Raw genomic sequence first — 57,671 nt, forward strand, 5'->3', positions numbered from 1 at the left:
GGCTACGACGGCTTCCTGTACTCGGTCGGGTTCCTGGTGGCGTGGCTCGTCGCGCTGCTGCTGGTGGCGGAGCTGCTGCGCAACACCGGCCGCTTCACGATGGCCGACGTGCTGTCGTTCCGGCTCAAGCAGCGCCCCGTCCGCATGGCCGCGGCGCTGTCGACGCTCGCCGTCGTGTTCTTCTACCTGCTCGCGCAGATGGCGGGCGCGGGCGGGCTCGTCGCGCTGCTGCTCGGCGTCGAGGGCGTGGCCGCACAGGGGCTGGTGATCGCCGTCGTCGGTGCGCTGATGATCCTGTACGTCCTGGTCGGCGGCATGAAGGGCACCACCTGGGTCCAGATCATCAAGGCGATCCTGCTGATCGCGGGTGCCGCGGTGATGACGCTGTGGGTGCTCGCGAAGTTCGGCTTCAACCTCTCCGACCTGCTGCAGGGCGCGATCGACAAGGCGGGCCCGGGCGGTGAGTCGCTCATCGAGCCGGGCCGGCAGTACGGCGTCTCGGCCATGAGCCAGCTGAACTTCCTGTCGCTCGCGCTCGCCCTGGTGCTCGGCACCGCGGGGCTGCCGCACGTGCTCATGCGGTTCTACACGGTGCCGTCGGCCAAGGAGGCGCGGCGTTCGGTGGTCTGGGCGATCTGGCTGATCGGCATCTTCTACCTGTTCACGCTCGTGCTCGGGTACGGCGCCGGTGCGCTCGTGGGGCCCGAGGCCATCAAGGCCGCACCGGGCGGGGTCAACTCCGCGGCGCCGCTGCTGGCCTACGAGCTGGGTGGCGAGATCCTGCTGGGCCTGATCTCCGCGGTCGCGTTCGCGACGATCCTCGCAGTGGTCGCGGGCCTGACGATCACGGCGGCGGCGTCGTTCGCGCACGACATCTACGCCAACGTCATCAAGCGCGGCGAGGTCCGCCCCGACGGCGAGGTCAAGGTCGCCCGGATCACGGTGATCGCGATCGGCGTCCTGGCGATCATCGGCGGCATCTTCGCCAACGGGCAGAACGTGGCGTTCCTCGTCGCGCTCGCGTTCGCGGTCGCGGCCAGCGCCAACCTGCCGACGATCATCTACTCGCTGTTCTGGAAGCGGTTCAACACGTCGGGCGCGCTGTGGAGCATGTACGGCGGCCTGATCTCCTGCATTGTGCTGATCGCGTTCTCGCCGGTCGTGTCCGGCAAGGTCGACCCGGCCACGGGCAAGAGCCTGTCGATGATCAAGGACGTCACGGTCGACTTCCACCTGATCCCGTTGGAGAACCCCGGCCTGATCTCGATCCCGCTCGCATTCCTGCTCGGGATCGTCGGGACGCTCCTGAGCAAGGAGAAGCCGCACCCGGAGAAGTTCGCCGAGATGGAGGTCCGTTCGCTGACCGGCGCGGGTGCCGAGAAGGCGACGGTGCACTGAACCGACCACCGGTGGGGACCCGGCGGTCCCCACCGGTGGGGTTCAGGGCTTGTGCGCGACGAACACGGCGGTGCCGGGCAGCAGCGCGCCGCGGACCGGCCCCCAGCCGCCCCACGTGCGGTCGTGACCGGACGGCCACGGGGGCTCGACCACGCGGTCGAGCACGAGCCCGGCAGCGACCACGTCCGCGACGTGGTCGCCGAACGTGCGGTGGTACTCGGCGTACAGCGCGCGGCCCGTGGCGGTGAGCTCGACGTACGGGCTGCGGTCGAAGTAGGACCGCACCGCGGTCAGCCCCTCGGGGTCGTCCGGGAACGCCCAGCGGATCGGGTGCGTCACCGCGAAGGCCCACCGGCCGCCCGGCCGCAGCACGCGTGCCGCCTCGGCGTGCACCCGGTCCGCGTCGGGCACGAACGGGATCGCACCGAACGCGGTGAACACGACGTCGAAGGACGCGTCGGCGAACGGCAGCTCACGTGCGTCGGCGACGACCGCGGGCACGCGGACGCCCGCGTCGTCGTCGTACCGCCGCCCGGCCCGCAGCATCTGCCAGGAGACGTCCGACGCGACCGCGTGCGCACCCTGGCCCGCGAGCCACCGGCTGCACTGCGCCGCACCCGCGCCGACCTCGAGCACGCGTGCGCCGGCGACGTCGCCGAGCAGGTGCGCGTCGGCCTCACGCACGCCCTCGGGGCACCACACGAAGTCGGCGGGGCCCAGGAACTGTCCGTGGTCGGCGAGGTACTCCTGGGCGTTCGCATCCCACCAGCGGCGCCCGGCGCCGTCGTCGGGGACGTGGCGGAAGGCGACCTCGGCCAGCGTGTCGTCGGCGTCGTCGGACGGGGGCATGCCACCAGTGTCCCGCGACGCGCTAGGACCGAGGGCCGCGCCTGCGGCACGCGCGCCTGGTTAGGCTGGTCACACGGTCGCCCGACGACGCGCTGCCGCAACCCCCACCGTCAACGAAGGAGCATCAGCGTGCGAGTCGGTCTGCTCACGGGCGGCGGCGACGTCCCCGGACTGAATGCCGCCATCCGTGCCGTGGTCAAGCGGGGCGAGGGGGAGTACGGGCACCAGATCGTCGGCTTCCGCAACGGCTGGCGCGGCGTGGTGGACGGGGACGTCATGCCGCTGACCCGCCAGCACATCCGCAACGTCCTGCCGGTCGGTGGCACGCTGCTCGGCACGGCGCGGTTCCACCCGCACTCGAGCGACGGCGGCATCGACTCGGTCCTGGCCACGCTGGAGGCCGAGCGGCTCGAGGCGCTGATCTGCATCGGCGGCGACGGCACGCTGCACGCCGCGAGCAAGATCGCCGAGGCCGGCGTCCGCATCGTCGCGATCCCGAAGACGATCGACAACGACGTGTGGGGGACCGACCAGTCGATCGGCTTCGACACGGCCGTCACGGTCGCCACGGACGCCGTCGACCGCATCCACACCACCGCGGAGAGCCACAACCGCGTGATGATCGTCGAGGTCATGGGACGCCACGCGGGCTGGATCGCCGCGACCGCCGGCATCGCGGGCGGCGCGGAGCTCGTGCTCGCGCCCGAGGCCCCGTTCGACATCGAGAAGATCGAGCGGTTCCTCAAGCACCGGCACCGCGCGCACGCGAGCTTCTCGATCGTCGTCGTGGCCGAGGGTGCGGTGCCCGCCGAGGGCACCGCGATGCACTACGAGACGCAGGTCGGCAAGTTCGGCGAGATCGTCGCGGGCGCGATCGGCGAGCGGCTCAAGGTGGAGATCGAGCAGCGCACCGGGTTCGACACGCGCGTGACGGTGCTGGGCCACGTGCAGCGCGGCGGCACGCCGACGCCCACCGACCGCATCCTCGGCAGCCGCTTCGGCGTCGCGGCGATCGACGCGGTCACGCAGGGCCGGTCGAACGTGATGACGGCGCTGCGCGGCGACCGTGTCGAGCTCGTCTCGCTCGAGGAGGTCGCCGGCAAGGTCAAGCACGTGCCCGACGAGCTGCTCGCCGTGGCTCGCGCGCTCGCGTGACGCTTTGACCGGCCGCGCCGCGCGCCGGTAAGATTCTCGGCGGTGCCACGCGCCTTCTTCCCACAGCTCGTCCCCACACCGGTCCGCCGGGGTGCGGACTGGTCGTCGGGGCCCCGAGAACACGCCCGTGATCCCGGAGCGGCCGCGCGCCTTCCCTGTTCGTCCTACTTCCTGTCCGCATCGGAGCCCACCACTACATGAGCATCTCCACCCCCGCGAAGCCCGCCACGCCGCAGGTCGCGATCAACGACATCGGCACGGCCGAGGACTTCCTGGCCGCGATCGACGCCACCATCAAGTACTTCAACGATGGCGACATCGTCGAGGGCACCGTCGTCAAGGTCGACCGTGACGAGGTCCTTCTCGACATCGGCTACAAGACCGAGGGCGTCATCCCCTCCCGTGAGCTGTCCATCAAGCACGACGTGGACCCCGGTGAGGTCGTCAAGGTCGGCGACGAGGTCGAGGCCCTCGTCCTCCAGAAGGAGGACAAGGAAGGCCGGCTGATCCTGTCCAAGAAGCGGGCGCAGTACGAGCGCGCGTGGGGCACGATCGAGAAGATCAAGGAGGAGGACGGCGTCGTCACCGGCACCGTCATCGAGGTCGTCAAGGGCGGCCTGATCCTCGACATCGGTCTGCGCGGCTTCCTGCCCGCCTCGCTCGTCGAGATGCGCCGTGTCCGCGACCTCGGCCCCTACGTGGGCAAGGAGATCGAGGCCAAGATCATCGAGCTCGACAAGAACCGCAACAACGTGGTCCTGTCGCGCCGCGCGTGGCTCGAGCAGACGCAGTCCGAGGTCCGCTCCACCTTCCTGCAGACGCTGCAGAAGGGCCAGGTGCGCCCCGGTGTCGTCTCGTCGATCGTCAACTTCGGTGCGTTCGTCGACCTGGGCGGCGTGGACGGCCTCGTGCACGTCTCCGAGCTGTCCTGGAAGCACATCGACCACCCGTCCGAGGTCGTCGAGGTCGGCCAGGAGGTCACGGTCGAGGTCCTGGACGTCGACTTCGACCGCGAGCGGGTCTCGCTGTCGCTGAAGGCGACGCAGGAGGACCCGTGGCAGGCGTTCGCCCGGACGCACGCCATCGGCCAGGTCGTCCCCGGCAAGGTCACGAAGCTCGTCCCGTTCGGTGCGTTCGTGCGCGTCGAGGACGGCATCGAGGGCCTCGTGCACATCTCGGAGCTGGCCGTGCGCCACGTCGAGATCCCGGAGCAGGTCGTCCAGGTGGGCGACGACGTCTTCGTCAAGGTCATCGACATCGACCTGGAGCGTCGCCGGATCTCGCTGTCGCTCAAGCAGGCGAACGAGGGCTTCGACCCCGAGTCCGAGGACTTCGACCCCGCGCTGTACGGCATGGCGGCCGAGTACGACGAGCAGGGCAACTACAAGTACCCCGAGGGCTTCGACCCGGCCACGAACGAGTGGCTCGAGGGCTTCGAGGCCCAGCGCGAGACGTGGGAGGCCCAGTACGCGGCCGCGCACGAGCGCTGGGAGGCCCACCGCAAGCAGGTCGCCGAGGCCGCCAAGGCCGACGCCGAGGCTGCGACGTCCGAGTCGGCCCCCGCGAGCAGCGGCCCGGTCCCCTCGACGTACTCGTCCTCGACCGACGAGGCCACCGGGACGCTCGCGTCCGACGAGGCCCTCGCCGCGCTGCGCGAGAAGCTCACGGGCAACTGATCGCACGCTGATCGACGGACCTCAGCGTCCGCACCACGGGCCGGTCACCTTCGGGTGGCCGGCCCGTCGTGCGTCCCCGGCGGGCCCGAGCGGCGCTGCCGCGCCCGGGTGGGCAGGATGGGGCCATGCAGCGCATCGGGTTGACGGGCGGGATCGCAGCGGGGAAGTCGGTGGCCGCACGCCGGCTGGCCGAGCTGGGCGCGGTGGTGATCGACGCGGACGTGCTCGCGCGCGCCGCGGTCGAGCCCGGGACGCCGGGGCTGGACGAGGTGGTCGAGGAGTTCGGGGAGTCGGTCCTTGCCCCGGACGGCGCGCTGGACCGTGCGGCGCTGGGTCGTCTGGTGTTCGACGATCCCGCGGCCCGGGCACGGCTGGAGGCGATCGTGCACCCGGTGGTGCGGCGGCTCGCGGCCGAGCAGGAGGCGGCGGCGGCGGCGCTCGACCACGGTGCCGTGGTGGTCCACGACATCCCGTTGCTGGTCGAGACGGGACGGGCCGACGAGTTCCATCTCGTGGTGGTGGTGCACGCGCCCGCGGTGCTGCGCGTCGAGCGGCTGGTGCGTCTGCGCGGCATGGACCGTGCGGACGCCGAGGCCCGGGTCGCCGCGCAGGCGGGTGACGACGAGCGGAGCGCGGTGGCTGACGTGGTGCTGGACGGCACGGGCAGCGACGAGGACCTCCGCGGTCAGGTGGACGCGCTGTGGGACCGCCTCGTGGGCGAGCAGCGCCAGGAGGCCGCCGCGGGGCTCTGATTCCCCCGTTCGCAGTAACGCGACGGCTCGGTAGCCGTGGGAATCGGACACGGGCGTTCCACGGCTCCCTGATCTGCGCTACCTTGCCCGTGCCTAGGGGGCAGGTCCGGCGCCGATGGCGACGCCGGGGGTCGATGGAGGGATGAGATCCATGGCGAAGCCCGTCCAGACGCGTGCGTCGGTGTCGATCGGCTCCTCGCTCAGCGAGGGCCGCATGCTGGAGCTCGCGGAGAAGAGCTCGTCCGCGGTCGACGACAACGTCGGGCGCATCCGGCTCGAGAGCCGCGCCGCGCACTCGGAGATCTTCTCGCTGCGCGACCACTTCGAGGGTCACGAGCTCATGCGGTTCGAGGTGACGACGACGCGTTCCGTGGGCCGGACGACGGCACGCACGGCGATCACGTCGTTCACGGTCAAGGAGGGCGGGATCGCGTCGCTCGTGCCGATGGCCAAGCGCAAGCTCGCGGGGTTCAGCGCCTACGAGGCGTTCATGGACCAGTACGTGAGCGCCGTGGTCGCGGAGGACCGCGAGGCGATCGTCACGCTCGTCGACGGCAAGGACTGACACCACCGGTTCCCCGGGGAGGCGCCGACCGGCCGTGGTCGGCGCCTCCCCGGCGGTGTGTCAGTGGTGCGTCGTACGGTGTCCCCATGCGTCCCGTGACCGATCTGCAGCGCACCGTCGCCCCGTTCGAGGTCGTGTCCGAGTACACGCCGTCGGGGGACCAGCCGGCCGCCATCGCCGAGCTCGCCCAGCGGCTCAACGCGGGTGAGAAGGACGTCGTGCTGCTCGGAGCGACGGGGACGGGCAAGTCCGCGACCACCGCGTGGCTCATCGAGCAGGTGCAGCGCCCGACGCTCGTCATGGCGCCCAACAAGACGCTGGCGGCACAGCTCGCGACCGAGTTCCGCGAGCTCCTGCCCAACAACGCGGTCGAGTACTTCGTGTCGTACTACGACTACTACCAGCCCGAGGCGTACATCGCGCAGACGGACACCTACATCGAGAAGGACTCGTCCATCAACGACGAGGTGGAGCGGCTGCGGCACTCCGCGACGTCGTCGCTGCTGACGCGGCGGGACGTCGTGGTGGTGGCGTCGGTCTCGTGCATCTACGGCCTCGGCACGCCCCAGGAGTACGTGGACCGGATGGTCACGCTGCACGTGGGCGACCAGGTGGACCGGGACCAGCTGCTGCGGCGGTTCGTGCAGATGCAGTACACGCGCAACGACCTGGCGTTCACCCGCGGCACGTTCCGGGTGCGCGGCGACACGGTCGAGATCATCCCGAAGTACGAGGAGCTCGCGATCCGGATCGAGTTCTTCGGCGACGAGATCGAGGCGATCGCCACGCTGCACCCGTTGACGGGTGACGTGGTGCGCGCCGAGGAGCAGATGATGATCTTCCCGGCGACGCACTACGTCGCGGGACCCGAGCGCATGGAGCGCGCGATCGGGGGCATCGAGGCCGAGCTCGAGGCACGCCTCGCCGACCTGGAGAAGCAGGGCAAGCTGCTCGAGGCGCAGCGGCTGCGCATGCGGACCACGTACGACATCGAGATGATGCGCCAGGTCGGCTCGTGCTCGGGCATCGAGAACTACTCGCGGCACATCGACGGGCGCACGGCGGGCTCGGCGCCGAACACGCTGCTCGACTACTTCCCGGAGGACTTCCTCCTGGTGATCGACGAGTCGCACGTGACCGTGCCGCAGATCGGTGCGATGTTCGAGGGCGACATGTCGCGCAAGCGCTCGCTCGTGGAGCACGGCTTCCGCCTGCCGAGCGCGGTCGACAACCGGCCGCTGCGCTGGGAGGAGTTCGTCGACCGGATCGGCCAGACCGTGTACCTGTCGGCGACGCCGGGCGACTACGAGCTGTCGATGGCCGACGGGGTGGTCGAGCAGATCATCCGGCCCACGGGGCTCGTCGACCCCGAGGTCGTCGTGAAGCCGACCAAGGGCCAGATCGACGACCTCCTGGGCGAGATCCGCGAACGCGTCGAGAAGGACGAGCGCGTCCTGGTGACGACGTTGACCAAGAAGATGGCCGAGGACCTCACCGACTACTTCCTCGAGAAGGGCGTGCGCGTCCGCTACCTGCACTCCGAGGTCGACACGTTGCGACGCGTCGAGCTGCTGCGGGAGCTGCGGCTCGGCGAGTACGACGTGCTCGTGGGCATCAACCTGCTGCGTGAGGGCCTCGACCTGCCGGAGGTGTCCCTGGTGGCGATCCTCGACGCGGACAAGGAGGGGTTCCTGCGCTCGGGCAAGTCGCTCATCCAGACCATCGGTCGCGCGGCCCGCAACGTGTCCGGCCAGGTGCACATGTACGCCGACAAGATGACGCCGGCCATGCGCCTGGCGATCGACGAGACCACGCGTCGCCGCGAGCGACAGGTGGCGTACAACCTGGCGAACGGCATCGACCCGACGCCGCTGCGCAAGAAGATCGGCGACATCACCGATCTGCTGGCGCGTGAGGACGCCGACACCGCAGAGCTGCTGGGCGGTGGCGGCCGGCAGACGAGCCGCGGCAAGGCGCCCGTGCCGGGCTTCGGCTCGCGGGTCGCGCACGACGACCGGACCCGCCTGACGGGTGCGGCCGCGGGCGAGCTCGCGTCGCTCATCCAGGACCTGACCGAGCAGATGCACGCTGCGGCCGGCGAGCTGCAGTTCGAGCTCGCGGCCCGGCTGCGCGACGAGATCTCCGGCCTCAAGAAGGAGCTGCGCGGCATGCAGGCCGCCACGGCCTGAGGGCGCGCCCCCGGGCGGGGGCCCGGGTGGCGGTCTCGGTCGTCGAGGCCGCGGGACGACGAGGAGGAGCACCACATGGCGATCCGCATCCAGGTGACGTTCGACGCCGCCCACCCGCCGACGCTCGGGGCGTTCTGGGCCGAGGCGCTGGGCTATGTCGAGGACGCCCCGCCGCCGCCGTACACGTCGTGGGACGAGGCGCTCGACGCGATGGGCGTGCCGCTCGACCAGCGTGACACCGCCTACGCGGTGGTCGACCCCGACGGCGTGGGTCCGCGGCTGTGGTTCCAGAAGGTGCCCGAGGAGAAGGCCGGCAAGAACCGGGTCCACCTCGACGTGAACGTGGGCGCGGGCGTGCCGCGGCCGGAGCGGCCCGACGCGGTGCGTGCGCGCGCCACCGAGCTCGAGGCGCTCGGGGCCCGGCGGCTGTACGAGAAGGACGAGCTCGGCTCGTTCTGGGTCACGATGCAGGACCCGGAGGGCAACGAGTTCTGCCTCCAGTAGGCGTTGCGTGGCTGCCACGGCGACATGTGCACAGGGATGCCTTAGCATTGTCGACGTTGAAGGGGAGTACCCCACAAGCGACCGTGTCGTCATCACGGATCCCGGCCATCCGGGACCCGGTGCGGTCTGCCTGACACGTCAGGCGGGGGAGACCTTCGGTACCGCGTCATCACCCGTACCGGAGGTCTGTCTGTGGACGTCTCGCTGCCCGTCTGGATCCTCACCGGCGTCGTCATCGTCGGTCTGATCTTCTTCGACTTCTTCGCTCACGTGCGCACGCCGCACGAGCCCACGTTCCGCGAGTCGGCCTGGTGGTCGGCGGTCTACATCGCTCTCGCGGTGGTGTTCGGCATCGGCGTCGGCATCGCCGCCGGGTGGGACCTCGGCACGGAGTACTTCGCGGGGTACGTGACCGAGAAGAGCCTGTCGGTCGACAACCTGTTCGTGTTCCTCATCATCATGACGAGGTTCGCGGTCCCGAGGGCGTACCAGCAGAAGGTGCTCCTGGTCGGCGTCGCGATCGCCCTGGTGCTGCGGACGGTGTTCATCCTGGTCGGCGCGGCGGCGATCGAGCAGTGGTCCTGGGTGTTCTACGTGTTCGGCGCGTACCTCGTCTACACCGGGTGGAGCCTGGCCCGCGAGCACGCGACCGAGCCCGACGAGAACGCCGGCAACGGCCTCCTGGTGCGCTGGGTGCGGCGCGCGCTGCCGACCACCGACGAGTACCACGGCGACCGTCTGTCGGTCCGCATCGACGGACGCCGCGTCCTGACGCCCATGCTCCTGGTGATGGTCGCGATCGGCTCGACCGACATCCTGTTCGCGCTCGACTCGATCCCCGCGATCTACGGCCTGACCGAGGAGCCGTACATCGTGTTCACCGCCAACGCGTTCGCGCTCCTGGGCCTGCGTCAGCTGTACTTCCTCATCGGCGGGCTCCTCGAGCGCCTGGTCTACCTGTCGCAGGGCCTCGCGGTCATCCTGGGCTTCATCGGCATCAAGCTGGTGCTGCACGCGCTGCACACCAACGAGGTCGCGTTCATCAACGGCGGAGAGCACGTCGAGTGGGCGCCCGAGATCCCGATCTGGCTGTCGCTGACGGTGATCCTGGGCACGCTGGCGGTCGCCACGGTCGCGAGCCTGGTCAAGACCCGCCGCGAGGACAAGACGCCCGTCCTGACGGACTGAGCCGCCGAGCCCGCGCGGCGCCGGATGCCGCGCGGGCCCCCGGCCTACGGCCGCCGATCGGCGCCGCCGGGCAGGCTCAGGCCGACCAGGGCCCGATCACGACGTCCCAGCGGCGGATCTCGGTCGCGGCGACGAGGCCTTCGCGGGCGAACGGGTCGTCGTCGAGCAGGCGCCGGAGTGCGGCCTCGTCGGCGACCTCGAACACGAGGAGCGCCCCAGGGGGACCGTCCGGGAAGGGCCCGGAGCCGCGCAGGGCGCCCGCGTCGGCCAGGCCGGCGAGGTAGGCGCGGTGCTCGGGCCGCACGCGGTCACGGACCTCCGCGCGCTCGTCGTACGTGTAGCGGACGGCGTAGGTGGGCATGGCGCCATCCTGCCGCAGGTCGCGGCGCCCGCGGGGCACCTGGCGGCGCGTGCGCGCGGCGGGTGGCACAGTGGTCCGGTGACCACGACCCTCACCCTCTCCGACGGGATGCGGATGCCCGCCGTCGGCTTCGGCGTCTACAAGGTGGCGGACGAGGCCGCCGGACCCGCGGTCGCGACCGCGCTCGAGGCGGGCTACCGCCTGGTCGACACCGCGACGCTCTACGGCAACGAGCGCGGGGTCGGCCGTGCGGTGCGGGACAGCGGCCTGGACCGGGACGACGTGTTCGTCACGACCAAGCTGTGGAACGACGCGCACGGCCCGGACGCCGCGCGGGCCGCGTTCGAGCAGTCGGTCGAACGGCTCGGTCTGGGCGCACCCGATCTGTACCTGATCCACTGGCCGGTGCCGTCGCGGGACCTGTACGCATCGACGTGGCGCACGCTGATCCAGCTGCGTGACGAGGGGCGTGTGCGTTCGGTGGGCGTGTCGAACTTCCAGCCCGCGCACATCGCGCGCATCGTCGACGACTCGGGTGAGGTGCCCGTGGTCAACCAGGTGGAGCTCCACCCGTACCTGCAGCAGCGTGAGCTGCGTGCGCTGCACGCCGAGCTCGGCATCATCACGCAGGCCTGGTCGCCGCTCGGACGCGGTGCCGTGCTGACCGACCCGGTCATCGGCGACATCGCCCGGTCGCACGGCGTCAGCCCGGCACAGGTGGTGCTGCGCTGGCACCTGGACCTCAACGTGGCCGTCATCCCGAAGTCGGTCACGCCGGCACGCATCCGCCAGAACCGGGACCTGGCCGGGTTCGAGCTGTCCGACGACGACCACGCGCGCATCGCGGACCTCGACCGCGACGAGCGCACGGGTTCGCACCCCGACCTGGTCGCCTGACCGATCCCCCGCACGACCCCCACGAGAGAGCGAGCACCATGCCGCGCGAGCTGCGGACCCTCCTGACCGACGAGCTGCTCGAGCGCGTGCACGCACGTGCCGCGGGCCACGACCGGGACAACACGTTCCCGCACGAGGACCTCGCGGACCTGGCCGCGGCGGGGTACCTCCAGGCGTTCGTCCCGGAGCGACTCGGCGGTGCGGGCCTCACGCTCGAGGAGGTGAGCCGCGAGCAGGTACGACTCGCGGCCGCCGCGCCCGCGACCGCGCTCGCCGTGAACATGCACCTGGTGGTCACGGGGCTCGCGGCGCTGCTCGTCGGCCGGGGCGACGACTCGGTCGAGTTCGTGCTGCGCGACGCGGCCGCGGGCGAGGTGTTCGCGTTCGGCAACTCCGAGGCGGGCAACGACCTGGTGATGTTCGGGTCGCGCACCCGGGCCGAGCGTCAGCCGGACGGCGGCTACCGGTTCACGGGGACCAAGATCTTCACGTCGCTGTCACCGGTGTGGACGCGCCTGGCGACGTTCGGCCTGGACGAGGACGACCCGGACGGTCCCCGGCTGGTGCACGCCGTCGTCGGACGCGCCGGCGTGACGACGAAGGACGACTGGGACACGCTCGGCATGCGCGCCACGCAGTCCGCGACCACGGTGCTGGACGGCGCGTACGCGGCGCCGGAGCACGTGTACCGCAGGCTGCCGCCGGGGCCGTCGGCGGACCCGTTCATCTTCGCGCTGTTCGCGGTGTTCGAGGTGCTGCTCGGCGCGGTGTACACGGGGATCGGGCGCCGCGCGGTGGAGCTCGCGGTCGCGAGCGCGCGTCGTCAGACCTCGTTCAAGAACGACGGGCGCGCGTACGCGCAGGACCCCGACATCCGCTGGCGGATCGCGGACGCGGGGCTCCTGCAGGACGGTGCCGAGCTCCAGGTGTTCGCGCTCGCCCGCGACGTCGACGAGCGGGCCGACCACGGTGCCCGCTGGTTCGCGCAGCTCGTCGGGCTCAAGGTCCGCGCGACCGAGTCCGCGCGGCAGGTGGTCGAGCTCGCGCTGCGCGCGTCGGGCGGCGGCAGCTACTTCACGGGCAACGAGCTCGGACGGCTGTACCGGGACGTGCTCGCCGGCATCTTCCACCCGTCCGACGACGAGTCGGCGCACGCGACCGTGGCGGCCTCGCTCCTGGGCCCGCCGGACTGACGGAGCTGAGGCTCACCCGCGGCGGTCACCACCCGCGGGCGCGCCACGCGGCCAGGTGCGGCCGCTCGGTCCCGAGTGTCGTGTCGTCACCGTGGCCCGGGTAGATCCACGTGTCGTCGTCGAACCGGTCGAACAGGTGCGTGACGACGTCGTGCCACAGCCGCGCGAAGTCGTCGGGACCGTGCGTCTTGCCCACGCCCCCGGGGAACAGCGAGTCACCCGTGAGCACGTGCGCGCGCCCCGGGTGCGCCGCGTGCTCCGGCTCGCGGTAGACGAGCGCCACCGAGCCGGGGGTGTGGCCGCGCAGCGCGACCACCTCGAGCGTCACGTGGCCGACGACGAGCAGGTCGCCCGCGTGCAGCCGGCGCGTGACCGGGACGTCGGCGGCCGCAGCCACCGCGTCGGCGTCGTCGGCGCCCGCCGCGACGTGCGCACCCGTGACGGCGACGACCGACCGCAGCGCGCCCAGGTGGTCGCCGTGCCGGTGCGTGGTGACGACCGTGTCGAGCCGCGCCGCGCCGTTGCCCTCGCGGACCAGGGCGAGCAGGCGGTCGGCGTCGGCCGCGGCGTCGACCAGCAGCTGCGCGCCGTCACGTCGGCACGTGACCAGGTACGCGTTGTTGTCGAGCGGGCCCACCGAGACCTTGCGGAGCACGACCTCGTCCAGCACGCGGACGGCGGTCGGGCCTCCGGGCTCCACGTGGCCGTCGTACCCGTCGGCCGGCCGGTCCGGGGTCATCGTGCGCTCCCGCTGGTCTGCGCGGCCGCGACCGCATGCGCCTGCGCATGGCTGTGCGCGGCGCGCACCAGAGCCAGGTGGGAGAGCGCCTGGGGGACGTTGCCGGCCATGCGGCCCCCCACGGGGTCGTACTGCTCGGCCAGGAGGCCGACGTCGTTCGCGAGGCCGACCGCCACGTCCAGCACCGCGCCGGCCTCCTCGACCTGACGCGTCCGGGCGAGTGCGTCCGCGAGCCAGAACGAGCACGCCAGGAACGCGTTCTCGGTACCGGCCAGGCCGTCGTCCGTGCGGTCCGTGCGGTAGCGCAGCAGCAGTCCCGGAGCGATCTCCAGCTCCTCGCGGATCGTCCGGACGGTGGCGAGCACGCGGGCGTCGTCGGGCGGGAGGAAGCCGATCTGCACCATCTGCAGCAGCGCGGCGTCGGTGTGCGCGCTGCCGTACGACTGGGTGAACGTGCCGCGTCCCGGGTCCCAGCCGTGCTCGAGGACGTCGGCGTGGATCTCGTCGCGCGCGGCGCGCCACCGCTCGACCGGGCCCGGCAGCCCGTGCACCTCGACGGCGCGCACGGCACGGTCGACCGCGGCCCACGCCATCATCTTCGAGTGCACGAAGTGCCGCGGCTCGCCGCGGACCTCCCAGATGCCACGGTCGGGCAGGTGCCAGCTCCGCAGCAGCTCCTCCAGAAGGTGGCACTGCAGCGACCACGAGTCGCGCGTCTCCGCGAGGCCGGCGTCCCGCGCCGCCTCGAGCGCGCACATGACCTCGCCCAGGACGTCGTTCTGGACCTGGCCGACCGCGGCGTTGCCGATCCGCACCGGACGGGACCCCGCGTAGCCCGGCAGGTGGTCCAGCGTGCGCTCGGGCAGGTCACGGCCGCCGTCGAGGCGGTACATGATCTGCAGGTCGCCCGGGTCGCCCGCGACAGCCCGCAGCAGCCAGTCGCGCCACTGGCGCGTCTCGTCCCGGAAGCCCTGCTCGAGCAGTGCCTCGATGGTCAGCGCCGCATCCCGGAGCCAGCAGTAGCGGTAGTCCCAGTTCCGTTCGCCGCCGAAGTCCTCGGGCAGCGACGTGGTGACCGCGGCAGCGATCCCGCCCGTCTCGAAGTCGGTGAGGAGCCGCAGCACCAGGAGCGAGCGCACCACGGCCTCGCGGTGCGGACCCTGATACGTGGCGTCGCGCGCCCACAACCCCCACGCGATCCGCGTCGAGTCGATGCGCCCGAGCACCGTGAGCACGGGCGGGACGGGCGCCCAGGACGGGATCCACGTGAGCGAGAGGTCGACGCTCTCCTGCTCGTGCAGGACGAACTCGTCGACGTGGTGGTGGTCGCTCGCGCGGGGCAGCCGCGAGCCGCGCAGCAGGACCGAGTCCGGGCCGGCGACGGCGCGGATCGCCTCTTCGCCGTGGTCGTCGACGCGCATCACCCACGGCTGCACCGCGCCGTAGCCGAAGCGCACGACCCATTCGTGGCGCACCTCGACGCGTCCGCTCGTGCACGTGATGCGGCGGACCAGGTCGGCGCGGCCGTCCGCGAGCGGCATGGTCTCGGTCACGACCGCGGTGCCTGTGGGCGACACGTACGTGGTCTCGAGGACGAACGAGTCGTCGACGTAGCGGCGCGTGACCTCGGTCGCGTCGGGCACCGTGAGCAGCCAGTGCCCGTGCTCGCGCGTCCCGACGAGCGCCGCGAAGCATGCGGGAGCGTCGAAGTGGGGGAGGCACAGCCAGTCGACCGAACCCCTGAGCGAGACGAGGGCCGCGGTGCGGCCGTCGCCCAGCACGGCGTACTCCGAGATCGGCGCTGCGGACGGGGGAGCGGCGGCATCGTTCGTCATGGCCCGTCCAGCATGGCCCGGGCGACGCTGACCAGCACGTCGGCGCGCACGCGCGGGTCCGGGCGGGCGGCCGAGGCCCAGGTCACGTCGAACGAGTGTGCGAATGTCGGTGCCGAACCGTAGACTCCCCGACGTGAACGACCGTCTGGTGGTGCAGGGCGCCCGCGAGCACAACCTCCGTAACGTCGACCTCGATCTGCCGAGGGACGGCCTCATCGTCTTCACCGGCTTGTCCGGCTCGGGGAAGTCGTCGCTGGCCTTCGACACGATCTTCGCGGAGGGCCAGCGGCGCTACGTCGAGTCGCTCTCGGCGTACGCCCGGCAGTTCCTCGGGCAGATGGACAAGCCTGACGTCGACTTCATCGAGGGTCTGTCGCCCGCGGTCTCGATCGACCAGAAGTCGACCAACCGGAACCCGCGCTCGACGGTCGGCACGATCACCGAGGTGTACGACTACCTGCGCCTGCTGTTCGCACGTGCGGGCACGCAGCACTGCCCGGAGTGCGGTGAGCGCGTCACCGCCCAGACCCCGCAGCAGATCGTCGACCGGCTGCTCGAGCTGCCGGAGGGCACGCGGTACCAGGTGCTCGCGCCCGTGGTGCGCGGGCGCAAGGGTGAGTACGCGGACCTGTTCGCCGAGCTGCAGGGCAAGGGCTTCGCGCGCGCACGGGTCGACGGCGAGGTCGTCCAGCTCGCGTCTCCGCCCACGCTCGAGAAGAAGCTCAAGCACGACATCGAGGTCGTCGTGGACCGGCTGGTGGCCCGTGAGGGCGTGCAGCGACGCCTGACCGACTCGGTCGAGACGGCGCTGGGGCTCGCCGGTGGGCTCCTCGTGGTGGACATGGTCGACCTGGACATCGACGACCCCGCCAAGGAGCGCCGGTTCTCCGAGCACCGCGCGTGCCCCAACGACCACGTGCTCACGCTCGACGAGATCGAGCCCCGGACGTTCTCGTTCAACGCGCCCTACGGCGCGTGCCCCGAGTGCACCGGGATCGGCTCGCGCCTCGAGGTGGACCCGGACCTCGTGGTCCCCGACGAGGACCTCTCGCTGGACGAGGGCGCGATCGCGCCGTGGGCGCAGATCTCGTCGGACTACTTCGCGCGCGTGCTCGCGGCGCTCGCGCAGGAGATGGGCTTCTCGACGAGCGTGCCGTGGCGCGCGCTGCCGCAGCGGGCGCGGGACGCGGTGCTGTACGGGCGCAACCACGAGGTGCACGTCCGGTACAAGAACCGCTGGGGCCGTGAGCGGCAGTACTCGACGGGCTTCGAGGGCGCTGTGACGTTCCTCGAGCGGCGTCACAACGAGACCGACTCGGAGTGGAGCAAGGAGAAGTACGAGGCGTACATGCGCGAGGTGCCGTGCCCCGTGTGCCGCGGTGCGCGCCTCAAGCCCGAGGTGCTCGCGGTCAAGGTCGGCGGCCGCTCGATCGCCGAGGTGTGTGACCTGCCGATCAACCAGGCGCGCGCGTTCCTCGACGGGCTCGAGCTCGGGGTGCGCGAGCAGCAGATCGCCGCGCAGGTGCTCAAGGAGATCCAGGCGCGCCTGGGCTTCCTGCTCGACGTGGGACTGGACTACCTGTCGCTGACGCGGCCGGCGGCGACGCTCTCCGGTGGCGAGGCGCAGCGGATCCGGCTCGCGACGCAGATCGGGTCCGGTCTGGTGGGCGTGCTCTACGTGCTCGACGAGCCGTCGATCGGGCTGCACCAGCGCGACAACCGCCGTCTGATCGACACGCTCACGCGGCTGCGGGACCTCGGCAACACGCTGATCGTCGTCGAGCACGACGAGGACACGATCCGCACCGCGGACTGGATCGTCGACATCGGCCCCGGAGCGGGTGAGCACGGCGGGCACGTGGTCCACTCGGGCGACCTCGCGGGGCTGCTCGCGTCGGCCGAGTCGGTCACGGGCGCCTACCTGTCCGGACGTCGCCAGATCCCGATGCCGGCAGCACGCCGCCCGGTCGACCCCAAGCGGCAGGTCACCGTGAAGGGTGCGCGCGAGCACAACCTGCGCGGCATCGACGTGTCGTTCCCGATCGGCGTGCTGACCGCCGTGACGGGCGTCTCCGGCTCGGGCAAGTCCACGTTGGTGAACTCGATCCTGTACACGGTCATGGCGAACGAGCTGAACGGCGCGCGTCAGGTGGCCGGCCGGCACAAGCGCGTGACCGGGCTCGACCAGCTGGACAAGGTCGTGCACGTGGACCAGGGCCCCATCGGCCGGACGCCGCGGTCGAACCCGGCGACGTACACGGGTGTCTGGGACCACGTCCGACGCCTGTTCGCCGAGACGACCGAGGCGAAGGTCCGCGGCTACACGCCGGGTCGCTTCTCGTTCAACGTCAAGGGCGGCCGCTGCGAGGCGTGCTCGGGTGACGGCACGCTGAAGATCGAGATGAACTTCCTGCCGGACGTCTACGTGCCGTGCGAGGTGTGCCACGGCGCGCGCTACAACCGCGAGACGCTCGAGGTGCACTTCAAGGGCAAGACCGTCGCGGACGTGCTCAACATGCCCATCGAGGAGGCGGCCGAGTTCTTCGCGGCCGTCCCCGCGATCAGCCGACACCTGACCACGCTCGTCGACGTCGGGCTCGGCTACGTCCGGCTCGGCCAGCCCGCACCGACGCTGTCCGGTGGCGAGGCCCAGCGCGTCAAGCTCGCGGCCGAGCTGCAGCGTCGGTCGAGCGGCCGCACCGCGTACGTGCTCGACGAGCCGACCACGGGTCTGCACTTCGAGGACATCCGCAAGCTGCTCGGCGTGCTGCAGTCGCTCGTCGACAAGGGCAACACGGTCATCGTGATCGAGCACAACCTGGACGTCATCAAGAACGCCGACTGGGTGATCGACATGGGCCCGGAGGGTGGCTCAGGGGGCGGGCTGGTGGTCGCCGAGGGCACGCCGGAGCACGTCGCGACCGTCGCCGCGAGCCACACCGGGCGGTTCATCGCGGAGGTGCTCGAACCGGAGCGCCAGCAGGCGTCGGCCTGAGGCCTCCGCCGCTGCCCCCGAGCCGGCCGGCGGCATGCGTGCACCGCTCGGCCGGCTCGCGTCAGGCGTCTGGCGCTCGCGTCAGGCGGGCGAGGTGGCGGGCGGTCAGACCGACGGCTCAGCGGACGAGCCGACGTGCTCGAACGCGACCGGCACGGGCTCGTGCCGGATGGTGAAGTTGACCGAGCGCGCGATGAAGCAGTGCTCGTGCGCGCGGTGGTGCAGGTCGGCCAGGACCTGGTCGTCGAGCGCGCGGCCGTCCGGGAGCGTGCGGGTGCGGACCGTGACGCGCGGCCGCAGCACCACCTCGGTGAACTGCCCGTGCCCGGCCGACTCGATGCGCATGGTCCCGGACGCGGAGTCGCTGTAACCGACGACGACCACGCCGGCGGTGGCCGCCAGGTGCAGGAACCACAGCATGTGGCACTGCGCGAGGGCACCGACCAGGAGGTCCTCGGGCGACCAGCGGGCGGGGTCGCCGCGGAAGCCCGGGTCGGAGGTGCCCGGCAGGGGGAGCTTGTCGCCCGAGGTGAGCTCGTGGTTGCGGCCGTAGGACGTGTACGTCGTCGTACCCGCCGAGCCGGCCCCCGTCCACGTCAGGTCGACCGAGTAGGAGTGCAGCAGCTGCGCCATGCACCCACGCTAGTGGTGCGGGGTCTCGCTGTCCGCGCACGCGCACGAGTGTGTCGGCGGACCGAACTAGGCTCGGGCGCATGGCCGATCCCGCGACGTACCGCCCTGCGCCGGGGGAGATCCCCGACGCACCGGGGGTGTACCGGTTCCGGGACCGCGACGGACGCGTGATCTACGTCGGCAAGGCCAAGAGCCTGCGATCGCGGCTCAACAGCTACTTCCAGGACGTGGCCGGGCTCCACCCGCGCACGCAGCAGATGGTCACCACCGCGTCGTCGGTGCAGTGGACGGTCGTGGGCACCGAGGTCGAGGCGCTCGCGCTCGAGTACTCCTGGATCAAGGAGTTCGACCCGCGCTTCAACGTCAAGTACCGCGACGACAAGTCCTACCCGTACCTCGCGGTCACGCTCGCGGAGGAGTACCCCCGCGTGCAGGTGATGCGCGGTGCGAAGCGGCCCGGGACGCGGTACTTCGGCCCGTACGCGCACGCATGGGCCATCCGCGAGACCGTGGACCTCCTGCTGCGCGTGTTCCCCGTGCGGACGTGCTCGGCGGGCGTGTTCAAGCGCGCCCGCCAGCAGGGCCGGCCGTGCCTGCTCGGCTACATCGACAAGTGCTCCGCGCCGTGCGTCGGCCGCGTCACGGCCGACGAGCACCACCAGCTCGCGCAGGACTTCTGCGACTTCATGGCGGGCGACGCCACCCGGTTCACGCGGCGCCTGACGCAGCGCATGAAGGACGCCGCAGCCGAGCTCGACTACGAGCAGGCCGCGCGCCTGCGGGACGACATCGCGACGCTGCAGCGCGCCACGGAGCGCAACGCGGTGGTGCTGGCCGACGGCACGGATGCGGACGTGTTCGGCCTCGCGGGCGACGAGCTCGAGGCGGCGGTCCAGGTGTTCCACGTGCGCGACGGCCGGATCCGCGGTCAGCGCGGCTGGGTGGTGGAGAAGGTCGAGGACCTCGACGACGCCGATCTGGTCGAGCACCTGCTGCAGCAGGTCTACGGCGCGGACGGGACCGACGCGGGTGCGGTGCCGCGCGAGGTGCTGGTCCCGGTCCTGCCGCACGACGTCGAGCAGGTCCAGTCGTGGCTCAGCGGGTTGCGCGGGTCGCGCGTGCAGGTCCGTGTGCCGCAGCGGGGGGACAAGCGCGAGCTCGCGGCGACGGTGCTCAAGAACGCCGAGCACGCGCTGGTGCTGCACCGCACGCGCCGCGCGGGGGACCTGACGTCCCGGAGCCAGGCGCTGCAGGAGATCCAGGAGGCGCTCGCGCTGCCGACCGCACCGCTGCGGATCGAGTGCTACGACGTGTCGCACAACCAGGGCACGTTCCAGTCGGCGTCCATGGTGGTGTTCGAGGACGGCCTCGCACGCAAGAGCGAGTACCGCCTGTTCAGCGTGCGCGGCCCGAAGGGCGAGGGCGCCGCCGACGACACCGCGGCGATGCACGAGGTCATCACGCGCCGCTTCAAGCGCTACCTCGCGGAGCGCGCGGAGGCCGGCGACCTCGAGCTGGGTGACGGTGCCGACGGTGAGGACGAGGACGGCGTGCGCTACGCGTCGGGCCCGATCGACGAGACGACCGGCCGGCCGCGCAGGTTCGCGTACCCGCCGAACCTCGTCGTCGTGGACGGCGGCCCGCCTCAGGTCGCGGCCGCAGCCGCGGCACTCGAGGAGCTCGGCATCACGGACGTCGCGCTGTGCGGCCTGGCCAAGCGGCTCGAGGAGGTCTGGGTGCCCGGCGACGACTACCCGGTCATCCTGCAGCGGTCGTCCGAGGGGCTGTACCTGCTCCAGCGGGTCCGGGACGAGGCCCATCGGTTCGCGATCACCGCGCACCGCAAGCGCCGGAGCAAGGGCATGACCGCGTCGGTGCTCGACGACATCCCCGGGCTGGGGCCCGCGCGGCAGCAGGCGCTCCTGCGGCACTTCGGGTCGGTCAAGCGGCTGCGCGCGGCGACGGCCGAGGAGATCGCGACCGTGCCGGGCATGGGGCAGCGCACGGCGCTGGCGGTCGTGGCGGCGCTCGCCGGGCCCACGGACGCGGCCCAGGCCGCGGACGCGGCCGCAGAGGCCGGTGCCGACGCCCCCGCGAGCCCCACGGACGCACCGGCTGGCATGCTGGCCCCATGAGCGACGAGCCCTCGCCGATCACGGTCCCCGCCGGCATCCCGGCCATCGACGCGGCGGCGGTGCATCCGCGCCTGCAGCAGCCGCAGATCCTCATCATCACCGGCATGTCCGGGGCCGGCCGGACGCGTGCCGCCGCGGTGCTCGAGGACATGGACTGGTACGTCGTCGACAACCTGCCGGCGCAGATGCTCACGCACCTGGTCGGCATGCTCACGACGGGACCTGCCGGGACGCGCGCGCCGCGGGTCGCCGCCGTGATCGACGTGCGGGGCCGCGGCTTCTTCGCCGACCTCGCCCAGGTGCTCGCGGGCCTGCGCGACGCGGGTGTCGAGTACCGGATCCTGTTCCTGGACGCGTCCGACGAGGTGCTGGTGCGGCGCTACGAGCAGGTGCGTCGCCCGCACCCGCTGCAGGGCGGCGGCCGGATCCTCGACGGGATCGCCGAGGAGCGCGCGGTGCTCTCGGACATCCGGGAGCGGGCCGACACGGTCGTCGACACGTCCGAGCTCAACGTGCACGACCTCGCGCGCCAGGTGCGGGAGCTCATCGGCGGCGAGAGCGACTCGACGCTGCGCGTCAACGTCGTCTCGTTCGGCTTCAAGTACGGCATCCCGCTCGACGCGGACCACGTCGTCGACATGCGCTTCCTGGCCAACCCCTACTGGGTGACCGAGCTGCGTCACCTCACGGGCCGGGACGCGCCGGTCCGCGACTACGTGCTCGGCCTGCCGGGCGCGGTGACGTTCATCGAGCGCTACGTGTCCGCGCTCGAGCCCGTGCTGGCGGGCTACCTCAACGAGGAGAAGCGCTACGTGACGATCGCGGTCGGCTGCACGGGTGGCAAGCACCGCTCGGTGGCCGTGAGCGAGGCGATCGCGGCGCGGCTCCGCGAGGCCGGCCACCGGGTGACGGTCGCGGCACGCGACCTGGGCAAGGAGTGAGCCCCACGGCACAGTCGCGGCACGGCAGGTCGGGCGCCTCGGGTCCGCCGACGGTCGAGCGCGGCGGTCAGGGCCCGGCGGTCGTCGCGCTCGGCGGCGGCCACGGGCTGTCGGCGACGCTCTCGGCGCTGCGGCTCATGACCGACCGGATCACCGCGGTCGTCACGGTCGCGGACGACGGCGGGTCGTCGGGGCGGCTGCGCGCCGAGCTCGACGTGCTGCCGCCGGGCGACCTCCGGATGGCGCTCGCGGCGCTGTGCGACGACTCGGACTGGGGCCGGACGTGGAGCGACGTGCTGCAGCACCGCTTCAGCACCGACGGGCCGCTCGACCAGCACGCGCTCGGGAACCTGCTGATCGTCACGCTGTGGGAGCTGCTCGACGACCCCGTGGCCGGCCTGGACTGGGTCGGCCGGCTGCTCGGTGCGCGCGGCAGGGTGCTGCCGATGACCGAGGTCCCGCTGCTGATCGAGGCGGACGTCGAACGCCCCGACGGCCGGCGCGAGACGGTGCGCGGTCAGAGCGCGGTGGCCCGGACCGCCGACCGGATCACGCACGTGCGTCTCGACCCGGCCGAGCCCGCCGCGTGCCCGCACGCGGTCGCGGCGATCGACGCGGCGGACTGGGTCGTGCTGGGGCCGGGGTCCTGGTACACGTCCGTGATGCCGCACCTGCTGGTGCCCGAGCTGCGTGCCGCGCTGCTGCGGTCGTCGGGCGGCATCGTCGTGACGCTCAACCTCTCGCCCGAGGAGGGCGGCGAGACCGCCGGCATGCGGGCCGAGGAGTACCTCGACGTGCTGTACGACCACGCGCCCGAGCTGCGCGTGCGCGCCGTCGTGGCCGACCCGCGGGCCGTCGAGGACGTCGGGCGGCTCGCGGACCGGTGCGAGGCGCTCGGGTCGCGGCTGCTGCTGCGGCAGGTCGGCCGGAGCGACGGCTCGGCCCGCCACGACCCGCTGCGGCTCGCGGCCGCGTTCCGCGACGTGGTGGACGACGTGCTGGGCGACGTGCCGCGCCACCGCCGCTGACCCGGACGGCCGTCCAGCCCCGCGCCCGGTTCGTCCGGATGGGGGAGCGGACGCGGGCCCGCGGACGCGGCGCGAATGGCAGGATGACGCCCATGGCTTTGACGGCACAGGTGAAGGACGAGCTCGCCCGACTGCAGGTCGACAAGACCTCGTGCCGCAAGGCCGAGGTCGCGGCGACGCTGCGGTTCGCGGGCGGCCTGCACATCATCTCGGGTCGGATCGTCATCGAGGCCGAGCTCGACACCGCGATCGCGGCACGCCGGCTGCGTCAGGCGGTGTCCGAGGTCTACGGGCACGACAGCGAGATCATCGTGGTCTCGGGTGGTGGCCTGCGGCGCGGCAGCCACTACGTGGTGCGCGTCGTCAAGGACGGGGAGTCGCTCGCGCGGCAGACCGGCCTGCTCGACAACCGCGGCCGTCCCGTGCGCGGTCTGCCGCCGCAGGTGGTCGCCGGCGGTGTCGGTGAGGCCGAGGCCGCGTGGCGCGGTGCCTTCCTCGCGCACGGGTCGCTCACCGAGCCCGGGCGCTCGTCGTCCCTCGAGATCACGTGCCCGGGACCCGAGGCGGCGCTCGCGCTCGTGGGCGCCGCGCGGCGGATGGGCATCCCCACCAAGGCGCGCGAGGTGCGCGGGGTGGACCGCGTGGTGATCCGCGACGGCGACGCGATCGGGGCGATGCTCACGCGGCTGGGTGCGCACGAGACGATGCTGGTGTGGGAGGAGCGCCGCGTCCGGCGTGAGGTGCGCGGGACCGCCAACCGGCTCGCGAACTTCGACGACGCGAACCTGCGCCGGTCGGCACGCGCCGCGGTGGCGGCGGGTGCCCGCGTGGAGCGGGCGTTCGAGATCCTGGGGGAGGACCTTCCGGAGCACCTGCGCGAGGCGGGTCAGCTCCGCCTGGCGCACAAGGACGCGTCGCTCGAGGAGCTCGGCAAGCTGGCGGACCCGCCGCTGACGAAGGACGCGGTCGCGGGTCGCATCCGCCGCCTCCTGGCCACGGCCGACAAGCGCGCGTCGGACCTGGGAATCCCCGACACGGAGGCGGGGCTCTCACCCGACCTGCTCGACCTCTGACGACGCACGTCGGGAACCCGCAGGGCCACGGATCGGGCATCCCATCACGTGGACACGGACCCGGTCTGGGACCTTCGCAACGTGCTCTGTATGCAAGCGGGTATAGGCTCGGATCATCCGATCGTCACACGACCGTCACGTGCTGGGAATGAACCGGTATCGGGACGGTCGAGCGGCGAGCGGCACGCACAACGGCGTGCGAGATCCCCACCAACCATTGTGTGCGCCGGCCCCGTCGGCGCTGCCGAGGAGGGCACGTGACCATCAAGGTCGGCATCAACGGCTTCGGTCGTATCGGTCGCAACTTCTACCGGGCCATCGTCGAGTCCGGCGCTGACATCGAGATCGTCGGCGTCAACGACCTGACGGACAACGCGACGCTCGCGCACCTGCTGAAGTACGACACGGTGCTGGGGCGCTTCCCGCTCACCGTCGCGTACGACGACGACAACATCATCGTCGACGGCAAGAAGATCCGTGCGCTCGCCGAGCGCAACCCCGCCGACCTCCCCTGGGGCGAGCTGGGCGCGGACATCGTCATCGAGTCCACGGGCTTCTTCACCGACGCGACCAAGGCCAAGGCGCACATCGAGGCCGGTGCCAAGAAGGTCATCATCTCGGCGCCCGCCAAGAACGAGGACGCCACGTTCGTCGTCGGTGTGAACCACCTCGACTACGACCCGGCCGCGCACCACATCATCTCGAACGCGTCGTGCACGACGAACTGCCTCGCCCCCATGGCGAAGGCGCTCAACGACGCGATCGGCATCGAGCGCGGTCTCATGACCACGATCCACGCGTACACGGGTGACCAGAACCTGCAGGACGGCCCGCACCGCGACCTGCGTCGCGCCCGCGCCGCCGCGCAGAACATCGTCCCCACCTCGACCGGTGCCGCGAAGGCTGTCGCCCTCGTGCTCCCCGAGCTCAAGGGCAAGCTCGACGGCTTCGCGATGCGCGTGCCGACGATCACCGGCTCGGCCACGGACCTGACCTTCACCGCCTCGCGCGAGGTCACGGTCGACGAGGTCAACGCCGCGGTCAAGGCCGCTGCGGAGGGCCCGCTCAAGGGTGTCCTGGAGTACGTCGAGGACGAGATCGTCTCGAGCGACATCATCACCAACCCGCACCAGAGCATCTTCGACGCGAAGCTGACGAAGGTCTCGGGCGACCTGGTGAAGGTCGTCTCCTGGTACGACAACGAGTGGGGCTACTCGAGCAGCCTCGTCAAGCTGACGGTGTTCGTCGGCGAGAAGCTCTGAACCTGAGCGTTCAGCAGCTGTAGGTGATGCGTCCGCGTGCGCTTCGGCCCCGGCCGTCGCGCACGCGGACGCACTCATGTCCAGGCCCCCCAGTGAGGATGAGATGAAGACCATCGAGGACCTCGGCGACCTGCGCGGCAAGCGCGTGCTCGTCCGCTCCGACTTCAACGTGCCGCTCGACGGCACAACGATCACCGACGACGGCCGCGTGCGCGCGGCGCTGCCGACGCTGACCGCCCTGCTCGACGCCGGCGCGCGCGTCGTCGTCACCGCGCACCTCGGCCGCCCCAAGGGCGCTCCCGAGGACAAGTACTCGCTCGCGCCCGTCGCCGCGCGCCTGGGCGAGCTGCTCGGCAAGCCCGTCGCGCTCGCGAAGGACACGATCGGCGAGTCCGCGCAGGCCACGGTCGCCGCGCTGCAGGACGGCGAGATCGCGCTGCTCGAGAACATCCGGTTCGACCCGCGCGAGACCAGCAAGGACGACGCCGAGCGCGGCGCTCTCGCGGACGACCTCGCGGCGCTGGCGGACGCGTTCGTGTCCGACGGCTTCGGCGTCGTGCACCGCAAGCAGGCGTCGGTCTACGACGTCGCGCTCAAGCTGCCGCACGCGGTGGGCAAGCTCGTCCTCACCGAGGTCGAGTCCCTCAAGAAGGCGACCGAGTCGCCCGCGCGCCCGTACGTCGTGGTGCTCGGCGGCTCGAAGGTCTCCGACAAGCTGGGCGTGATCTCCAACCTCCTGACCAAGGCGGACCGCCTGGTCATCGGCGGCGGGATGCTGTTCACGTTCCTCGCGGCCAAGGGCTACTCCGTGGGCAGCTCGCTGCTCGAGGCCGACCAGATCGACACGGTCAAGGGCTACCTCGCGCAGGCCGAGTCCCAGGGCGTCGAGATCGTGCTGCCGGTCGACATCCGCGTGGCCGACGAGTTCAAGGCGGACTCGCCCGCCTCGGTCGTCGCCGCGGACGCGATCCCGGACGGCAAGATCGGCCTCGACATCGGCCCCGAGTCGGAGGCGCTGTTCGCGTCGAAGATCACGGACGCCAAGACGGTCGTCTGGAACGGTCCGGCCGGTGTGTTCGAGTTCGAGGCGTTCGCGGGCGGCACCAAGGCCGTCGCGCAGGCGCTCATCGACGCGGGCGCCCAGGGCGGCTTCACGATCGTCGGCGGCGGTGACTCCGCTGCTGCGGTCCGCACGCTCGGCTTCGACGAGGCGAAGTTCGGCCACATCTCCACCGGTGGCGGGGCCAGCCTCGAGTTCCTGGAGGGCAAGACCCTCCCCGGCATCGCGGTCCTGGAGGACTGATGGCTCAGCGCACCCCGCTCATGGCGGGCAACTGGAAGATGAACCTGGACCACCAGCAGGCGATCCAGACGCTCCAGAAGCTCGCGTGGACGCTCAAGGACGCCAAGCACGACTACGGCACGGTCGAGGTCGCGGTCATCCCGCCGTTCACCGACCTGCGCAGCGTGCAGACGCTCGTGGACGCCGACCAGCTGGAGATCGTGTACGGCGCGCAGGACGTGTCGGCCCACGAGTCCGGCGCGTACACGGGGGAGATCGCTCCGGCGTTCCTCACCAAGCTCGGTGTCACGTACGCCGTGATCGGCCACTCGGAGCGGCGCGAGTACCACGCCGAGTCCGACGAGCTGGTCAACGCCAAGGTGAAGAACGCGCTCGGCGCGGGCCTCAAGCCGATCCTGTGCGTCGGCGAGAAGCTCGAGGTCCGCAAGGCCGGCGAGCACGTGCCGGTCACGCTGGGTCAGCTGGACGGCGGCCTGGCCGGCCTCACGGCCGAGCAGGTCCGCGACGTCGTCGTGGCGTACGAGCCCGTGTGGGCCATCGGCACCGGCGAGACCGCGACGCCCGAGGACGCCCAGGAGCTGTGCGAGGCCATCCGCGTGCGGATCGCCGAGCTCTACGACCAGGACACCGCAGACGCGGTGCGCGTCCTGTACGGCGGTTCGGTGAAGTCGTCGAACGTCGCGTCGATCATGACGAAGCCCGACGTCGACGGTGCGCTCATCGGTGGGGCCAGCCTGGACCCCGAGGAGTTCGCCAAGATCGTGCGCTACCAGTCGCACGCCGTCGGTCTCTGACGCTCTGCCCGGCGTGGGCGCCCGCAGGACGGGGCGCCCACGCCGGGGCGAGGGTGTGGCCCGGCGCGCGATTCGTCGCCTACCCTGTACCCCGGCCCGTGCGTCGTCGCGCGGGTGCGAACCGGCTCGCTAGTGAGGAACGACACCGACGTGACCGCCCTGAAGATCTCGATGCAGGTGCTGCTGGTCCTGACCAGCCTGCTCCTGGTTCCGCTGGTGCTCCTCCACAAGGGCAAGGGTGGTGGCCTGTCCGACATGTTCGGCGGTGGCATCACGTCCAGCGCCGGCAGCTCGGGCGTCGCCGAGCGCAACCTCAACCGGATCACGATCGGTGTCGCGCTGTTCTGGACCGCGACGATCGTGGTGCTCGGTCTCATCGAGCGCGTCGCGCCGGACGCCTGAGGCGACGGCGATGGCAAGCGGCAACGCGATCCGCGGCTCGCGCGTCGGCGCGGGCCCCATGGGGGAGGCCGAGCGCGGCGACGCCGCTCCTCGGATCTGGATCTCGTACTGGTGCGCGAACGGCCACGAGACGCGGCCGAGCTTCGCGGAGGAGGCCGCCGCCGAGGCGCCGGTCACCTGGGACTGCCCGCGGTGCGGGTTCCCCGCGGGCCAGGACCAGGACAGCCCGCCCTCGCCCCAGCGCAACGAGCCGTACAAGACGCACCTCGCCTACGTGAAGGAGCGGCGGTCCGACGAGGACGGCGCCGCGATCTTGGACGAGGCGCTGGCGGCGTTGCGGGCCCGACGGGGTCGCTGAGCGGCACCTCCCTCGTCGCGTCACCTACCCGTCGGGGATCGTCAGCCCACGACGCGCAGCAGCGCGAACCCGTCGTAGCCCTTGCCGCCGACCGTCTGGATCACGGTGCCCTCGAGGCGGGGGTCGGCGGCGGCGGCCGCGACAGCCTCCTGGGCGCCCCGCACGCGGTCGTCGGGGTGGTCGGGGACGGCGAGCGCACCGTCCCGGACCACGTTGTCGAGCACGATCGCCGTCCCTGGCCGGCCGAGCCGCACGCTCAGGTCCGTGTAGCGCGCGAGCGACTGCTTGTCGGCGTCGATGAACACGAGGTCGAACGGCTCGACCCGCGCGGCGAGCAGGGCCTCGAGGCTCGTCAGTGCGTCGCCGACCACGATCTCGACGCGACCACCGACCCCGGCCGCGTCGAGCGACATCCGTGCCACAGCCGCGTGCTCGGGCGAGATCTCCAGGGTCACCAGCGCGCCGTCCTCGGGGAGCGCGCGGGCGAGCCAGAGCGTGCTGTACCCGCCGAGCGTGCCGATCTCGAGGATGCGCCGCGCCCCGAGCAGCGCGGCGAGCGTGTGCAGCAGGGCGCCCTGCGGCGCGCTCACGGCGATGTCCGGCATGCCGGCGTCCGAGGTCCGCCGCCGTGCGGCCACCAGATGCTCGTCCTCGGGCGCGAGGACCGCCACGTAGTCGTCGACCTTGGTCCAGATCTCCTGCGTGCTCACGCGGTCCTCCCTCGCGTTGCGGTTCAGCCTTCCGGTGGTACCAGCTCTGCGGTCGCCGCGACGTCGACGAGCCACAACGTGCGTCGGCGTCCGAGCGCGCCGGACGCCGGGGTCTGCTCCACGGGCGCGTCGCTCAGCGCGGACGCCACCGCGGCGGCCTTCTCCGCCCCGGCGGCGACGACCCAGACCTCGCGCGCAGCGCGGATCGCCTCGAACGTCAGCGACACGCGCAGCGGCGGGGGCTTGGGGGAGCCGTGCACCCCGACGGTCGACCGCCCCGTGGTGTGCACCGCGTCATGGCCCGGGAACAGCGACGCGACGTGCCCGTCCGGGCCCATGCCGAGCAGCAGCACGTCGAACGCGGGCGTGCGCGCACCCGGCGCCGCCCAGCGCGCGAGCTCGCCGGCGTACGCCTCGGCGGCCGCCTCCGGTGTGGGGGTCTCGTCGGTGGGCGCGGGCATCGGGTGCACGTGCGCGTCCGTCAGCGCACCGCCCAGCGCGTCGAGCAGGGCCGTGCGCGCCTGCGTCTCGTTGCGGTCCGGGTCGCCCGTGGGGAGGAACCGCTCGTCGCCCCACCAGACGTGCACCTGCGACCAGTCGACCGCGTCGCGCACGGGGGAGGCGGCGACCGCCTCGAGCGTCCGGATGCCGACCGTGCCCCCGGTCACCACCACGTGCAGGGGAGCCCGGTGGGACTGGGCGTCCAGGAGCGCCGTGAGCAGGCGTGCGGCGGTCGCCTCGGCCAGCACGGTCGCGTCCGGGTGCACGACGACGTCGCGCACGGGCGTCGGCGCGGTCACGCCGTGACCTTGGGCAGGCCCTTGGTCAGGACCTCGCCGTACACCTCGTCGGGGTCCAGGCGGCGCAGCTCCTCGGCGAGGCACTCGCGCAGGTGCCGGATCGGCAGCGCGATGCGGTGCTCGGGCTGGTCGGGCTGGCGCAGCGCGGCGGTCTTGCCGTCGGGCCGGTCGAGCACGATCTCGCCGGTCGACCGGACCAGGCGCACCTGCGTGATGGCCGGCGCGTCCGGGATGCGCTCGACGTCCACCGGGCAGCGCAGCGCGTGCGCGAGCCACGCCGCGACCATGTCGACGGACGGGTGCTGGCTCTCACCCGAGATGAAGGCCCGCTTGACCGGGCTGAACGGCGGCTGGTCCAGCGTCGCGGCGATGAGCCCGCGCCACAGCGTCGCGCGCGTCCAGGCGAGGTCCGTGTCGCCCTCGCTGTAGCCCGCGGCCAGCGCGCGCAGCGCCGCACCGGGCTTGGCCGCCCGCGTCGAGTCGGTGATGCGACGCTGCGCCATGCGCCCGAGAGGGTGCTCGGACGGGACCGCGGGCGGCTCGTACGGCCACCACGCGACGATCGGGGCATCGGGCAGCAGGAGCGGCATCACGAGCGTGTCCAGGTGCTCGTCGACCTCGCCGGACGGGCGCAGGATGATGACCTCGCTCGCCCCCGCGTCGCCGCCCAGGCGGATCTGCGCGTCCAGGCCGCCCGTGCCGGTGCCCTCGGTGATGAGGATGACGCGGCACGGGTGCTCGCGCGAGGCGTCGTTCGCGGCCGCGATCGCGTGCTCGGGGTCGTGGTCGCCCGTGTCGACGATGAGCGTCAGCACGCGGCCGAGCGCGACCGCGCCTCCCTCGTCGCGCTCCGTGAGCAGACGCTTGGCGACGGCACGGGTCGTCGTGGCGGGCATGTCGATGATCACGGCAGCCTCCAGGCACGACCGTCGCGCGCCATCATCTCGTCGGCGGACGCGGGTCCCCAGGTGCCCGCGCGGTACTCGTCGGGCTTCCCGTGGTTGGCCCAGTACTCGAGGATCGGGTCCAGGATCTTCCAGGACAGCTCGACCTCGGTGTTCTGCGGGAACAGCGGCGGGTCGCCGAGCAGCACGTCGAGGATCAGCCGCTCGTAGGCCTCGGGCGAGGCCTCCGTGAACGCGTGGCCGTACCCGAAGTCCATCGTGACGTCGCGCACCTCCATCGCGGTGCCGGGGACCTTCGCGCCGAACCGGAGCGTGACACCCTCGTCGGGCTGGACACGGATGACCAGTGCGTTCTTGCCGAGCTCGGCCGTGGCCGTGGACTCGAACGGCAGGTGCGGCGCCTTCTTGAAGACCACCGCGATCTCGGTCACGCGCTTGCCCAGGCGCTTGCCCGAGCGCAGGTAGAACGGCACGCCCGCCCAGCGTCGCGTGTCGATGTCGACGCGCACCGCGGCGAACGTCTCGGTGGTCGAGTGCGGGTTGAAGCCCTCCTCCTCGAGGAACCCGACCACCTGCTCACCCCCCTGCCACCCGGCGGTGTACTGCCCGCGCGCGGTGTGCCGGCCGATGTCCCGGGGCACGCGCACGGCCGAGAGGACCTTCTCCTTCTCCGCGCGCAGCGCGGTCGCGTCGAACGAGACCGGCTCCTCCATCGCGGTCAGCGCGAGCAGCTGCAGCAGGTGGTTCTGGATGACGTCGCGCGCCGCGCCGATGCCGTCGTAGTACCCCGCGCGGCCGCCGATGCCGATGTCCTCGGCCATCGTGATCTGCACGTGGTCCACGTAGTTCGCGTTCCAGATCGGCTCGAACAGCTGGTTGGCGAAGCGCAGCGCCAGCAGGTTCTGGACCGTCTCCTTGCCCAGGTAGTGGTCGATGCGGAAGATGTCGTCCGGCCGGAACACGCTCGAGACGATGCCCTGCAGCTCGCGTGCGCTCGCCAGGTCGTGCCCGAACGGCTTCTCGATGACCACGCGCCGCCACGTCCCGTCCTGGGGGTGGGACAGACCCGAGCGGTCGAGCTGCTGGCACACGAGCGGGAACGACGACGGCGGGACCGACAGGTAGAAAGCGTGGTTGCCGCCCGTGCCGCGGGACACGTCGAGCTCCTCGACCGTGTGCCGCAGCCGGTCGAACGCGTCGTCGTCGTCGAACGAGCCCTGGACGAACCGGATGCCCTCGGAGAGCTGGCGCCACGTGGCCTCGCGGAACGGCGTGCGGGCGTGCTCGCGCACCGAGTCGTGCACGATCTGCGCGAAGTCCTGCGTCTCCCAGTCGCGGCGGGCGAAGCCCGTGAGCGCGAAGCCGGGCGGCAACAGGCCGCGGTTCGTCAGGTCGTACACCGCGGGCATGAGCTTCTTGCGCGCGAGGTCGCCCGTGACGCCGAAGATCACGAGCCCGCAGGGGCCGGCGATGCGGGGGAGCCGGCGGTCGCGCGCGTCGCGCAGCGGGTTCTGGCCCTCGGCCACCTTCGCGGGGCTCACCGGGCGTCCGTGCGGCCGTCGCGCGCGGCCTGCAGGCCCTCGCTCACCTTGGCGAGCAGCTGTGCCCAGCTCGCCTCGAACTTGCTCACGCCCTCGGCCTCGAGGTCGACCGCGACGTCGTCGACGTCGATGCCGAGCGCCACGAGCCGGTCGAGCAGCCGTGCGGCGTCGTCCTGCGTGCCGGTCACGGTGTCGGTGCCGTCCCCGCCGTGGTCGGCGACCGCGTCGAGCGTCTTCTCCGGCATGGTGTTGACGGCGCCTGCGACGACGAGCTCGTCGACGTAGAGCGTGTCGGGGTAGGCGGGGTCCTTGACGCCCGTCGAGGCCCACAGGGGACGCTGCGGACGGGCACCGGCCGCGGCGAGCGCCGCCCACCGGTCCTCGGCGAGCACGTCCTGGTAGACGCCGTAGGCCAGGCGCGCGTTCGCGATCGCGGCCTTGCCGCGCAGCTCCGCGGCCTCGGGCGTGCCGATCGCGTCGAGGCGCGGGTCGACCGCCGCGTCGACGCGCGAGACGAAGAACGAGGCGACCGACGCGATGGTCGTCAGGTCGTGGCCGTTGGCCCGCGCCTGCTCGAGCCCCGCGACGAACGCGTCGAGCACCGCGCGGTACCGCGCGAGCGAGAAGATCAGCGTCACGTTGACGCTGATGCCCTCGGCGAGCACCGCCGTGATGGCGGGCAGGCCCTCGACCGTGGCGGGGATCTTGATCAGCACGTTCGGCCGGTTCACGGCCGCCCAGAGCGCCTTGGCCTGCGCGACCGTCGCCGCGGTGTCCTTGGCCAGCCGCGGGTCGACCTCGATCGACACGCGGCCGTCCACGCCCGCGGTGCGCTCGTGGACCGGGCGCAGCACGTCGGCTGCCGCGCGGACGTCGTCGGTGGTGATGGTGAAGACCGCCGTGTCCACGTCCGCACCGTGTGCGGCGAGCTCGACGAGCTGCGCGTCGTAGGCGTCGCCCGCGGCGATCGCGGACGCGAAGATCGTGGGGTTGGTGGTCACCCCGACCACGCCGCGCTCCACGAGCTCGGCCAGGTTGCCGGTGCGCAGCCGCTCACGCGAGAGGTCGTCCAGCCAGACCGCCACCCCCGCGTCGATCAGCCGTGCGAGGGGTCCGCTCGGTGCCATGGTCGTTCCTTCCCTCGTGGAGCACGGGAGCCGGCGCGCCGCCGGCGTCCCCCGGTCGAGCCGCTGACCACGGCGTGCCGGTCCTCATCCTGACGCGGTGGGGTCCGGACTGCCTCCGGACCCCACCGCCTGACGTCAGCCCTGCTGGTCGCCGGTGCCGGTCGCCGTCGGCGTCGCACCCGCGGCGCTCGGCGCGGCGTCTCCGGCCGCGGCGGCGATCGACTCGTGCGCGGCCGCGACCACGGCGTCCGCCGTGATCCCGAACTCGCGGTAGAGCGTCTCGTAGTCCGCCGACGCGCCGAAGTGCTCGAGCGAGACCGTGCGCCCCGCATCGCCGACGATCTTGTGCCACGACAGCGCGATGCCCGCCTCGACCGAGACGCGGGCCTTGACGGAGGACGGCAGCACCGACTCGCGGTAGGCCTCGTCCTGCGCGGCGAACCACTCGAGCGACGGCGCCGAGACCACGCGGGTCGGGACGCCCGCGGCCTCGAGGGTCTCGCGCGCCTGCACCGCGAGCTGGACCTCGGAACCCGTGCCGATGAGGATCACCGACGGCGTGCCGGTGCTCGCCTCGAGCAGCACGTACCCGCCGCGCGCGACGCCCTCGGCCCCCGCGAAGCCGTCCTCGCCGCGCGGGTACGTCGGGACGTTCTGCCGCGTGAGGATGAGGCCGACGGGCCCGTCGCGGTGCTCGAGGATCGCCTTCCACGCCTGCGCGGTCTCGTTGGCGTCCGCGGGCCGCACGACGGCGAGCCCGGGGATCGCGCGCAGCGCCGTGAGGTGCTCGACGGGCTGGTGCGTGGGGCCGTCCTCGCCCAGACCGATCGAGTCGTGGGTCCAGACGTAGATGGCCGGCGCGCCCATGAGCGCCGCGAGGCGCACCGAGCCGCGCATGTAGTCGGCGAACTGCAGGAACGTCCCGCCGTACGCGCGCGTCAGGCCGTGCAGCACGATGCCCGAGAGGATCGCGCCCATGCCGTGCTCACGGATGCCGAAGTGCAGCGTGCGGCCGCCCTCGTCGCCCGCGAACTCGTGCGACGAGCGGTGGGCCGGCAGGAACGACGGCTGGCCCTTCATCGTCGTGTTGTTGGAGCCCGCAAGGTCGGCCGAGCCGCCCCACAGCTCCGGGAGCTGGTCGGCGATGGCGGACAGCACCTCGCCGGACGCGGCGCGCGTGGCGACGCCCTCGCCCGCGGGGAACACCGGGAGCGACTGCTCCCAGCCGGCGGGCAGCTCGTGCGCGACCAGCCGCTCGAGGAGCGCCGCGTTCTCCGGGTGCGCGGCGGCCCAGGCGTCGAACGACTCCTGCCAGGCGGCACGGGCCGTCGCGGCACGGTCGGCCAGCGCGCGCGTGTGCGCGAGGACCTCGGGCTCGACCTGGAAGGTCTGCTCCGGGTCCAGGCCGACGATCTCCTTGAGGCCGCGGATCGACTCGGTGCCGAGCTTGGATCCGTGCGACGAGTGGTCGTCGGTCTTGCCGGGCGTGGGCCACGCGATCAGCGTGCGGATGCCGATGAACGAGGGCTTGTCCGTGACCGCCTTGGCGGCCTCGATCGCGGCGTGCAGCGCGTCGACGTCCTCGCGGTACTCGCCACCGGCGGTCCAGTCGACGAACTGCACGTGCCAGCCGTAGGCCTCGTAGCGCGCCAGGACGTCCTCGGTGAACGCGATCTGGGTGTCGCCCTCGATCGAGATGTGGTTGTCGTCCCACAGCACGATGAGGTTGCCCAGCTCCTGCGTGCCGGCGACGGACGAGGCCTCGCTCGTCACGCCCTCCTGCAGGTCGCCGTCGGAGGCGATGACGTACGTGTAGTGGTCGAACGGGCTGGTGCCCGGCGCCGCCTCGGGGTCCAGCAGGTGCCGCTCGCGACGCTGCGCCATGGCGAAGCCGACCGCGGACGCGAGGCCCTGACCCAGCGGGCCGGTGGTGATCTCCACGCCCGCCGTGTGCTTGTACTCGGGGTGCCCCGGGGTCTTGGAGCCCCAGGTGCGCAGCGCCTGCAGGTCCTCGAGCTCGAGACCGAACCCGCCCAGGTACAGCTGGATGTACTGCGTGAGGCAGGAGTGGCCGGCCGACAGCACGAACCGGTCGCGGCCCAGCCAGTGCGGGTCCTTCGGGTCGTGGCGCAGCACGTTCTGGTAGAGCAGGTAGGCGACCGGGGCGAGGCTGATCGCCGTCCCCGGGTGGCCGTTGCCGACCTTCTCGACGGCGTCTGCCGCCAGCACGCGGACCGTGTCCACGGCCTTCACGTCCAGCTCGGTCCAACCCACCGTCGTCGCCAGGGGAGCCTTCGCGTTCACCGCACCTCATTTCCTACCCGGCGTCGGCCGGGCGATCTGTCCAGCGTGATCTCGACGTGCCTGCGACCGGACCGCATGAGGCGCTCGCCGCGGCGGCGCGCTCCGGGGGAACCCACGTGGGGGCGGAGATCGGTTGCCGATCGAGCCTATAGCGGACCGTAGGCACGGTTGACATCGTGCTCATCACCCGGCCGAACTCACAGGCCTTCGGGCCCGGGCGTGCGGCGAGCGACCCAACTCACAGGGAGGCGACGGGGCCAGGGGGGGCTTAGGTCCCGGTCAGGCCGTAGCATGGCCGCGACGTCCCCCCGCGCCTGGCCAACCGCCGGGCGCCCCGACGAAACGGAAACCGCCCCGCCGTGCGCCTCACGAGCCCCCTGTCCGTCGACGACGCCGGAGGTCCGGCCGTGGCCGCGCCCCGCGTCGGCGGGGTCGGCCACGGGGGAGCGGCGCCGCGGAGGGCGGTCGGGCCCGTGCCGACGACGACCTGGGGGCGGGTCCGCGCGACGGCCGGCGGGTACGTCACGCTGACCAAGCCGCGCGTCATCGAGCTGCTGCTGGTCACGACCATCCCGACGATGATCCTGGCCGAGCACGGCTGGCCGGGCTGGTGGCTGGTGGTCGCGACGCTCGTGGGCGGAGCGCTGGCGGCCGGCTCGGCCAACGTCCTCAACTGCTACCTGGACCGCGACATCGACCAGGTGATGAACCGGACGCGACGCCGTCCGACGGCGACGGGGGCGATCAGCCCGCGGGCCGCGCTCACGTTCGGTCTGGTGCTCGGCGTCGTCGCACTGACCTGGCTGTGGCTCCTGGTCAACCCCGTCTCGTCGCTGCTCGCCGCGTCCGCGATCGTCATCTACGTCGTCGGCTACACCATGATCCTCAAGCGCCGCACGCCGCAGAACATCGTGTGGGGAGGCGCGGCCGGCTGCATGCCTGTGCTGATCGGCTGGTCGTCGGTGACCGGCGAGGTCGGCTGGCCCGCCGTGCTGCTGTTCGGCGTCGTGTTCTTCTGGACCCCGCCGCACTACTGGCCCCTGTCGATGAAGTTCCGCCGCGACTACGCCGCCGCCGGCGTGCCGATGCTGCCGGTGGTCGCCAAGGACACGCGCGTCGCGCGCGAGATGATCGGCTACACGGTCGCGATGATCGCGTGCTCGCTGCTGCTGGTCCCCGCCGCGGGCATGACCTGGGTGTACGCCGTGGTCGCGTCCGGGCTGGGTGCGTGGTTCCTCTGGTCCTGCATCACCCTGCTGCGCCGGGCGCAGGACCCGGCACGCGGCAAGCTGCGTGCGATGACGGTGTTCCACGCGTCGATCACGTACCTCACGCTGCTCTCGGTCGCGATCACGGTCGACGTCTTCCTCCCGCTGTGACCCCCTGACCACGGCGAGCCACGCACGACGATGACCGCGCCCAGCGACGCCGAGGCCGCTCCCGCGCTGCGGCTCGCCCTCGAGGGCTACCTCGCGCACCTCGCGGTGGAGCGCGGTCTCTCGCGCAACACGCTCGCGGCCTACCGGCGTGACCTGGAGCGGTACCTCGCGTTCCTCGCCGCGCGTGGCCGGGCCGAGCCCGGCGACGTGGTCGAGCGGGACGTCGAGGACTTCCTGACGGCGGTGCGCACGGGACAGGACGGGCGTGCGGCGCTCTCGGCTGCGTCGGCCGCGCGCGCCGTGGTGGCCGTGCGCGGCTGGCACCGGTTCTGGGTCCGCGACGGCGTCACGCCCACCGATGCCGCGCACGCGGTGCGGCCGCCGGCGCAGCCCCGCCGCCTCCCGAAGGCCATCCCGGTGGAGCAGGTCACCGCGCTGATCGAGGCGGCCGGGCTGGGCGACGGCCCGGTGCCGCTGCGCGACCGCGCGCTGCTCGAGCTGCTGTACGCGACCGGCGCGCGCATCTCCGAGGCCGTGGGCGTGGACGTGGACGACGTGGACCGGACGCCGGGGCACGGCTACGCGCGCCTGTTCGGCAAGGGCGGCAAGGAGCGCGTGGTGCCGCTCGGCTCGTTCGCCCTCGAAGCCCTGGAGGCCTATCTGGTGCGCGCGCGTCCCGCACTCGCGTCCGCGGGGCGCGGGACTCCCGCGGTGTTCCTCAACACGCGCGGGGCGCGCCTGTCCCGGCAGAGCGCGTGGGCGGTGCTGCGCACCGCTGCCGGGCGCGCGGGCCTGGGGGACGCCGAGCACCTGTCACCCCACACGCTGCGGCACTCGTTCGCGACGCACCTGCTCGCGGGCGGTGCCGACGTCCGGGTGGTGCAGGAGCTGCTCGGGCACGCGTCCGTGACCACCACGCAGGTCTACACGCTCGTGACGCCGGACTCGCTGCGCGAGGTCTACCAGCTGAGCCATCCACGGGCGCGGCGGTGACCACCCGGCACCGGGCCGCTCCGGTAGGTTGTGCGGCGTGGTGAGCACCGACACGACGCAGGACCTCGACGCAGTGGGGCGTCCCCTCCCGGTCTTCCCGGAGCCCGCGCCCTTGGCGTCGCACGGCCCCGCGCGCGTGATCGCGATGTGCAACCAGAAGGGTGGCGTCGGCAAGACGACGACCACCATCAACCTGGCCGCCGCGCTCGCCGAGTACGGGCGCAAGGTGCTGATCGTGGACTTCGACCCGCAGGGTGCCGCGTCGGTGGGCCTCGGGGTGAGCCCGCACGAGCTCGACCGGACCATCTACAACCTGCTCATGGAGCGTGACGCGACCATCGGGGACGTCATCCGCTCGACGAGCACGCCCAACCTGGACCTCCTGCCGGCCAACATCGACCTGTCGGCCGCCGAGGTGCAGCTCGTGGGTGAGGTGGCCCGCGAGTCGGTGCTGTCACGCGTGCTGCGCCCCGTGCTGGACGACTACGACGTGGTGCTCATCGACTGCCAGCCGTCGCTGGGCTTGCTGACGGTCAACGCCCTGACCGCCGCGCACGGCGTGCTCATCCCGCTCGAGTGCGAGTTCTTCGCGCTGCGCGGGGTCGCGCTGCTCATCGAGACGATCGAGAAGGTCCGCGACCGGCTGAACCCGCGCCTCGAGGTCGACGGCATCCTGGCCACCATGTACGACTCGCGGACGCTGCACGCCCGCGAGGTCGTGGCACGCGTGCACGAGGCGTTCTCGGACACGCTCCTGCACACGGTCATCGGGCGCACCGTCAAGTTCCCGGACGCGACCGTGGCGGCCGAGCCGATCACGACGTACGCCCCGTCCCACGCGGGCGCGGCGGCCTACCGTCAGCTCGCGCGCGAGCTCGTCGCCCGTGGCGACGCCGCCTGAGACCGCGCCGGCGGGTACCGCAGGCTTCGAGGTCCACCTCGAGAACTTCACGGGCCCGTTCGACCTGCTGCTGGGCCTGATCGCCAAGCACAAGCTCGACATCACCGAGGTCGCGCTGGCGCGCGTGACCGACGAGTTCATCGCGTACATCCGCGCCGCCGAGGCCGGGTGGGACCTCAACCGCGCCTCGGAGTTCCTCGTCGTCGCGGCCACGCTGCTCGACCTCAAGGCCGCCCGGCTGCTCCCGTCGGCGGACGTCGAGGACGCCGACGACCTCGAGCTGCTCGAGGCGCGTGACCTGCTGTTCGTGCGCCTGCTGCAGTACCGCGCGTACAAGCAGGTGGCCGCGCACCTCGCGCACCGGTGGGCGACCGAGGGGCGCCGGTTCCCCCGCACCGTCGGGCTCGAGCCGCACCTGGCCGCGCTGCTGCCGGAGCTCGTCCTGCAGGTCGGCCCGGAGCAGCTCGCCGCACTCGCCGCGAAGGCGCTCGCACCCCAGGCGCCTCCGCCCGGCGTGGACATCAGCCACCTGCACGCGCCGCCGGTGTCGGTGCGCGAGCAGGCCGCGGTGCTCGTCGACCGCCTGCGGCATTCCGGCGCCGCCTCCTTCCGCGCGCTGGTGGCGGACGCGGGGTCGACGATCGTCGTGGTGGCGCGCTTCCTGGCCGTGCTCGAGCTGTTCCGCGAGGGTGCGGTCGGGTTCGACCAGGTGACGCCGCTGGGCGAGCTGACCGTGCGGTGGACCGGCGCGGCCGAGGGCGACGTCACGGTGTCCGACGACTTCGACGAGGGCGACGGTCCGGGCGACCCGCTCGACCCCGCCGCAGCCGAACCCCAGGAGGCAGACGCATGACCGACGCGCCAGAGCAGGACGCACCGGACGACGAGGTCGCGGCGGGTGCGCACGACGAGCCGGTCGTGCCCGACGACCTGGCGTTCGACGTCGAGTCGTTGCCCGGCGGGGCGCTCGGCGCGCTCGAGGCCGTGCTCATGGTCGCGGACGAGCCCGTCTCGGCCGTCCGGCTCGCGACGGTCCTCGCGCTGCCCACCGCCCGGGTCGAGGAGCTGCTGCACGAGCTCGCCGCCGACTACCGGGGCGAGCACGGCGGGCGCGTGCGCGGGTTCGAGCTGCGCGAGGTCGGGCAGGGGTGGCGCGTGTACTCGGCACCGGCCTACGCGGACGTCGTCGGGCGGTTCGTGCTCGACGGCCAGACCGCGCGGCTGACCCAGGCCGCGCTCGAGACGCTCGCGGTGATCGCCTACCGGCAGCCCGTCACCCGCGGACAGGTCTCGGCGGTGCGCGGCGTCAACGTCGACGGCGTGGTGCGCACGCTCGTGGCGCGCGGGCTGATCGTCGAGACGGGCACGGAACCGACCAGCGGTGCGCTGCTGTACGCGACCACGGGATACTTCTTGGAGCGGATGGGCCTGTCCACCCTCGACGAGCTGCCCCCGCTCGCCCCCTACCTGCCGGAGATCGATGCCTTCGAGGGCGTCGACGACACCGGCCGCACGATCGGAGAACCCGTATGAGCCCGCAGCAGCGCCGTGGTGATGGCGACCGTCCCGCACGCCCCGGTCGTGCCGGCGGCGCCGGGGGAGCGTCCCGGGGTGCCGGCGGTCCCGGTGGCGGCGCCAAGAAGCCGCACCGCGGCCAGGCCGGCAAGCCCGCGGGCGGCTCGCGCGGCAAGGCGGCCCCGGTGCGCCGCGGTCCACAGCGCCCTGCCGTCAGCGCCGCGCCGATCGACGTGCACGACCCCGAGGGCGTGCGCCTGCAGAAGGTGCTCGCCGCCGCCGGGATGGGCTCGCGCCGCGCATGCGAGACGCTCATCTCGTCGGGCCGCGTCGAGGTCGACGGGCAGGTCGTCGTCGAGCTCGGGGTGCGCATCGACCCGAAGAAGGCCGTGGTGCTGGTCGACGGGATGCGCGTCCAGCTGGACACGTCGCACGTGACGATCGCCGTCAACAAGCCCAAGGGCGTCGTCTCGACGATGCACGACCCCGAGGGCCGGCCGTCGGTCGCCCAGTTCGTGCGGGACCGCAGCGAGCGCCTGTTCCACGTCGGCCGCCTCGACGCGGACACCGAGGGGCTGCTGCTGCTCACGAGCGACGGCGAGCTCGCCAACCACCTGTCGCACCCGTCGCACGGCGTGCCCAAGACGTACCTGGCCGAGGTGCAGGGCCGGGTCACGCCCGCGCTCGCCGCTCGGCTGCGCAAGGGCATCGAGCTCGACGACGGTCCGGTCAAGGCCGACGAGGTGACGATCGTGCAGGCGCTGTCGCACGCGAGCCTCGTCGAGATCGTGCTGCACGAGGGGCGCAACCGCATCGTCCGCCGCATGTTCGACGCGGTCGACCACCCGGTGACCAAGCTGGTCCGCACGCGCATCGGCCCGATCCGGCTGGGCGACCTCAAGCCGGGCCGCACGCGCGTCCTGTCCCAGGTGGAGATCGGCTCGTTGATGTCGCAGGCGGGCATGTGACGGCCGCGACCCATGGTCCCGTCCTGGTGGTCGGGACCGGCCTGCTGGGCGCGTCCGTGGGTCTGCGGCTGCGCGCGCTCGGCGTCGACGTCCGGCTGCAGGACCCGTCGCGCACCGCGGTCGCGCTCGCTCGCGACGTGGGTGCGGGCCGGCCGGCGGCACCCGATGACGACGAGCCGACGCTCGTCGTGGTGGCCGCCCCGCCGGACGTGACCGCCGACGTGGTGGCGCGTGAGCTCGCCCGGCACCCGGAGGCGGTCGTCACGGACGTCGCGAGCGTCAAGGGTCACGTGCTCGCGGAGCTCCGCGCGGCCGGTGCCCCGCTGGACCGGTACGTGGGCTCCCACCCGATGGCCGGACGTGAGCGCTCGGGCCCGTCGGCCGCCGTGCCGGACCTGTTCCTGGGCCGGCCGTGGGTCATCGCGCAGGCGCAGGAGTCGGCGGCGCACGCCGTGCTGGCCGTGCGCGAGCTCGCCGTCGACCTGGGCGCGGTGCCGGTGACGATGGACGCGGACGCGCACGACGCCGCGGTCGCGGCGGTCTCGCACGTGCCGCAGGTGGTGGCCTCGCTCATGGCGGCCCGCCTGGTCGACGTCGACGAGTCCGCGCTCGGGCTCGCGGGGCAGGGCCTGCGCGACGTGACGCGCATCGCGGCCTCGGACGCCGAGCTGTGGACCTCGATCCTCGCGGCGAACTCCGCCGCCGTCCGGCCGCTGCTCACGGCGCTGCGCGGCGACCTCGACGCGGTCATCGACGCGCTGGCGGCCGCGGACGCCGCCCAGGGTCCGGAGACGGTCGGGGCCGGTGCGCTCGTGACGATCGCGCACGCGATCGCGCGCGGCAACGACGGAGTCGCGCGGATCCCGGGCAAGCACGGCGGCGTGCAGCGCACGTACGACGAGGTCGCCGTGCTGGTCCCGGACGAGCCGGGCGCGCTCGCACGCCTGCTCACCGACGTCGGCGAGGCCGGCGTCAACCTCGAGGACCTGCGCCTCGAGCACGCGGCCGGCCGCCCGGTCGGCATGACGATCATCTCGGTGCTGCCCGGAGCGGTGGCCCACCTGGAGGCGGAGCTGACGGCCCGCGGATGGAGGCTGGTGGCGTGAGCACGCTCGTCGTCGCGATCGACGGGCCGTCGGGCTCGGGCAAGTCGAGCGTCTCGCGCGAGGTCGCGCGACGCCTGGGGCTCGCGTACCTGGACACCGGTGCGATGTACCGCGCGGCGACGTGGTGGTGCCTGCACGAGGGCGTGCCGCTCGACGACCAGCCGGCGGTGGCGCGCGCGGTGCGGGCCCTCCCGCTCGACCAGGGCGTCGACCCCGCCGCACCGCACGTCCGCGTCGGCACGACCGACGTCGACGAGGCGATCCGCGAGACCGCGATCTCGGCCGCGGTCAGCGCGGTGGCGACCAACCTGGACGTGCGCGACGAGCTGCGCGAACGGCAGCGCGCCGCGATCGCGGCGCAGGCGGACGCCTCGTCCTTCTCCGCCGGGCGGGGGATCGTGGCCGAGGGACGGGACATCACGACCGTCGTCGCACCTGATGCGGACGTGCGCATCCTGCTCACCGCGTCCGAGGAGGCCCGGCTCGCGCGGCGCGCACGCGACGTGCACGGCTCGGACGACGACGACGCGGTGGCCGCGACCCGCGACCAGGTGCTGCGGCGCGACGCGGACGACTCGACCGTCGTGCAGTTCCACGTCGCCGCGGACGGTGTGGTCACGGTCGACTCCTCCGACCTGGACTTCGAGCAGACCGTGCAGGCCGTGCTCGCGGTGGTCGCGCGCGCCGCGTCGGACGGTGCGCGATGAGCGCACGCGCGGACCGACCACGGGACCCGGTCCCGTCCGCTCGCGGACCGCGCTGGGCACGGTGGGTGGGCTGGTTCCTGGCGCGCGTGGTGTGGAACACGCGCGTGCTGGGCCGTGAGCACGTCCCCGCCGACGGCCCGGTGCTGCTGGCCGCCAACCACACGGGCGTGATCGACGGACCCGTGCTGGTGGGCGCGGCCCCCCGGCCCACGCACATGCTCATCAAGGAGGAGATGTTCGTCGGCGCCTTGGGCCGCTTCCTGCACGCCGCGGGCCAGATCCCGGTGGACCGGGACGGGGGTCGCGGCGCCCTGGCCGCCGCTCTCGGCGTCCTCAAGCGCGGCGGGGTCGTCGGGGTGTTCCCCGAGGGCTCACGCGGGCGGGGCGACGCCGCGGACGCCCGCGCAGGCATCACGTGGCTCGCGCTGAACGGACGCGCACCCGTCGTGCCGGTCGCGGTGCTCGGCACGCGCCGGACGGGCGAGGGCGTCAACCACGTCCCGCGCGTGCGACGGCGCGTGGTGGTCGCGTTCGGCGAGCCCGTGGTGCTGGAGCGGCCCGCGGGCATGTCGGGCCGGCAGGCGATGGTCGAGGCCAACGAGCGGCTGCGCGACGCGCTCGCGCTGCACGTCGCCGCGACCGTGACCGCGACGGGTCTCACGCTGCCGACGGACGCCCCTCTGGAGTCCGCGGCGGACGCCGGCGCGGCCGAGACATGACCCGTCCCGCGCGCTGGTGAGGCCGCACCCCGCGCGTCGGGGACAATGGTCGGCATGAGTGAGCCTGAGGTCGACTTCGTCCTGCCCGACGAGGCGGGGGACGCCGAGCGTGAGCGCGCGCTGCGTGCCGGTCTCGCGGAGTACGAGCTGGAGGACGACGACCTCGCGCTCCTGCACGGCGTGCACGGCGACGACGAGGACGACGACGCCCCCGCGGCGCTTCCGGTGCTGGCGATCGTCGGCCGGCCGAACGTCGGCAAGTCGACGCTGGTCAACCGCGTGATCGGCCGCCGCGAGGCGGTGGTCGAGGACAAGCCGGGCGTCACGCGCGACCGCGTGAGCTACCCCGCCGAGTGGGCCGGACGCCGGTTCATGGTCGTCGACACGGGCGGCTGGGAGGTCGACGTCGCGGGCATCGACGCGCGCGTCGCCGAGCAGGCGGAGGTCGCCATCGCGCTGGCCGACGCGGTGGTCTTCGTCGTCGACGCGACCGTGGGCTCGACCGACACGGACGAGCAGGTGGTCCGCCTGCTGCGGCGCGCGGGCAAGCCCGTGGTGCTGTGCGCCAACAAGGTGGACGGTCCCGCGGGTGAGGCCGACGCGGCCGCGCTGTGGGCACTCGGCCTGGGGGAGCCGTACCCGGTCTCGGCGCTGCACGGCCGCGGTACGGGCGACCTGCTGGACGCGGTGCTCGACGCCCTGCCCGAGGTCTCCGAGCACGGCGTCGTGCGGCCGCAGGGCCCGCGCCGCGTCGCGCTCGTCGGACGGCCCAACGTCGGCAAGTCCTCGCTGCTCAACAAGGTCGCGGGTACGCAGCGCGTCGTCGTCGACGAGATCGCGGGCACCACGCGCGACCCGGTGGACGAGCTGATCGAGCTCAAGGGCGTGCCGTGGGTGTTCGTGGACACCGCAGGCATCCGGCGCCGCGTGCACCAGACGCAGGGCGCGGACTTCTACGCGAGCCTGCGCACGCAGGCCGCGATCGAGAAGGCCGAGGTCGCCGTCGTGCTGCTCGACGCGTCGCAGCCGATGACCGAGCAGGACACGCGCGTGGTCCAGCAGGTCATCGACGCGGGCCGTGCCCTGGTGATCGCGTACAACAAGTGGGACCTCATGGACGAGGACCGCCGGCCGTACCTCGAGCGCGAGATCGAGAAGGAGCTGGTGCAGGTCACCTGGGCGCCGCGCGTCAACATCTCCGCGAAGACCGGCTGGCACGCCGAGCGTCTGGTGCCCGCGCTCGAGCGTTCGCTCGAGTCCTGGGACACTCGGATCTCCACGGGACGCCTCAACGCGTTCCTGGGCGAGCTCGTCGCGGCGCACCCGCACCCCGTGCGCGGCGGCAAGCAGCCCCGCATCCTCTTCGCGACGCAGGCCTCGACCCGACCGCCCCGCTTCGTCGTGTTCACCACGGGCTTCCTGGACCCGGGCTACCGCCGGTACATCGAGCGCCGCCTGCGGGAGACGTTCGGGTTCGAGGGCACGCCCATCACCATCTCCGTGCGCGTGCGGGAGAAGCGCCGCCGGTGAGCTCGCCGTCGCGTGGTCTGCGCGGCACGCTCCTGCGCTGGGGCCTGCCGCGTGACCCGGACGCGTCCCGGCACCTGACGGGCTTCCTCGTCGTGACCGTGGTGACCGTGCTGGTCACGCGCGGCGCGCTCGCCGCGGCCGGCTTCCCGCAGGTGGGCGGCGACGGCCTGCACGTCTCGCACGTGCTGTGGGGCGGGCTCCTCATGGGGCTCGCGCTGGTCCTGGCGCTGTCCTTCATGGGGCCGGTCGTCCGGCCGTTCGTGGTGCTGCTGGGCGGCGTCGGGTTCGGGCTGTTCGTCGACGAGGTCGGCAAGTTCGTCACCGAGGACTACGACTACTTCTACGGGCCCACCGCGATGCTCGTGTACGCGTCCGTGGTGGCGCTCGCGCTCGTCGGCGAGGCCGTCACCGCCGGCAGCCGGCCCGTGCCCGCCGAGCGCCTGGCCGCGGCCGTGGACCAGGCCGTCGCGGGCGTCGCGGGAGGCTTCTCGCCACGCGTGCGGGAGCACGCCGAGACGCTGCTCGAGCAGTCGGTAGGGACCACCGGCCACCCGGAGGCCGCCGCGCTGGTCGCCACCGTGCGGCCCGACCACGCCGAGCTGCCCGACCCGATCGCGGCGGTCTCCCGTGCGGTCGTGGCCACCACGCGCCGCCTCGTGCGGGCCGCATGGGTCCCGTGGATCGCGGTCGCCACGATCGTCGGGAGCGCCGTCTTCGCGGTGGTCCGCGGGCTCACCCTGCCCGACGCGGACTCGTCCACGTGGGTGGTCGCCATGCTCGTCGCCGGCGGCGCGGCCACGGCCGTGTCCTGCGCGGTCGGGCTCGCGGTGCGGGGTGACCGCGAGCGGGCCTTCGAGTGGTTCCGCCGTGGCGTCCTGGCCAGCCTGCTGGTCACGCAGGTCGCCCTGCTGCGTGTCGACGAGTGGGCGGGGTACGCGATGCTCGCGCTCGACCTGCTGCTGCTCGGTCTGGTGGGCGCCGAGCTGGAGGTGCTGCGAGCACGCCGCCGCGACCGGGACGTGTCCGAGGCGGAGGCCCGTGTGGGGTAGGCTGTCGCAGGCTTCTTCGGGAGCCATCGGGCTGTGGCGCAGCTTGGTAGCGCACTTGACTGGGGGTCAAGGGGTCGCAGGTTCAAATCCTGTCAGCCCGACCGATTCAGCTGTTCGTCGAAGGCCGTCCTCGGAACGTCGAGGGCGGCCTTCGTCGCGCTGTGCCCGGCCACGACTCCCGGACGAGCGTGGGCCTCGGGGGGTGTGCCGCGCGTCACGCGTGGCCTATCGTTCGTTGCCGAAGCACCGGTCACGGGCCCCTCAGCCCCTCCCGCGTCCGGTGCGGCAGGGGGGAAGCTCGGCCATGGGCAACGGTGTCCAGGACGGCTCGGGAACGCTCGAGCTGCGCGTGCTCGGATCGCCCGAGGTGCGGGTCGACGGTGTGCCCGTGCCCATCAGGGCGACCAAGGTGCGCGCGTTCGCGGCGGCGCTGATGGTGCGGCTCGGCCGGACCGCACCGGTCGGGTCGTTGCTCGCGGACCTGTGGCCGGACGAGCCGCCACGGTCCGCGCTGGCGAACCTGAGGACGTACGCGACGCAGCTGCGCCGCGTGCTGCCGGCGGACCGGCTGCTCACGGTGGACTGCGGCTACCGGCTGGTGCTCGACCCGGACGAGCTGGACCTGGTCAGGTCCCGCCGGCTGGTGGAGGCAGGCCGCGCCGCGCTGCGCGACGGCCGGCCGGTGCTCGCGGCGCAGACGCTCGGGCAGGCGCGCAGCCTGTGGCGCGGCCGGCCGCTGGACGGTGTCGCGCTCGGGCCGGGCCTGGAGGCGACGCAGGCGGCGCTCGACGACGAGCACCGGGTCCTGCAGGAGCTGTGGATCCGTGCGGCTCTGCAGGCGGGCGACGACCGGGTGGTCGCGTGGGCGCGCCGGTACGCGGCGGCCGAGCCGCTGCGGGAGTCGGCGCAGGCGCTGCTCATGCACGTGCAGTGGACGGCGGGGGACAGCGCGGCAGCGTTGCGGACGTACACGGCCGCGCGGCGCCGCCTGATCGAGGAGCTGGGCATCGAGCCCGGGCCCGAGCTGCGGCGGCTGCACGACGAGATCCTGCACGGCGACGCGGCACCTGTCCGCCCCGCAGCCGCCCCGGCCCACGCCGGTGGGGCACCGCTGCCGACCGCGCGGTCCGCGCCGCTCCCGGACGCGGTGCACCACGGCGGCGGGCACGTGCCGCACGAGCTGCCTCCCGCGCCGCCGTTCCTGGTGGGCCGCGACGACCTGCTCGCGCGCGCGACGGCTCGGCTCACCGACGTGGCCGCGGGGCCCGCGGTCGTCGCGGTGCACGGACCCATGGGCGCGGGGTCGTCGGCGTTGGCGGTGACGGCGGCCCGGGCCGTGCAGGACGCGTTCCCCGACGGCGTCGTGCACGTCGACCTGGCCGCGCGGCCGAGCGTGGGCACGCGTGAGGTGCTCGACCGCGTCTTCCGGTCGTTCGTCCCCGACGCACCCGCGGCGGACTGTCCCGACGAGGCCGCGGCACGGCTGCGGTCGCTGCTGCACGGCCGACGCGTGCTGGTGGTGCTCGACAACGCGCCGACCGCTGACGCCGTGACGCCGCTGCTGCCGACGTCTCCTGGCGCGGCGCTGCTGGTCACGAGCAGACCGAGGCTGGTGGGCCTCGACCCCGTGACCCAGCTGGGCGTCGGGCCGCTCGAGACGGTGGACGCGGTCCGGCTGCTCGAACGGGCCGGCGGACGCGCGTTCGTCGGCGCCGACCGTGCCCACGCCGCGACCGTCGCGGAGTGCTGCGACCACCTGCCGCTGGCGCTCGTGCTCGCGGCGGGACGCCTCGCGTGCCGTCCCGAGCTGACGGTCGCGGGGCTCGCCGAGCGGTTCGTCGACGAGTCGCGCCGGCTCGACGCCCTGGAGATCGGGCAGCGCGCGATGCGCGGGCGCCTGGGCGACGTGGTGGCGCAGGTGGAGCGCACGCATCGGGGCGAGCACGTCTCGCGCCTCTACCGGGCGCTCGCAGCCGTGCCCGGGGCCGTCTCCGCGGTCCAGGCCGCGGCGCTGGTGCCCGACCAGGAGCCGGGGCTGGTGGCGGACGGCCTCGAGCGGCTGGCGCACTTCCGTCTGCTGGACGCCGCGCCGGACGGGACGTTCCGCATGCCCACGCTCATCCGCCTGCACGCTCGCGAGCTGGTCGCGCAGACGGCGATGGCCGGCCCCCACCGTCGGGGGCCGGCCACCTAGGAGCGCTCCCACAGAGCGCACGGGCGTGAGGTCAGGCGCACACGCCGGCGACCCGGGCCCAGGGGCCGCAGCTGACCGGGCCGGTGCTGCCCCACACGCACAGGCGGCGGTAGGGGATGCCGTTGACGCACTTGTACTGGTACATGCCACTCCTTCGTGTCCACGACCGTCCATCGGCCGTCGGCACGACGCTAGGAAGAGCGCGCACTTTCTCCGCACATCGCGTGCACACCGCCAGGGTCACGCGTCCGACGCGACGGGCTCCCGGTCGGTGCCCGAGGGCTCGTCGTACCCGCGCCGCTGCAGCGCGAACAGCCGCGCGTACGTGCCGTCGCGTCCGACGAGGTCGTCGTGCGTGCCGTGCTCGGCGACGACGCCTCCGTCCAGGACGACGATCGTGTCGGCCGCACGCACCGCGCCGAGCCGGTGGGAGATCAGCACGCTCGTGCGCCCCTGCCGGAACCGGGTGAGGCTGCCGTGGATGTCGTGCTCGGCCTCGGCGTCCAGACCCGAGCTCGGCTCGTCGAGGACCAGCAGGTCGGCGTCCTCGCGCATGAACGCGCGCGCCAGCGCGAGGCGCTGCCACTGGCCGCCGGACAGCGGGACACCCGTGCTCGCGTCCTCGTCGTCCAGGCCCAGCACCAGGCGGGTCAACGGGGTCGCGTAGCCGCGGGGGAGCGCACGCAGCGCGGGGTCGACGCCGGAGCGCACCGCGGCGCGCTCCACCTGCTCCTGGTCCTCCAGCGCGGCGAGCGAGCCGATGCCGATGTTGTCGTGCGCCGTCATGTCGTACTGCACGAAGTCCTGGAACACGGTCGCGAGACGTGCACGCAGGTCGGCGGGGTCGACGTCACGCAGATCCGTGCCGTCCCACGTGATGCGGCCGTGCGTGGGGTCGTAGAACCGGCACAGCAGCTTGACCAGCGTGCTCTTGCCCGCGCCGTTGACGCCGACCAGCGCGAGCGTGGTGCCGCGGGGGATCACCAGGTCGACGCCGCGCAGCACCCACGGCAGGTCGTCGGCGTAGCGGAACCAGACGTCCTCCAGCCGGATCTCCGCGTCGAGCGGCGCGAGCGCCGCGGGCCGGACCGCGACGGGCAGGTCGGGAGCGCACCCCACGACCGCGACGAAGTGGCCGAACAGCAGGAGGTTCTCGCGCAGCTGGGCGACCTGCTGCGTCGCGGCCGTCGTGGCGGCCTGCACGCCCGCGACCGCCGCGACGAACAGCGTCAGGTCACCGATGCTCAGGCGGCCCACGTGCGCCTGCAGCACGGCCCACACCAGCCCGGCGCCCGCGACCCCCGCGGACAGCAGGCTGAGCCAGCCCTGCACCCGCAGGTCGCGCACGTCGACCGCGCGCTGCTCGGCGTCGGCCGCGCGACGTTCCCGGACGATCCGGCCCAGCAGGAAGTCGCCGAGCCCGAACAGCCGGATCTCCTTGGCGGCCTGCGCGTCGGTCAGGACCATGCTGTAGACCAGCTCGCGGCGCTGCGCGGGCGTGACGTGCCACAGCGTGGTGGCGCGACGCCGGGCGAGCGCGAGCTCGGCGACGAGCGCGGGCACCGCACCCAGCAGGACGACGACGACCATGGGCGGGTTGATCGCGACGAGCGAGACGACGAAGCCGACCGTGGTCAACAGCCCCGTGACCAGGCCGAGCACGAGCTGCACGACCGAGGCGGGAACGCCCGTGGTCGACTGCTGCGCGAGCCGTAGGCGGTCGAGGAACTCCGGGGTCTCGAACCGCGCGATCCCGGGCAGTCGGTTCACGGCCTCGTACAGCCGCACCAGGCTGGCCATGGCGACCGCTCGCTGCAGCTGGGCCTGGAGGTGCTGCTGCACCTGCGGGAGCCACGCGGCCACGACACCCGCGCCCGCCAGGACGAGCGCCACGCTGACGAGCCGGGACGCGGGCGCGTCCCGGCCGAGCGCGTCCAGGAGCAGCTTGGTGCACCACGCCACCACGAGGGGCACGGCGGCGAGCACGACGAGCGCGGCGACGTACGCCGCCGTCACACGCCGGGACGCGCCCCAGGCGAGGCGCAGCGCGTGCGCCGCGTGCCGCGCGAGCGTGCCGGTCCCCGTGCGTTCGGGCACGCTCACGACCACACGCTGACCGGCAGGACCGTCAGATCGGCCTGGAGCCCGCCATACTCGACCACCGCATCCGGCCCGACCCACGCGAAGAACGGGAACTGACCCACCGAGAGCGCCTCGACCAGCCGGTCCGCGTCGTCGCCGACGACGACCTGCGCCTCGTCGCGCAGACGAGCGACGAGCGCGGGTGCGCCGTCGGGCGAGTCCGCGAGGGCCACGACGACGTGCGCTCGCCCGCCCGGGACCTCGCGTGCGGTGGTGAGGAACGCCGGCAGACCCTCGTGGCACGGCGTGCAGTCCGGGCTGAGGACGGCCACCAGGGTCCACGGTGCGAGCGTGTCCGCCGTGAGCGGTGCACCGTCCACGGTCGTGACGGCGAACGGCCGGACCGGCGCGCCCACCGGGAACATCCCCGGGGGCGGACCGCCGGCCGCGGCGCCCGCCGCGACCTGACCACGCAGGTCCCGCACGTCGCGCGCCAGGCGCAGCGTGACCGTGAGGTTGACCAGCACGACGACCGCGAGCAGCACGGTCGTGGCGGCGAGGTACGGCATCAGGACTCCCGGAGCACGGTGCGGTGACGGAGCAGGTCGAGCACGTCGTCGAGCCGGGTGACCGCGAGCGCGAGCAGGCCGGCCACGACGAACCCGCACGCGAGCTGGGGCGCCGCACCCGCCGTGAACGGCGGCGGCGCCTGCGTCGCGCCGAGACAGGCGAGCAGCAGGAACGCGTTGCGGGCGACGTGCTGCGCACCGAGCGTCGCGCCCGCCCCGAAGCACCGGCACTCGACGGCCCGGCCGGTGCGCACCGCCACGACGATCACCCCGACGAACCCGGCCAGCAGGAGCGCCGCGAGCGCGGCACCGAGCGACGCGGTCGCGGGCACCAGGACCAGGGGGACGACGGCTGCCTCGAGCGCCACGACCAGCAGCGCGGCCGGCCGGACCGCCCGGGCGGGGACCAGCCCGGTCCGGCGGACGCTCGCGCGGAACTCGCGGTGGTCGGCGGGACGGACCTTGCTCGCCGCCGACGCCAGGAACACGAGCGCGATCAGGCCGCGACTCACGGCTGCGACGAGCTCCATGGCGATCCCTCCCCGGTGCACACCCGCCGGACGGTAGCGGCGCGGCTGCATACCGCGCGCACACGGCGGATACACCGGGCGGCGCATCCGCCGCCGTGGCGCGTGGCGGATGCGCCGGTCGTGCGCGCTCAGCGCGCGAGGAGCTCCTGCGTGGTCGTCGCGGGCAGCGAGACCGTGACGTGCGTGTCCCACGGGTCGCGCAGGGTGATCGCGCGGCCGTCGTCGGCGAACGCGAGGCCGCGCGCACGCAGCCGGGCGGCGAGCGCGTCGAGGTCGTCGCGCGCAGGCACGCTGACGGCGACGTCGGCCAGACCCAGGGTCGCGGCGCGCGGGCCCGAGCCGGCGCTGTTCCACACGTTCATCGCGACGTGGTGGTGGTACCCGCCCGCGGAGGCGAACAGCGCGCCCGGGTACTCCTTCATGGTCGCCTCGAACCCGAGCGCTCCGACGTAGAACGCCTCGGCGCGCGCGAGGTCGCCCACCTGGAGGTGGACGTGGCCGACGCGCCCGGCGAGGGCCGGCCCGGCGTCGAGCGCGTCCTGCGTCAGGTGCCGGCGCAGGAACTCGTTCGGGTCCAGGTAGGTGGTGTCCATGAGGATCTGGCCGCGCGCGTGCAGCCAGAGCGACCGGTCGCGATCGGTGTAGAGCTCGATGCCGTTGCCCTCGGGGTCGGCGAAGTAGAACGCCTCGCTCACGGCGTGGTCGCTGGATCCGACGAAGCGGCCGCGCGGGTCCTGCGCGGCGCGGTACACGGTCGCGGCCAGGCCGGGCTGATCGTCGAACAGGAACGCCGTGTGGAACAGCCCGGGCTGGTGCGGGTCGACACCCGGCAGGTCGGGCGTGTGCACCAGCCGCATCATCGGCGTGGTGCCCCGGCCCAGCACGCGGTGCACCTCGCGGCCGCGGCTGCGCTCCTCGAGCGGCTCCATGGCGAGCGCCTCGGTGTAGTAGCTCGTCATGCCCTCGAGGTCGCCGACGTGCAGCGTCACGGCGTCCATCGTGGTGGCGGCGTCCAGCACGTCGTCGGTGCGGGGGCCGCTGACCGCGGTCTGCGGGTCGGTCGGGGTGCTCATCGGTGCTCCTGGGTTCTCCTGGTGCGGCTGCGGCGGACCGGGGCGGGGGACCTGCCCCCGCCCCGGGTGCGGTCGGACGGTCAGCGCGCGACGGCGAAGCCGCCGGTCCACGCGACCTGCTCGCCGACGGCGAGCGTGAGCTGCAGGAAGCCGATCGCCTCGAGCTCGTGCGCACGGGCCAGTGAGCCCGCGTCGAGCGCGCCGACGCCACCGGCCTGGACGGCGGCGACGAGCGCCTGCTTGGCCGCCGCGTCGTCGCCCGCGACGAGCACGGTCGTCGGGAGGTCGCCGACCTTCTTGGAGGCGAGCGTCGCCGCGAAGGTGGTGTTGAACGCCTTGAGCACCGTGCTCGAGGGCAGCTTGGCCTGGATCTGGGCCGCCGCGGACGAGCCGGCGGGCACGACGAGCGAGTCGAACGTCTCGAAGTTCAGCGGGTTGGTGATGTCGACCACGGTCTTGCCGGCGAGCGCGTCACCGTAGGCCTCCAGGATCGAGTCGACCGCGGGGTAGGGGACCGCGAGGACGACGACGTCGGCGAGGGGTGCGGTGCCGACCTGCTCGCGCGTCACGTAGGAGACGTCGCTGCCGCCGTCGGCGAGCACCCCACCGATCGCCTTCGCCATGTTGCCGGTGCCGATGATGCTGAACGTGGTCACGGTCGTGCTCCTGTCCTGGGTGGGTCGCGCTGGACCCGGTTGGTTGTACCTACAACTAGAACCGTAGGGCACATTGGTTGTAGATGCAAGTTCTTGGTACGGTGAAGCCATGGAGACCACGGAGCTGCAGCACGACGAGCGCGTCGCGGTCGCCCGGCTGCATGCGCTGCTCGAGCTCCTGCCCACGGCGCTGGACCAGCAGCTGGGGGCGGCGCGCCTCACGTCGTTCGAGTTCACGCTGCTCGAGGCGCTGCACGACGAGCCCGCGCACCGGCTGCGGCTGAGCGCGCTGGCGTCACGCACCAACGCGACGCTGCCGCGCCTGTCCCGCGTGGTCACCGGCCTCGAGCGCAAGGGCCTCGTGGACCGCGCGCCGTGCGAGCAGGACGCACGCGCGACCAACGCCGTGCTGACCGCGGCGGGGGAGCAGGCGTACCTGGACAGCCGGCCCGTCTACGCCCGGGCCGTGCGCTCGCTCGTGCTGGACGGGCTCGACCAGGAGGGCGTCGCGCAGCTCTCCGACCTCACGCTGGCGATCCTGCGCAGGCTCGACCCGCGCGCCCGCCTGGCCGTCACGGCCTCCTCGTCGTGCGACGCCGACCCGCCGACGCAGCGCGACGCGCCCGACGCGGCCACGTGCAGCGCCGACCCGGTGCCCGCCGCCGAGTGTCCTGCGGATCCCGTGGGGGCCTGACGTCAGACCCCGCGGAAGCGGTCCAGCGTCGGGCAGGTCCAGGGGTCGCGCGCCGCGAGCCCGACCTCGTTGAGGTACCGGACGACGATCCCGTAGGACTGCATCAGCGTCGTCTCGGTGTACGGCACGCCGAGCGAGCGGCAGTGCGCACGCACCAGCAGGCGCGTGCGTGCCAGGTGCGGGCGCGGCATCGAGGGGAACAGGTGGTGCTCCACCTGGTAGTTGAGGCCCCCCAGGAGCGCCGTGGCCCACCAGCCGCCCGCGATGTTGCGGGACGTGCGCACCTGCTTGCTGAAGAAGTCCAGGCGCTCGTCCGCCCCGACGATCGGCATGCCCTTGTGGTTGGGCGCGAACGCAGCCCCCATGTAGAGCCCGAACACGGCCAGCTGGACGCCCAGGAACGCGAGCGCGAGCGCCGGTGGCAGGAACCACACGAGCGCGCCCAGGTACAGCGCGAAGTGCGCCGCGATGAGGGCGAGCTCGGTCGCGCGGCCCGCGACCGGACCGCGCACCAGCAGCGAGCGGACGGACTGCACGTGCAGGTTGACGCCCTCGAGCAGCAGCAGCGGGAAGAACAGGTAGCCCTGCCGGCGCGTGAACGTCGCGCGCAGGCCGGAGTGGCGCTGCGCCGCCTCCGGCGTGAACACGATCGCCTCGAACGAGATGTCGGGGTCCTTGCCCACCTGGTTGGGGTTGGCGTGGTGCCGGCTGTGCTTGTTCATCCACCACGCGTAGCTGGTGCCGACGACGAACGTCGCGACGAACCGCCCCAGCCGGTCGTTGGCCGGTCCGCCCTGCAGCACCGCGCGGTGCGAGGCCTCGTGCGCGAGGAACGCGCACTGGGTGAGCAGCACGCCCAGCCCCGCGGCCACCGCGAGCTGCCACCAGCTCGAGCCCAGTGCCACGAATGCGGCAGCGAGGACCACGAAGCCCGCGAGCAGGCCGGCACCGACCAGCACGTAGAACCACCGCGCGCGGCCCAGCAGGTCCGCCGCGCGGACCTCGCGCGCGACCTCGCTGTAGGCGCGCGTCACGTCGGGCTGGTCGGCCGGGCGGGGCCGGGTCGGCCGGATCGGCCGTGCTGAGGCGGTCGGCGGCGTGGAGATGGCGGACCTCGTCTCGGCCGTGGACCGCGTCCCGGCCCGGGGTGGAGCGCCGCGCGCATGCGGGCGCGGTGCAGAAACTACCCGTCCAACTCGTCGTCGTCGCCCGGGGTTCCCGCCAGCACCATCCAGCCGTGCGGCCCCACGACGCCGGGCGTGCTGCCGTCGCTCGCGTCGAGCACGGCGTGCGCGGCGACGTCGGTGGGCAGCGCCCAGGGCGTGTCGTCGAGGTGCAGCGCGAGCAGCAGCGAGCGGCCCTGCGCGGTCAGCTCCAGCAGGATCTGCGTGTTCGTCAGGTGCAGCGTGCGCGTCCGCGCCCGGTGCAGCCACGCGTGGCGGCGTCGCAGGCCGATGAGGTCGCGGTACAGCCGGTGGAGCCGCTCGTCGGGCGCGAGCAGCTCGTCGGGAGCGGGGAACGGCGGACGCACCGCGTCGTCGCCGCCCGCGCGGTCCTCCTTGACGCCGCGGAACGCGTACTCGTCGCCCGCGTACACGCTCGGCGTGCCGCCGAGCAGCGCCAGCAGGACGACCGTGTGCGGCAGGTGCCGGGGGTCGGTCAGGCGGCTCGCGATGCGCGTGACGTCGTGGTTGCCGACGAACGTCGTCGGGACGAACTCGGCGAGCATCGCGCTGTGCCGGCCCAGGGCGTGGTCAAGCTCCCACAGGTTGCGGTCCTCGAGGCTCGACCACACGGCCTTCCACAGCTCGTACTGCGTGACCGAGTCCACGCCCGAGGCCGCCACGAAGCCCGCGTAGTCGCCGTGGATGACCTCCGCGGAGATCCACACGTCGGGATGTGCCGCGCGCACCCGCGGCAGCACGTGCGCCCAGAACCGCTCCGGCACCGCGTACGCGGCGTCCAGCCGCCAGGCGTCGATGCCGCGGTCGAGCCAGCCGGTCATCACGTCCACCACGAGGTCCGCGACGAGCGGCTCGTCGTGGTCGAGCGCGACGAGCCCGTCGTGGCCCTCGAACACGTCGGGCTCCGGCCCGTCGGCCCCGTCGCGCCAGCGCACCCACCGGCCGGCCTCGCTCGTCGGCCCGCCCGCGAGCGCGGCCTGCACCAGGGGGTGCTCGCGGCCCACGTGGTTGAACACGCCGTCGAGCTGGACCTTGAGGCCGCGCGCGTGCGCCTGCGCGATCAGCTCGTCGAGGTCGGCCTCGGTGCCCAGGCGCGGGTCGACGCGACGGTGGTCGACGGTGTCGTAGCCGTGCGTGGAGGACGCGAGCACGGGACCCAGCGCGATTCCGGACGCGCCCAGCTCGACCGCGTGGTCGAGCCACGGCAGCAGCCTGCGCAGGCGGTGCTCGTCGGGGCCGGGCACGTGCGACCGCACCGGGAAGGCGTCCACGAAGCCCAGCGGGTAGACGTGCCACCACACCGCGTGCCGGACCCATGCGGGCTCGTCGCGCAGCGCGTCCCGCGTCGGGCCTCCAGCGGGACCGCGCGTGCGCGCCTCGTCGGGAACGGCCGGGTCGGGTGCGTCGGTCACGCCGCCACGGTAGACCGCCCGCCTGGCCCATGGGTCCCTTACCAGGCGGTAGGTATTGGGCTAGCCTGCGAGCACAGACCCCGCACGAGGAGGTGCCGCATGACCCCGTTCGACGTCGAACGTGTCCTGGCCGAGCTGACCCTGGAGGAGAAGGCGTCCCTGACGTCCGGCTCGGACTTCTGGCACACGCAGCCCGTGGAGCGCGTCGGCGTGCCCGCGCTGATGGTCACGGACGGCCCGCACGGCCTGCGCAAGCAGGCGACCTCGTCGGACCACCTGGGCATCGGCGACTCCGTCCCCGCGACGTGCTTCCCGACGGCGGCCGCGCTCGGCTCGTCGTGGGACGTCGCGCTCGTGCGGCGCGTCGGCGAGGCGCTCGGTCGCGAGACCCGCGTCAACGACGTCGGCGTGCTGCTGGGCCCGGGGGTCAACATCAAGCGCACGCCGCTGTGCGGCCGCAACTTCGAGTACGTCTCGGAGGACCCGGTCGTCGCGGGGGAGATCGGCGTCGCACTGGTCGACGGCATCCAGAGCCAGGGCGTGGGCACCTCGCTCAAGCACTTCGCCGCCAACAACCAGGAGACCGACCGGCTGCGCGTCTCGGCCGACGTCGACGAGCGCACGCTGCGCGAGATCTACCTGCCCGCGTTCGAGCGCGTCGTGACGCGTGCGCAGCCGTGGACCGTGATGTGCGCCTACAACAAGATCAACGGCACGTACGCGTCCCAGGACCCGTGGCTGCTCACCACGCTGCTGCGCGACGAGTGGGGCTTCGAGGGCATGGTCGTGTCCGACTGG

52 protein-coding genes and 1 tRNA gene (2 of these 53 running past the window's edge) are annotated in these 57,671 nt (G+C 73.1%); 35 read left to right on the forward strand and 18 right to left on the reverse strand.

Annotated features, from left to right (window positions below):
• Positions 1-1,398 carry the 3' portion of a solute symporter family protein gene (locus CELGI_RS08180; RefSeq protein ID WP_013883651.1) on the forward strand. It extends 261 nt beyond the left edge of the window, so 1,398 of the gene's 1,659 nt are visible here — the last part of the coding sequence; its start codon lies beyond the left edge, outside the window; it ends in the stop codon at positions 1,396-1,398.
• A gap of 42 nt (positions 1,399-1,440) precedes the next feature.
• On the opposite strand, the gene CELGI_RS08185 is transcribed toward CELGI_RS08180, so the two are convergent.
• The gene (locus CELGI_RS08185; RefSeq protein ID WP_013883652.1) at positions 1,441-2,247 is read right to left on the reverse strand and encodes a class I SAM-dependent methyltransferase; all 807 of its coding nucleotides are present in this window, start codon (positions 2,245-2,247) and stop codon (positions 1,441-1,443) included.
• Positions 2,248-2,376: 129 nt separating this feature from the next.
• Here CELGI_RS08185 and CELGI_RS08190 point away from each other — a divergent pair, with 129 nt between their 5' ends.
• The 7 genes from CELGI_RS08190 (at position 2,377) to CELGI_RS08220 (ending at position 10,276) form a co-directional block, all read left to right on the forward strand.
• On the forward strand, positions 2,377-3,402 hold the full coding sequence (locus tag CELGI_RS08190; RefSeq protein WP_013883653.1) for a 6-phosphofructokinase: 1,026 nt from the start codon (positions 2,377-2,379) through the stop codon (positions 3,400-3,402).
• Between the two features lie 197 nt (positions 3,403-3,599).
• Positions 3,600-5,078 (forward strand): 30S ribosomal protein S1, encoded by a 1,479-nt coding sequence (gene rpsA / locus CELGI_RS08195; protein WP_013883654.1) that lies wholly within the window; start codon positions 3,600-3,602, stop codon positions 5,076-5,078.
• Positions 5,079-5,203: 125 nt separating this feature from the next.
• A complete protein-coding gene (gene coaE / locus CELGI_RS08200; RefSeq protein ID WP_013883655.1) occupies positions 5,204-5,830 on the forward strand; it encodes a dephospho-CoA kinase in 627 nt (208 codons plus the stop codon).
• Between the two features lie 151 nt (positions 5,831-5,981).
• Positions 5,982-6,395 (forward strand): hypothetical protein, encoded by a 414-nt coding sequence (locus tag CELGI_RS08205; RefSeq protein WP_013883656.1) that lies wholly within the window; start codon positions 5,982-5,984, stop codon positions 6,393-6,395.
• A gap of 86 nt (positions 6,396-6,481) precedes the next feature.
• The gene (uvrB, locus tag CELGI_RS08210) at positions 6,482-8,584 is read left to right on the forward strand and encodes an excinuclease ABC subunit UvrB (protein WP_013883657.1); all 2,103 of its coding nucleotides are present in this window, start codon (positions 6,482-6,484) and stop codon (positions 8,582-8,584) included.
• 75 nt (positions 8,585-8,659) lie between these two features.
• On the forward strand, positions 8,660-9,088 hold the full coding sequence (locus tag CELGI_RS08215; RefSeq protein ID WP_013883658.1) for a VOC family protein: 429 nt from the start codon (positions 8,660-8,662) through the stop codon (positions 9,086-9,088).
• 192 nt (positions 9,089-9,280) lie between these two features.
• On the forward strand, positions 9,281-10,276 hold the full coding sequence (locus CELGI_RS08220; RefSeq protein ID WP_013883659.1) for a TerC family protein: 996 nt from the start codon (positions 9,281-9,283) through the stop codon (positions 10,274-10,276).
• Between the two features lie 76 nt (positions 10,277-10,352).
• On the opposite strand, the gene CELGI_RS08225 is transcribed toward CELGI_RS08220, so the two are convergent.
• Positions 10,353-10,637, reverse strand: coding sequence for a YciI family protein (locus CELGI_RS08225; RefSeq protein WP_013883660.1), 285 nt, complete (start codon positions 10,635-10,637; stop codon positions 10,353-10,355).
• Between the two features lie 78 nt (positions 10,638-10,715).
• Here CELGI_RS08225 and CELGI_RS08230 point away from each other — a divergent pair, with 78 nt between their 5' ends.
• Together CELGI_RS08230 and CELGI_RS08235 are read left to right on the forward strand one after the other, a co-directional pair.
• A complete protein-coding gene (locus tag CELGI_RS08230) occupies positions 10,716-11,534 on the forward strand; it encodes an aldo/keto reductase (protein ID WP_013883661.1) in 819 nt (272 codons plus the stop codon).
• Positions 11,535-11,572: 38 nt separating this feature from the next.
• Positions 11,573-12,727: an acyl-CoA dehydrogenase family protein gene (locus CELGI_RS08235; RefSeq protein ID WP_013883662.1), complete on the forward strand. Its 1,155-nt coding sequence runs from the start codon at positions 11,573-11,575 to the stop codon at positions 12,725-12,727.
• A gap of 25 nt (positions 12,728-12,752) precedes the next feature.
• Here CELGI_RS08235 and CELGI_RS08240 read toward each other — a convergent pair whose 3' ends face one another.
• Positions 12,753-13,466, reverse strand: coding sequence for an MBL fold metallo-hydrolase (locus CELGI_RS08240; RefSeq protein WP_013883663.1), 714 nt, complete (start codon positions 13,464-13,466; stop codon positions 12,753-12,755).
• Complete coding sequence (locus CELGI_RS08245) at positions 13,463-15,301, reverse strand: glycoside hydrolase family 15 protein (protein WP_013883664.1); 1,839 nt, start codon at positions 15,299-15,301, stop codon at positions 13,463-13,465. Before CELGI_RS08245 ends, CELGI_RS08240 begins: the two co-directional genes overlap by 4 nt.
• Positions 15,302-15,434: 133 nt before the next feature.
• Here CELGI_RS08245 and uvrA point away from each other — a divergent pair, with 133 nt between their 5' ends.
• On the forward strand, positions 15,435-18,296 hold the full coding sequence (gene uvrA, locus CELGI_RS08250) for an excinuclease ABC subunit UvrA (RefSeq protein WP_245528074.1): 2,862 nt from the start codon (positions 15,435-15,437) through the stop codon (positions 18,294-18,296).
• A 105-nt stretch (positions 18,297-18,401) separates the two neighbouring features.
• On the opposite strand, the gene CELGI_RS08255 is transcribed toward uvrA, so the two are convergent.
• Entirely contained in the window at positions 18,402-18,929 is a 528-nt protein-coding gene (locus CELGI_RS08255; protein ID WP_013883666.1) for an OsmC family protein, read from the reverse strand.
• An 80-nt stretch (positions 18,930-19,009) separates the two neighbouring features.
• Between CELGI_RS08255 and uvrC the strand changes: the two genes are divergently transcribed.
• The 9 genes from uvrC to CELGI_RS08300 all read left to right on the forward strand — a co-directional run bounded on the left by uvrC (position 19,010) and on the right by CELGI_RS08300 (position 28,225).
• Positions 19,010-21,064: an excinuclease ABC subunit UvrC gene (gene uvrC, locus CELGI_RS08260; RefSeq protein ID WP_013883667.1), complete on the forward strand. Its 2,055-nt coding sequence runs from the start codon at positions 19,010-19,012 to the stop codon at positions 21,062-21,064.
• A complete protein-coding gene (gene rapZ / locus CELGI_RS08265) occupies positions 21,061-22,005 on the forward strand; it encodes an RNase adapter RapZ (RefSeq protein WP_013883668.1) in 945 nt (314 codons plus the stop codon). Before uvrC ends, rapZ begins: the two co-directional genes overlap by 4 nt.
• Positions 22,002-23,033 carry a gluconeogenesis factor YvcK family protein gene (locus tag CELGI_RS08270; RefSeq protein ID WP_013883669.1) on the forward strand — a complete coding sequence of 344 codons (1,032 nt, stop codon included), beginning with the start codon at positions 22,002-22,004 and terminating at the stop codon, positions 23,031-23,033. Before rapZ ends, CELGI_RS08270 begins: the two co-directional genes overlap by 4 nt.
• A 92-nt stretch (positions 23,034-23,125) precedes the next feature.
• Positions 23,126-24,106, forward strand: coding sequence for a DNA-binding protein WhiA (gene whiA, locus CELGI_RS08275; protein ID WP_013883670.1), 981 nt, complete (start codon positions 23,126-23,128; stop codon positions 24,104-24,106).
• Between the two features lie 257 nt (positions 24,107-24,363).
• Positions 24,364-25,368 carry a type I glyceraldehyde-3-phosphate dehydrogenase gene (gene gap / locus CELGI_RS08280; RefSeq protein ID WP_013883671.1) on the forward strand — a complete coding sequence of 335 codons (1,005 nt, stop codon included), beginning with the start codon at positions 24,364-24,366 and terminating at the stop codon, positions 25,366-25,368.
• A gap of 103 nt (positions 25,369-25,471) precedes the next feature.
• Positions 25,472-26,671, forward strand: coding sequence for a phosphoglycerate kinase (locus CELGI_RS08285; protein ID WP_013883672.1), 1,200 nt, complete (start codon positions 25,472-25,474; stop codon positions 26,669-26,671).
• Positions 26,671-27,465 carry a triose-phosphate isomerase gene (gene tpiA / locus CELGI_RS08290; protein ID WP_013883673.1) on the forward strand — a complete coding sequence of 265 codons (795 nt, stop codon included), beginning with the start codon at positions 26,671-26,673 and terminating at the stop codon, positions 27,463-27,465. The genes CELGI_RS08285 and tpiA overlap by 1 nt, the downstream gene beginning before the upstream one ends.
• A gap of 150 nt (positions 27,466-27,615) precedes the next feature.
• On the forward strand, positions 27,616-27,867 hold the full coding sequence (gene secG / locus CELGI_RS08295; protein ID WP_013883674.1) for a preprotein translocase subunit SecG: 252 nt from the start codon (positions 27,616-27,618) through the stop codon (positions 27,865-27,867).
• A 10-nt stretch (positions 27,868-27,877) separates the two neighbouring features.
• Entirely contained in the window at positions 27,878-28,225 is a 348-nt protein-coding gene (locus tag CELGI_RS08300) for an RNA polymerase-binding protein RbpA (protein ID WP_013883675.1), read from the forward strand.
• Positions 28,226-28,266: 41 nt separating this feature from the next.
• On the opposite strand, the gene CELGI_RS08305 is transcribed toward CELGI_RS08300, so the two are convergent.
• From CELGI_RS08305 to tkt, 6 genes are all read right to left on the reverse strand, one after another.
• A complete protein-coding gene (locus tag CELGI_RS08305; RefSeq protein ID WP_013883676.1) occupies positions 28,267-28,935 on the reverse strand; it encodes an O-methyltransferase in 669 nt (222 codons plus the stop codon).
• 23 nt (positions 28,936-28,958) lie between these two features.
• Positions 28,959-29,735: a 6-phosphogluconolactonase gene (gene pgl / locus CELGI_RS08310; RefSeq protein WP_013883677.1), complete on the reverse strand. Its 777-nt coding sequence runs from the start codon at positions 29,733-29,735 to the stop codon at positions 28,959-28,961.
• Positions 29,732-30,643 (reverse strand): glucose-6-phosphate dehydrogenase assembly protein OpcA, encoded by a 912-nt coding sequence (locus CELGI_RS08315; RefSeq protein WP_013883678.1) that lies wholly within the window; start codon positions 30,641-30,643, stop codon positions 29,732-29,734. The genes pgl and CELGI_RS08315 overlap by 4 nt, the downstream gene beginning before the upstream one ends.
• On the reverse strand, positions 30,640-32,181 hold the full coding sequence (zwf, locus tag CELGI_RS08320; RefSeq protein WP_013883679.1) for a glucose-6-phosphate dehydrogenase: 1,542 nt from the start codon (positions 32,179-32,181) through the stop codon (positions 30,640-30,642). Before zwf ends, CELGI_RS08315 begins: the two co-directional genes overlap by 4 nt.
• Positions 32,178-33,308, reverse strand: a complete 1,131-nt coding sequence (gene tal / locus CELGI_RS08325; RefSeq protein ID WP_013883680.1) for a transaldolase — start codon at positions 33,306-33,308, stop codon at positions 32,178-32,180. The genes zwf and tal overlap by 4 nt, the downstream gene beginning before the upstream one ends.
• A 135-nt stretch (positions 33,309-33,443) precedes the next feature.
• Positions 33,444-35,612, reverse strand: coding sequence for a transketolase (tkt, locus tag CELGI_RS08330; protein ID WP_013883681.1), 2,169 nt, complete (start codon positions 35,610-35,612; stop codon positions 33,444-33,446).
• Positions 35,613-36,085: 473 nt separating this feature from the next.
• On the opposite strand from tkt, the gene CELGI_RS08335 reads away from it, so the two are divergent.
• The 13 genes from CELGI_RS08335 to CELGI_RS08395 all read left to right on the forward strand — a co-directional run bounded on the left by CELGI_RS08335 (position 36,086) and on the right by CELGI_RS08395 (position 48,673).
• Positions 36,086-36,991 (forward strand): heme o synthase, encoded by a 906-nt coding sequence (locus tag CELGI_RS08335; RefSeq protein ID WP_041574566.1) that lies wholly within the window; start codon positions 36,086-36,088, stop codon positions 36,989-36,991.
• A 30-nt stretch (positions 36,992-37,021) separates the two neighbouring features.
• Positions 37,022-37,984: a site-specific tyrosine recombinase XerD gene (locus tag CELGI_RS08340; protein ID WP_013883683.1), complete on the forward strand. Its 963-nt coding sequence runs from the start codon at positions 37,022-37,024 to the stop codon at positions 37,982-37,984.
• A gap of 37 nt (positions 37,985-38,021) precedes the next feature.
• Positions 38,022-38,885: a ParA family protein gene (locus CELGI_RS08345; protein WP_013883684.1), complete on the forward strand. Its 864-nt coding sequence runs from the start codon at positions 38,022-38,024 to the stop codon at positions 38,883-38,885.
• Entirely contained in the window at positions 38,869-39,738 is an 870-nt protein-coding gene (locus CELGI_RS08350; protein WP_013883685.1) for a segregation and condensation protein A, read from the forward strand. The genes CELGI_RS08345 and CELGI_RS08350 overlap by 17 nt, the downstream gene beginning before the upstream one ends.
• Positions 39,735-40,418 carry an SMC-Scp complex subunit ScpB gene (scpB, locus tag CELGI_RS08355; RefSeq protein WP_013883686.1) on the forward strand — a complete coding sequence of 228 codons (684 nt, stop codon included), beginning with the start codon at positions 39,735-39,737 and terminating at the stop codon, positions 40,416-40,418. The genes CELGI_RS08350 and scpB overlap by 4 nt, the downstream gene beginning before the upstream one ends.
• On the forward strand, positions 40,415-41,368 hold the full coding sequence (locus tag CELGI_RS17575; protein WP_013883687.1) for a pseudouridine synthase: 954 nt from the start codon (positions 40,415-40,417) through the stop codon (positions 41,366-41,368). The genes scpB and CELGI_RS17575 overlap by 4 nt, the downstream gene beginning before the upstream one ends.
• The gene (locus tag CELGI_RS17580) at positions 41,365-42,474 is read left to right on the forward strand and encodes a prephenate dehydrogenase (RefSeq protein WP_013883688.1); all 1,110 of its coding nucleotides are present in this window, start codon (positions 41,365-41,367) and stop codon (positions 42,472-42,474) included. Before CELGI_RS17575 ends, CELGI_RS17580 begins: the two co-directional genes overlap by 4 nt.
• Positions 42,456-43,181, forward strand: a complete 726-nt coding sequence (cmk, locus tag CELGI_RS08370) for a (d)CMP kinase (protein ID WP_041574156.1) — start codon at positions 42,456-42,458, stop codon at positions 43,179-43,181. Before CELGI_RS17580 ends, cmk begins: the two co-directional genes overlap by 19 nt.
• Entirely contained in the window at positions 43,178-43,900 is a 723-nt protein-coding gene (locus CELGI_RS08375) for a lysophospholipid acyltransferase family protein (protein WP_013883690.1), read from the forward strand. Before cmk ends, CELGI_RS08375 begins: the two co-directional genes overlap by 4 nt.
• Positions 43,901-43,954: 54 nt before the next feature.
• Positions 43,955-45,430 (forward strand): ribosome biogenesis GTPase Der, encoded by a 1,476-nt coding sequence (gene der, locus CELGI_RS08380; protein ID WP_013883691.1) that lies wholly within the window; start codon positions 43,955-43,957, stop codon positions 45,428-45,430.
• Complete coding sequence (locus CELGI_RS08385; protein ID WP_013883692.1) at positions 45,427-46,479, forward strand: hypothetical protein; 1,053 nt, start codon at positions 45,427-45,429, stop codon at positions 46,477-46,479. Before der ends, CELGI_RS08385 begins: the two co-directional genes overlap by 4 nt.
• Before the next feature lie 27 nt (positions 46,480-46,506).
• Positions 46,507-46,580, forward strand: a tRNA-Pro gene (locus CELGI_RS08390).
• Positions 46,581-46,783: 203 nt separating this feature from the next.
• A complete protein-coding gene (locus CELGI_RS08395; RefSeq protein WP_013883693.1) occupies positions 46,784-48,673 on the forward strand; it encodes an AfsR/SARP family transcriptional regulator in 1,890 nt (629 codons plus the stop codon).
• A 240-nt stretch (positions 48,674-48,913) separates the two neighbouring features.
• Here CELGI_RS08395 and CELGI_RS08400 read toward each other — a convergent pair whose 3' ends face one another.
• The 5 genes from CELGI_RS08400 to CELGI_RS08420 all read right to left on the reverse strand — a co-directional run bounded on the left by CELGI_RS08400 (position 48,914) and on the right by CELGI_RS08420 (position 53,583).
• Positions 48,914-50,776 carry an ABC transporter ATP-binding protein gene (locus CELGI_RS08400; RefSeq protein ID WP_013883695.1) on the reverse strand — a complete coding sequence of 621 codons (1,863 nt, stop codon included), beginning with the start codon at positions 50,774-50,776 and terminating at the stop codon, positions 48,914-48,916.
• Positions 50,773-51,324 carry a TlpA family protein disulfide reductase gene (locus CELGI_RS16470; RefSeq protein WP_013883696.1) on the reverse strand — a complete coding sequence of 184 codons (552 nt, stop codon included), beginning with the start codon at positions 51,322-51,324 and terminating at the stop codon, positions 50,773-50,775. The genes CELGI_RS08400 and CELGI_RS16470 overlap by 4 nt, the downstream gene beginning before the upstream one ends.
• Positions 51,324-51,854 (reverse strand): MauE/DoxX family redox-associated membrane protein, encoded by a 531-nt coding sequence (locus tag CELGI_RS16475; protein WP_013883697.1) that lies wholly within the window; start codon positions 51,852-51,854, stop codon positions 51,324-51,326. The genes CELGI_RS16470 and CELGI_RS16475 overlap by 1 nt, the downstream gene beginning before the upstream one ends.
• A gap of 128 nt (positions 51,855-51,982) precedes the next feature.
• Entirely contained in the window at positions 51,983-52,927 is a 945-nt protein-coding gene (locus tag CELGI_RS08415; RefSeq protein ID WP_013883698.1) for a VOC family protein, read from the reverse strand.
• 80 nt (positions 52,928-53,007) lie between these two features.
• Positions 53,008-53,583 carry an NADPH-dependent F420 reductase gene (locus CELGI_RS08420; protein ID WP_013883699.1) on the reverse strand — a complete coding sequence of 192 codons (576 nt, stop codon included), beginning with the start codon at positions 53,581-53,583 and terminating at the stop codon, positions 53,008-53,010.
• A 109-nt stretch (positions 53,584-53,692) separates the two neighbouring features.
• Between CELGI_RS08420 and CELGI_RS08425 the strand changes: the two genes are divergently transcribed.
• Positions 53,693-54,277, forward strand: a complete 585-nt coding sequence (locus CELGI_RS08425; RefSeq protein WP_013883700.1) for a MarR family winged helix-turn-helix transcriptional regulator — start codon at positions 53,693-53,695, stop codon at positions 54,275-54,277.
• 2 nt (positions 54,278-54,279) lie between these two features.
• On the opposite strand, the gene CELGI_RS08430 is transcribed toward CELGI_RS08425, so the two are convergent.
• Both CELGI_RS08430 and CELGI_RS08435 read right to left on the reverse strand, forming a co-directional pair.
• Positions 54,280-55,311, reverse strand: a complete 1,032-nt coding sequence (locus tag CELGI_RS08430; protein WP_013883701.1) for a fatty acid desaturase family protein — start codon at positions 55,309-55,311, stop codon at positions 54,280-54,282.
• Positions 55,312-55,460: 149 nt separating this feature from the next.
• The gene (locus CELGI_RS08435; RefSeq protein WP_013883702.1) at positions 55,461-56,873 is read right to left on the reverse strand and encodes an alpha-amylase family protein; all 1,413 of its coding nucleotides are present in this window, start codon (positions 56,871-56,873) and stop codon (positions 55,461-55,463) included.
• Positions 56,874-56,972: 99 nt separating this feature from the next.
• Between CELGI_RS08435 and CELGI_RS08440 the strand changes: the two genes are divergently transcribed.
• Positions 56,973-57,671, forward strand: partial view of an aryl-beta-d-glycosidase gene (locus tag CELGI_RS08440; protein WP_013883703.1) — the 5' portion only. 1,560 nt of this gene lie beyond the right edge of the window; only the first 699 of its 2,259 coding nucleotides appear in the window; the start codon lies at positions 56,973-56,975; the stop codon falls past the right edge of the window.

It is taken from the genome of Cellulomonas gilvus ATCC 13127, from assembly GCF_000218545.1.
Classification (GTDB): domain Bacteria; phylum Actinomycetota; class Actinomycetes; order Actinomycetales; family Cellulomonadaceae; genus Cellulomonas; species Cellulomonas gilvus.

Coding starts and splice junctions, on each gene's coding strand:
- CELGI_RS08185 (WP_013883652.1), bottom strand. CDS start 2,247: ATGCCCCCGTCCGACGACGCCGACGACACGCTGGCCGAGGTCGCCTTC.
- rpsA (WP_013883654.1), top strand. CDS start 3,600: ATGAGCATCTCCACCCCCGCGAAGCCCGCCACGCCGCAGGTCGCGATC.
- coaE (WP_013883655.1), top strand. CDS start 5,204: ATGCAGCGCATCGGGTTGACGGGCGGGATCGCAGCGGGGAAGTCGGTG.
- CELGI_RS08205 (WP_013883656.1), top strand. CDS start 5,982: ATGGCGAAGCCCGTCCAGACGCGTGCGTCGGTGTCGATCGGCTCCTCG.
- uvrB (WP_013883657.1), top strand. CDS start 6,482: ATGCGTCCCGTGACCGATCTGCAGCGCACCGTCGCCCCGTTCGAGGTC.
- CELGI_RS08215 (WP_013883658.1), top strand. CDS start 8,660: ATGGCGATCCGCATCCAGGTGACGTTCGACGCCGCCCACCCGCCGACG.
- CELGI_RS08225 (WP_013883660.1), bottom strand. CDS start 10,637: ATGCCCACCTACGCCGTCCGCTACACGTACGACGAGCGCGCGGAGGTC.
- CELGI_RS08235 (WP_013883662.1), top strand. CDS start 11,573: ATGCCGCGCGAGCTGCGGACCCTCCTGACCGACGAGCTGCTCGAGCGC.
- CELGI_RS08240 (WP_013883663.1), bottom strand. CDS start 13,466: ATGACCCCGGACCGGCCGGCCGACGGGTACGACGGCCACGTGGAGCCC.
- CELGI_RS08245 (WP_013883664.1), bottom strand. CDS start 15,301: ATGACGAACGATGCCGCCGCTCCCCCGTCCGCAGCGCCGATCTCGGAG.
- CELGI_RS08255 (WP_013883666.1), bottom strand. CDS start 18,929: ATGGCGCAGCTGCTGCACTCCTACTCGGTCGACCTGACGTGGACGGGG.
- uvrC (WP_013883667.1), top strand. CDS start 19,010: ATGGCCGATCCCGCGACGTACCGCCCTGCGCCGGGGGAGATCCCCGAC.
- rapZ (WP_013883668.1), top strand. CDS start 21,061: ATGAGCGACGAGCCCTCGCCGATCACGGTCCCCGCCGGCATCCCGGCC.
- whiA (WP_013883670.1), top strand. CDS start 23,126: ATGGCTTTGACGGCACAGGTGAAGGACGAGCTCGCCCGACTGCAGGTC.
- CELGI_RS08285 (WP_013883672.1), top strand. CDS start 25,472: ATGAAGACCATCGAGGACCTCGGCGACCTGCGCGGCAAGCGCGTGCTC.
- tpiA (WP_013883673.1), top strand. CDS start 26,671: ATGGCTCAGCGCACCCCGCTCATGGCGGGCAACTGGAAGATGAACCTG.
- CELGI_RS08300 (WP_013883675.1), top strand. CDS start 27,878: ATGGCAAGCGGCAACGCGATCCGCGGCTCGCGCGTCGGCGCGGGCCCC.
- tal (WP_013883680.1), bottom strand. CDS start 33,308: ATGGCACCGAGCGGACCCCTCGCACGGCTGATCGACGCGGGGGTGGCG.
- CELGI_RS08340 (WP_013883683.1), top strand. CDS start 37,022: ATGACCGCGCCCAGCGACGCCGAGGCCGCTCCCGCGCTGCGGCTCGCC.
- scpB (WP_013883686.1), top strand. CDS start 39,735: ATGACCGACGCGCCAGAGCAGGACGCACCGGACGACGAGGTCGCGGCG.
- CELGI_RS17575 (WP_013883687.1), top strand. CDS start 40,415: ATGAGCCCGCAGCAGCGCCGTGGTGATGGCGACCGTCCCGCACGCCCC.
- cmk (WP_041574156.1), top strand. CDS start 42,456: ATGGAGGCTGGTGGCGTGAGCACGCTCGTCGTCGCGATCGACGGGCCG.
- CELGI_RS08375 (WP_013883690.1), top strand. CDS start 43,178: ATGAGCGCACGCGCGGACCGACCACGGGACCCGGTCCCGTCCGCTCGC.
- der (WP_013883691.1), top strand. CDS start 43,955: ATGAGTGAGCCTGAGGTCGACTTCGTCCTGCCCGACGAGGCGGGGGAC.
- CELGI_RS08395 (WP_013883693.1), top strand. CDS start 46,784: ATGGGCAACGGTGTCCAGGACGGCTCGGGAACGCTCGAGCTGCGCGTG.
- CELGI_RS16470 (WP_013883696.1), bottom strand. CDS start 51,324: ATGCCGTACCTCGCCGCCACGACCGTGCTGCTCGCGGTCGTCGTGCTG.
- CELGI_RS16475 (WP_013883697.1), bottom strand. CDS start 51,854: ATGGAGCTCGTCGCAGCCGTGAGTCGCGGCCTGATCGCGCTCGTGTTC.
- CELGI_RS08415 (WP_013883698.1), bottom strand. CDS start 52,927: ATGAGCACCCCGACCGACCCGCAGACCGCGGTCAGCGGCCCCCGCACC.
- CELGI_RS08425 (WP_013883700.1), top strand. CDS start 53,693: ATGGAGACCACGGAGCTGCAGCACGACGAGCGCGTCGCGGTCGCCCGG.